The organism is Saccharothrix longispora (genome assembly GCF_030852425.1).
GTDB lineage: Bacteria > Actinomycetota > Actinomycetes > Mycobacteriales > Pseudonocardiaceae > Actinosynnema > Actinosynnema longispora.
The window spans coordinates 1-57,671 of sequence record NZ_NSDM01000015.1; the positions used below are offsets into that span (position 1 = coordinate 1).

A 57,671-nucleotide genomic window follows, 5' to 3' on the forward strand; every position below is an offset into this window, starting at 1 on the left:
GCGCCCGCACCCCACCCGACCACGCCGCCGCCGCCGTCATCACCCCCGCCCACCAGTACCCCACCGGCGTCCCCCTCCACCCCACCCGCCGACACGCCCTCACCACCTGGGCCCGCACCACCGGCGGACTCCTCGTCGAAAACGACTACGACGGCGAATTCCGCTACGACCGCCACCCCCTCGGCGCCGTCCAGGGCACCGCACCCCACCACGTCGCCTACGCCGGCAGCGCCTCCACCACCCTCGGCCCCGGCATCCGCCTCGGCTGGCTCGTCCTACCACCCCACTGGATCGACCCCGTCGTCGACGCCAAGCTCCACACCGACCACCACACCGAAACCCTCGCCCAACTCGCCCTCGCCGACCTCATCACCACCCACGCCTACGACCGCCACATCCGCGCCTGCCGCCTGCGCTACCGCCGCCGCCGCCACCTCCTCCTCCAACGCCTCCGCCACCACACCCCCCACGGCGTCCCCGCCGGCCTCCACCTCCTCCTCCACGTCCCCGACGAAGACGCCGTCCTCACCCGCGCCGCCCACCACGGCCTCCGCCTCGGCGCACTGCGCGAACACTGGCACGCACCCGGCCCCACCAGCCGCCAAGGCGTCGTCATCGGCTACGCCACCCCCGCCGAACACACCTACCGCGCCGCCATCGACGCCCTCCACCACGCCCTCGGCGACCCCACCCCCTGACCGGACACCCCACACCGGGCCCTCCCCCCTCCCGGGCGACCCCCGCGACACCGACACCCGCCCCAACCACAACCCGCCGTTCGGCGGCTGGCGCACCGCCCCCACTCCCGATCTGCTGGACCCACGACGAGTCGGGGGACCATCGAGGGGGAGATGGCTTGTTCCGACCCGTGCCGGTGCCCGCCCTGCCACCCAGCACCGCACTGGCCGACCTGGCGACCGCCGGCGACGACCACGCATGGCTCGCCGGCACCACCGGCGTGTTCACCAGCCGCCCCTCGACACCCCTCGTCCTCAGCTGGACCGGCACCACCTGGCAGCACGAACCACTCCCCGAACTCCCCGCCCCCGCCAGCCTCGCCGGCATCGCCGCCACCGCACCCGACGACGTCTGGGCCGTCGGCAACACCGCCGGCCACCCCCTCGTCCTCCACTACGACGGCACCACCTGGCACACCGTCACCACCCCACCCATCACCTGGGCCAAAGCCATCACCGCACACCACCACGACATCCACATCGTCGGCACCGGCCGCGACACCCTCCACTACGACGGCACCACCTGGCACCTCCACCACGCCCTCAACTCCACCCGCGAAAAACTCACCACCCTCACCACCACCGACCCCCACCACACCTGGGCAGGCGGCGGCGGCCTCGCCGGCGCCGGACCCGCCAGCTACGAATACCCCGTCCTCGTCCACTGGGACGGCACCCGCTGGACCGACCACCCCGGCCCACGCCTCGCACGCGGCCACATCGCCCGCCTCGCCGCCACCACACCCGACGACATCTGGCTCGGCCACGTCCGCGACACCGACGGCCTCCACCTCCACCACTGGAACGGCACCCGCTGGACCGCCGTACCCCCACCCGACACCCCCGGAAGGCTCAGCCTCCACGGCATCGCCGCCGGCTGGACCTGGGGCGTCCACGCCACCCACAACACCTTCGAAACCCACCCCACCTTCCACCGCCGCACCGGCGACACCTGGACCCCCGTCGCCCTCCCCCACGACCTCGACCGCACCTCCGCCTCCCACGTCGGCCTCACCACCACCGGCACCACCACCTGGGCCTACCTCAAAACCGCGGCGGGCGTCCACGTCCTGCGCCACACTGCCGCGTGACCACCACCCTCACCGTCCTCGGCACCGCCACCCCCTACCCCCGCCCCCACAACCCCTGCTCCGGCCACCTCCTGCGCACCGACCACACCACCCTCTGGATCGACGCCGGACCCGGCACCCTCGCCGCCCTCCAGACCACCTGCCGCCCCGACCACGTCGACGCCGTCTGGATCTCCCACACCCACGCCGACCACACCGCCGACCTGCTCCCCTACTACTACGCACTCCTCTTCGCCGACCTCCCCCCGCGCACCCCCGTGCCCCTCTACGGCCCACCCGGCCTCGCCGCCCGCCTGGAGACCTACCTGCACGGCGCCGCACCCAACCCCGCGGGCACCGCCTTCGAGGTCCACGAACTCCACGACGGCCACCGCGCCGACGTCGGCGACCTCACCCTCACCAGCCACGCCGTCGAGCACGGCCTGCCCGCCTTCGGCCTGCGCGCCACCCACCGCGACACCGGCACCGTCTTCGCCTACTCCGGCGACACCGGCCCCTGCCCGGCCCTGGACGCCCTCGCCGACGACGCCGACCTGTTCCTGTGCGAGGCCGACAGCACCGGCCCGCACCACTGCGCCCCCGAGGACGCCGCCCGCGCCGGGAGGTCCGCCGACCGGCTCCTGCTCACCCACGTCGGCCACACCCTCACCGAGACCGAGGCCGCCGAACGCGCCGGCGCCCCGGTCGCCCGGCCCGGGGACGTGGTCGTCGTCGGCTGATGCCCTCGTCCGTGCGTTTTGTCCTGGACTGGTCGTCTCCCTTTTCACCGGTCTTCGGTTTGTTCACTCTTTTGGTTGACACTGAAGTTATCGAGACCATTGGTACCTGAGGTGACAGCGGATGCGGAGATCACCCGGAGAGGTGAAACTGGGCCGATGAAGTTGGCCGCGACCGTCCTCGACGCACCCGATCCCCAGGCCCTCGCCCGCTTCTACCGGGACCTGCTCGGCTGGCAGGTGGCCCACGACGAGCCCGACTGGGTCACCCTGCGCCCCGCCGACGGCGGGACGGGGCTGTCCTTCCAGACCGAGCGCCGGTACCGGCGCCCCACCTGGCCGGCTGGGGAGGGCGACCAGCAGATGATGGTCCACCTCGACATCGAGGTGGAGGACCTGGTCGCCGCCTGCGCGCGGGCCGAGGAGCTGGGCGCCACGGTGGCCGGGTTCCAGCCGCAGGACGACGTGCGCGTCCTGCTGGACCCCGCCGGGCACCCGTTCTGCCTGTTCACCTGAACCTGACCGACCCGGTGCCGCCGCGGACCGCGACGGCACCGGGTCAGGCGGCCGGCGGCACGATCGCCCGCGTGATGGACTCCAGCACGCCCGGGAACCGGGTCTCCATCTCCTCGCGCCGCAGCTCGTGCGTGCGGTAGCTGCCCTGCGGCGTCACCCGCAGCACGCCCGCCTCGCGCAACACCTTCAGGTGGTGGGACAGCGTCGACATGCTCACCGGCACGTCGAACTGCCCGCACACGATGCCGCCTGAGCGGGCCAACTCCGCCACGATCCGCAACCGGACCGGATCGGCCAGCGCCGTCAGAACCGCGGCCAGCTCAAGGTCTTCCACGTCCGGGTGTTGTAGGGCGCGCACGGTCTCGCATAGTAGCGACCGCCGCAAGGCGGTTTCTCATGTCTCGCTGAAGGCATCGAAGCGATCAAGGAGTGCCAGGGTCGCCGGGTGAGCCTGCCCGAACCGGTGCGCGCCGAGCTGGACCGCGTCACCCACGCGGTCCTGGTGGACTTCGCCGCCCTGGAGCAGGTCAGGCGGCGCGTCGACGACGAGCAGGCCACCGCGCTGGCCGGGTACCTGCACGCCGCCCAGTCCCCCAACACGCTGCGCGCCTACCGCTCCGACTGGGTGGCGTGGGCCGCGTGGTGCCAGGCGGAGGGCCGTCAGGCGCTGCCCGGGGACCCCGGGGACGTCGCGGTGTACCTGGCGGTCGCGGCGGACACGACGAAGGACGACGGCTCCCCCGCGTTCCGGCCCTCCACGCTGGAGCGCAAGGCCGCCGCCATCGCCGCCGTGCACGCCGCGGGCGGCCTCCCCTCCCCCACCAGGTCGGACGTGGTGCGGCTGACGCTGCGCGGCATCCGCCGCACCCGGCAGGCGCAGCCCCGCCGCAAGCGGCCCGTGCTGCTGGGCACGCTGGAGGCCCTGCTCGCCGAACGCCCGCCGCCCGGCTGGCCCACCGGGGTGCACGCCGCCGTGACGCGCTGCTGCTGGTGGTGGGCTTCGCCGGCGCGCTGCGCCGCAGCGAGCCGGCCGGGCTGCGGCTCGAGGACGTGACCGTCGACGTGGACCCGCGCACCCAGGAACCGCTGCTGCTGGTCGACCTGGGCGTGACCAAGACCGACCAGACCGGCGCGCACCGGCAGCGGGTCGTGCTGCCCCGGGGCGCGCGGCGGCCGACGTGCCCGGTGTGCGCGTTCGCCGACTGGGCCGACGTGCTCGCCGCCGCCGACCCGCGGTCCCTGCTCCAGGACGGGGGCGACGCGCCGCCGACGCACCGCTGCCACAGCTACCGGCCGGGCCCCTTGAGCGGGCCGCTGTTCCCCTCGGTGAGCCGGTACGGCCGGCTCGGCACCCGTCCCGTGTCGGACCGGGCCGTGTCGGACCTGGTGAAGCGCTACGCGCTCAAGGCGGGCTTGGACCCGGCGCTGTTCGGCGGGCACTCGCTGCGCGCCGGGTTCGCCACGCAAGCCGCGCTGGGCGGCGCGAGCGACCGGGAGATCGTGCGACAGGGCCGCTGGACCAACCCGCGGACCGTGCACCGCCACATCCGGACGGCGAACCCGCTGGGGGACAACGCCGTCACCCGCCTCGGACTGTGACCGAAAGCCCACGGGGCGTCGTTAACTGTAAACACCGCCACGACCATCGGCGCGGACCGAACGGATCAGCGCACTACGGCGTGCGCGGGCTTGCCACCCCGTGTTTCCGACGTGTTTCCACATAGTTTGAGCTGCGGTTTTAGCACGTTTCAGGGGTCCGGGCGGCATTCCGGGCGCCCCGACGCCGCCGAGGCCGGCCGCGTCCCGTCCACCAAGAGGGCATTTACCTGCGCATTAACACCAATACGATCGTCATCACGAGGCCGCCCGCCCCGGCCGACACACCGTGGCCCCCGGACTACCCTGCACTGTCCGGGGGCCACGCGCTGCTCGCGGGGACGCCGTCACGGGCCGGTCGTGCCGCCCACGACGGCGTCGGAGGAGGGTGCCCGCTCCTCCTGCTCCGGCGGCGGCACCACGCCGGAGAGGTCGCCGCCGTTGTCGTTGACCCGCAGCACGAACGGCCGCGTCTCGGTGTACTGCACGACCGACAGCGACGCCGGGTCCACGACGATGCGCTGGAACCCGTCCAGGTGCACGCCCAGCGCGTCGGCGAGCACGGCCTTGACGACGTCGCCGTGGCTGCACGCGACCCACACCGCGCCCGGCCCGTGCTCGGCGGTGACGCGGGCGTCGTGCGCCCGGATCGCGGCCACCGCGCGCGCCTGCACGGTCGCCAGCCCCTCGCCGCCCGGGAACACGGCCGCGGACGGGTGCTGCTGCACGACCTTCCACAGCGGCTCGGCGAGCAGGTCCTTGATCTCGCGGCCGGTCCACTCGCCGTACTCGACCTCGGCCAGCCCGGGCTCGACGACGGGCTCCAGGCCGCGCTCGGCGAGCAGCGGCGCCAGCGTCTGCCGGCAGCGCTCCAGCGGGGAGGTCACGACCGCCCGCACCGGCACGCCGGCGAGCCGGTCGACGAGCGCGCGCGCCTGCTCCTCGCCCTTGTCGGACAGCCGCACGCCGGGCTGTCGGCCGGCGAGCACGCCCGCCCCGTTCGCGGTGGATCGGGCGTGTCGCAGCAGGATCACGGTGGCCACGGGACCAACCCTATGCGGCGTTCCCTACGTGGCGTTGATGAGGCCCATCGACAGCAGCCCCATCAGGACCATGCCCAGCAGCAGCCGGTACCACACGAACACCGAGTAGCTGTGCTTGGAGACGTAGCGCAGCAGCCACGCGATCGTGGCGTAGCCGACCGCGAACGACACGATCGTGGCCACGACCATCTGCGGCACGGAGGCGGCGTTGGGCTCGGCGCGGTCGAGCACGTCCGGGATGCTGAAGATGCCCGCGCCGAACACCGCGGGCAGCGCCAGCAGGAACGAGTAGCGGGCGGCCGAGGCGCGGTCCAGGCCGAGGAACAGGCCGGCGGTGAGCGTCCCGCCGGAGCGGGACACGCCGGGGATCAGCGCCATGGCCTGGGCCAGGCCCATGCCGACCGCGTCCTTGAGCTGGAGCTTGTTGCGGATGTGCGAGGCGAAGTGGTCGGCGAGGCCGAGCAGCAGGCCGAACACGATCAGCGTCGTCGCGGTGATCCACAGGTTCCGCAGCGACGAGCGGATCTCGTCCTTGAACAGGTAGCCCAACACGCTGATCGGGATCGACCCGATGATCACGTACCAGGCCATCCGGTAGTCCTCGGAGGCGCGGGCGGCCTTGCTGAACAGGCCCTTGAACCACGCCGCGATGAAGTTGCCGATGTCCTTGGCGAAGTAGATCAGCACCGCGACCTCGGTGCCCAGCTGGATGACCGCGGTGAACGACGCACCGGCGTCGTTGCCGAAGAACAGCGTGGAGACGATCCTGATGTGGCCGGACGAGGAAATGGGCAGGAATTCCGTGAGTCCCTGGACGAGTCCGAGGACAATGGCCTGCAACCAGCTCAACTACCCACTCCTGCCAGATCCAGAGCTTCGGTCGCCGTGCGCAGCGCGGCGACCCCCTGCTCCAGATCTTGCAGCATGGGTGAAATGGTGAGGGTGGTGACCCCCGCCTCGGCGTAGGCCCTCATGCGGTCTGCTATGCGCTCCTTCGGCCCCAGCAGCGAGGTGGAGTCGAGGAACTCGACGGGCAGCGCGGCCTGGGCGCCGGCGTAGTCGCGGGACAGGTACTTGTCCTGCACCTCGGCGGCCTCGGCGGCGAAGCCCATGCGCACGGCGAGGTCGTTGTAGAAGTTCTTCTGCCTGCTGCCCATGCCGCCGACGTAGAGCGCGGCGTAGGGGCGGACGTGGTCGGCGCACGCGCGCCAGTCCTCGCCGACGTGCATCGGCACGGTGGGCACGACGTCGAACCCGTCGAGGGTCTTGCCCGCCTTCTCCCGGCCGGCCCTGAGCGCGGCCATCGACCCGGCGGAGTGCTCCGGGGAGAAGAAGATCGCCAGCCACCCGTCGGCGATCCCGCCGGCCAGCTCGACGTTCTTCGGACCGACGGCGGCCAGGTAGACGGGGATGTGCTCGCGCACCGGGTGCACGGTGAGGGTGAGGGCCTTGCCGGGGCCGTCTGGCAGCGGCAGCGTGTAGTGCTCGCCGTCGTAGCGCAGCCGCTCGCGGCGCAGGGCGGAGCGGACGATGTCGACGTACTCGCGGGTGCGGGCCAGCGGCTTGTCGAACCGCACGCCGTGCCAGCCCTCGGACACCTGGGGTCCGGAGACGCCCAGGCCCATCCGGAACCGGCCGCCGGAGAGGGTGTCCAGGGTGGCGGCGGTCATCGCGGCCATCGCGGGCGTGCGGGCGGGGATCTGGAGGATCGCGCTGCCCACGTCCACCCGCTCGGTCTGGGCCGCGACCCAGGCCAGCACGGTCGGCGCGTCGGAGCCGTACGCCTCCGCGGCCCACACCACCGAGAAGCCGAGGCGGTCGGCTTCCTTGGCAAGTTCGAGGTTCGCGGCGTCGTTGCCCGCGCCCCAGTACCCGAGGTTCAGTCCCAGTCGCACACGCGGACCGTACCGGTCGGTAACCCCCTCCGCCAGGCCGGGTGGGCGGGTGTCCCCGGGATTCGCCCTTGACAAGCGCGCGCCACATCCCGCCGGAATGTCGATCACCCCTTAGGCTGCGCCGCGTGGAACAGCGATACCTGGGGCGCAGCGGCTTGCGGGTCTCCCGGATGGCCCTGGGCACGATGACCTGGGGGCGGGACACCGACGCCGACGAGGCGGCCACCCAGCTGATGGCCTTCACCGAGGCGGGCGGCACGCTCGTGGACACCGCCGACGTGTACGTCGAGGGCGAGAGCGAGCGCATCCTGGGCGGCCTGATCGGCGAGGTCGTGCCGCGCGAGGAGCTCGTCGTGGCGACGAAGGCGGTGGCCCGGCGCAACGACGGCCCGTTCGGCGGCGGCGCGTCGCGGGGTGCGCTGCTGCACGCGCTGGACGGCTCGCTGCGGCGGCTGCGGGTGGAGCACGTCGACCTGTGGCAGCTGCACGCGTGGGACGCCGGCGTGCCGCTGGAGGAGACGCTGTCGGCGCTGGACACCGCGGTGTCCTCGGGCAGGGTGCGCTACGCGGGCGTGTCGAACTACTCGGGCTGGCAGCTGGGCACCGCGGCGGCGCTGCCCGGGCACACCCCGCTGGTGTCCACGCAGGTGGAGTACTCGCTGCTGGAGCGGGGCGTGGAGCGGGAGGTCGTGCCCGCCGCGCAGCACCACGGCATCGGGCTGCTGCCGTGGGCGCCGCTCGGGCGGGGCGTGCTGACGGGCAAGTACCGCAACGGCACGCCCTCGGACTCGCGCGGCGCGTCGGCGCACTTCGCCGGGTACGTGGAGCAGCACCGCACGGAGCGGGCGGCGCGGATCACGCAGGCGGTGGCGACCGCGGCGGACGGGCTGGGCACCAACGCGCTGTGCGTGGCACTGGCCTGGGTCCGCGACCGGCCGGGCGTGGTGGCCCCGGTGGTGGGCGCGCGCGACACGTCCCAGCTGCTGGGGTCGCTGGCGGCGGAGGACCTGGAGCTGCCGCCGGCGATCCGCTCGGCGCTGGACGACGTGAGCGCGGTGGAGTTCGGCTACCCGGAGCGACCGCTGGTCTGACACCGCAGAGGTGGTCCCGCAGAGGTGGTGCCGCCGCGGTTAGGCCATCGCCTCGTCGACGCGGCGGAACCAGTCGCGCACGCCCCCGAGCTGCTCCTCCAGCCAGGTGGCGACGTCGGCGGCCAGGTCGAGGGCGCGCGGCGATCGCACGTGGGCGGCGACGTGCCCCACGAGGGACCGGACGCGCCGCACCGGCGGCGGGTGGGTGCCCGCGAACGGGACGGCCAGCCCCAGTTCGCCCGCCAGCCGGTCGGTGACCTCGTGCAGGAACAGCACCAGCAGCACGGCGGCGACCAGGCACGGCTCGTGCACGTCCAGCTCGCGCGGGGCGAGGTCGTCGAGGGTGTGCAGCAGCATCGTGGCGGCCAGCCGGTCCGCCTCGTGCTCGCGGGACCACCCCACCTCCTGGGCGTCGAGGGCGCCCACGGGCGTGTCCGGGTCGGTGCGGCGGCGCGCGTGCACCAGGTGGCCGGCCAGGACGTGCGCCACCTCGTGTGCCAGCAGGAACTGGGTGGCGCGGCGCGACATCAGCCCGACCAGCGCCAGGCGTTGGCCGGACAGGCCGGGCAGCCGGCGCGCCTCGACCGCGCCGTTGCCGTACAGGTAGGCGTTGACGGCCTCGGCGAGGGCGTAGGAGGTCTGGGAGGCGGTCAGCAGCGGCGGGGTGCCGTAGTGCGGCAGCGCCCCCGTCATGATCTTGAGCACACCGCCCAGGAGGTCCAGGGCGGCGGTGTCGACCAGCACGAGGACGCCCCGACCCGGCACGGGAACGCTCAGCCCGTCCAGCGTGCCGGTGGGGAACACCCCGGCCAGCACCGGCGTGGTGGGCCGCAGGCCGGCGGCGCGGGCGAGGTGCAGCACCTCGGGTTGCAGGGCGTCGAGGGTGCGCTGCTGGTCGCGCAGGTGCGCGGGCCGGTAGGCGGCGGGGCGCACGCGGACGTCGACGAGCCGCGCCAGGCGGCGGGTCAGCGGGTCGGAGGCCACCTGGGTCCAGGTGCGGTAGCCCTCGGTGTGCTCGTCCGCCGCGCCCGGTGCGTCGAGGTGGTCCACCACGCGCCGGGCGCGCAGCAGTGCGACGTGCCGGGCGCGCAACTCCTCGACGGTCATCCGACTCCTCCCGTGTCACCGGGGATGATCGTCGCGGTGCCCCCGCGGGTACGGGCGGGGGCCGACTATCACCTTCGCGGACCAACGACAACACCCGCCCCCTGCGTGACGATGGCTGTTCGGTGATGGATGCTGGGAGGGCAGTGAGCGAACGGGTTACGCGTAGGAGGTCCGACGTTGCGCCGATTGGCCGCGGCAGTGCTCACCGGAGCCCTGGTGGTGTCCGGTTGTGCGACCGAGGAGAACCCGGCCGATCCGTTGCAGGTGGCCGCGACGCTGGAACCCGCCCGTCCCGCCGTCTCCCCCGCCCAGTCCGCGACCCCCGAGGGCGTCGTGCTGCCGGCGGGGCCCGCGACGTCGGTGGCGGTGGCCGGCGGGCGGGTCGCGGTCGCGGTGGCCGAGCCGCCGTCGGTGCTGCTCTTCCCGTCGTCCCTGGCCGGACCGGTGACCGCGGCGCTGCCCGGGCCGGCGGAGCGACTGGTGGCGGTGGGCGACGCGGTCGAGGCGACCGTCCCGTCGGCGGGGGTCGTGGTGACCGTGGCCCCGGACGGGACGTCGTCGTCGCGGTCGGTGTCGGGCGGGCCGGTGGACGTGGCGCGGCTGGGCGACCTGGTGCTGGTGGCCCAGCGCGACGCCAGGCAGGTGTCGGTGCTGGGCGGGTCGGGCGGCGAGCACGTGGTGCGCGGCATCTCCAGCCCGGACCGGCTGGTGGTGGCGGGTGACGCGGCCGTGGTGCTGGACCGGCCGCGCAGCGCGGTGTTCGACCTCGACACGACCTCGGAGACCCCCGGCGCGGGGCTGCGGGCGGGCGACGGCGCGACGAACGCGGTGGCCGACCGGTTCGGCCGGGTGTTCGTGGTGGACACGCGGGGCGGCGAGCTGATGTCGTTCTCCACCTCGCCGTTGATCATGCGGTTGCGCTACCCCCTGCCGGGCGCGCCGTACGGGATGGCCTACGACGCCGATCGGGACCTGCTGTGGGTGACGCTCACCGAGCGCAACGAGGTCGTGGCCTTCGACGTCTCGGGGGCCGATCCGGTGGAGCGCCACCGGTACGCCGCGGTCCGGCAGCCGGACTCGGTGGCGGTTGATCCAGGCAGCGGGCGCGTGTTCGTCGCGTCCGGGGACGGCCAAGGGATGCAGGTGATCGGGTGATGGACGAAGCGGTGGTCGACGGGGACTGGGAGTACCGGCCGCTGCGGCTGCCGGCCGGGGTCTCGCGTCGCACGGCGACGACGCAGCTGACGATCCACGCGGAGTTCGCGGGCTGGGAGCTGTCGCGGACCCTGCTGTTCGGCGACGGTTCCCGCAAGGTCTGGCTGCGGCGCAGGCGGACCGCCGCGGTGGTGCCCGGGTTGATCACCTAGGGCCCCGGTCGTCCGGGCGCCGGGCCCGGTCACCGGCCCGGTGGCGCGTCCGGCGCGGCGCGGGCGAGCAGGCCGTGCAGGGCGAGGGCCTCGACGGCGTCGACGTGCTCGGCGGCGGTGCCGTCGCGGTGGGTCAGGCAGTGCAGCAGGGTGCTGTGGGTGAGCGTCCGGGCCAGGGTCGCGGGGTCGTGGTCGGCGCCGAAGTCGCCGCGGGCGCGGCCCGCCTCGATGACGGGGACGAGCATGCCCGCCAGGTCGATCTCGCGGCTGATCCCGTCGGTGGTGTCGTCGGTGGCGGTGTCGTGGACGACGGCCATCACCAGGGCCTCGGCGAACTCGCGGTTGCCCAGGGTGAAGGCGGCGAGGCGTTCGAGGTGGCGGCGCAGCAGGTGGCGCGGCGCGACGCCCAGGGCCAGGTCGTCGTCGAGCAGCGAGCGCAGCTCTCCGCAGCCGGGGCGCAGGGCGCCCACGACGATGGACGCCTTCACCGGGAACAGCTGCCTCAGCACGGTGAGCGGGACGCCCGCGCGGGCGGCGATGTGGTCGGGCGTGGTGGCGTAGTAGCCGCGGGCCGCGAACTCGTGGCGGGCGGCGGCGATGACGGCGTTGCGGGGGTTGTCGGGCAGGCCGTCGAGGCGGTCGACGCGGTAGGCGCGCACGACCTCGTCCGCCAGGGGCGCGATGGCGTCGTCCACGTGGCCATGGCCCTGTTCGGGGTCGAGCAGGGCGCCGACGAGGGCGACGACGGTGTCGCCGAGCAGGGTGTCGGGCACGGCGTCGGGATCGGCGAGGTGGCGCAGGAACAGCCCTTCGACGAGGGCGGTGAGCACGACGGCGAGCTGTTCGGGGGTGAACGGGGCGCGCAGCGACGCGCTCCAGCGGGCGAGCATGGACCGGTAGACCCGCACGCCGGCCTGGTCGTAGGCGGCGTAGGTCTGGCGCAGCCGCCGCAGGGCGCCCTGGTGGCCGCGGCCCAGGACGACGGTGGCCAGCTGCATGAGGGTGGCGGGGTCGGCGCGCAGCAGCTCGTAGTTCCACGTGGACACCGTGCGCAGCAGGCGCCTCGGGTCGCCCTTGGTCTCGGCGAGGGCCTGCTCGACGACGTCGACCACCGTCCCCGCCCGGGGTGCGGGTGGGCGGTTGAACCGCACCAGCAGCTCCTCGACGTAGCGGCCCTTGTCGCCGAAGGTCGCGAAGAACGTCTTCTCGCTGACCTCGGCGCGGGCGGCGATCTCGGCGACGTTGAGGCCCCGGTTGAGGACCTTGAAACCGTCCTCGAACAGCAGTGCCTGCCCCGCGTCGAGCAGCCGTTCGCGTACCGGAACCACGTGGGTACTCCCCCTTCGGCACGTCCCCCGGCGCGGCGCATACCCGCCGTGGGCGATCACGGTATTGCACACTCACCCGTGGGGGGAGTGTTCGCTCACCTCGGTGAGCCGTGTCGCCCCGGGGTCTCCGTTGACCCCTCACCGGTGCGGGGGCAAGACTCCCGGCATCGCGTGGTGCGGGGTCGCCGGGGAGGGCCGAACGCACCGCGGCGCGCGGGGGAGGCGCGTTCCCCCGCACCGGGTGAGCGCTCCACCCCGTGCGGTCACGGGGTGCGCGACGGGGCGGCCGTCGGCTCGGAACCTCGGCCGGTCCCCGCACCCCGCCCGCCCGCACGGCGACCGCGGCAACCCCCAGTGCCGCCGGAGCCGCGCGGGCGGGCTCCCGCCGCAGGTCGACGCCACCACAGATGTGGTACCACAGGTGTGGTGGCGTCGACGCGGCGTCGTCGCACTCCCGGCCGGGCGGACGGGCACGGCGCCCCGGTCCGGTTCTCCGGCGTCGGGGATCAGTCGGGATCGGTGAACGCGGTGGCCGGGTCGCGGGTCGGGGCACCGGTGGGCCACCAGCGCCCGGCGCGGGCGCGGTACGGGTACCAGAGGCCGTCGCGGCCGTAGCGCAGCTGCCGGTCGCCGTCGGGTCCGGGCACCGTCCACCGGTTCGCGCGGACGGTGGGCGCGGGCAGCTCGGCGCGGTCCCAGGCGGTGCGGGCGCGGTTGGTCTCGGCCCGGTCGGGGGTCCAGGGGTGTTCCAGGACGTCGAGGGCGGCCGGGCCGCCCTGCTGCCAGGCGCGGACGGCGCGCGGGTCGGCGGCGAGCCGGTCGAGCACCTCGGGCAGGTCGCGCAGCGCGGGGTGGGTGGCGGCCATGCGGATGCGGTCGCGGCGTTCGTCGGCGGCCGGCGGGCGGCCGGTGGCCAGCAGGTCGCGCGCCTTGGCGGCGGCGTCGGCGACGAGCAGGCGCAGCACGGCGGGGTCGAGGCCCGGCGCGGGGTCGAACTCCGGCAGCGGGTCCGGCCCGGCGGGTGGCGGGTCGTCGGGCAGGGTGACGGGCGGCGCGGCGTAGGCGGTCGTGGCCAGGGTGCCGGTGGTGGTGGGGCGGGCTCCGGCGACGACCTCGTCGCGGTCGCGCCCGCGCAGCAGGAGCAGCACCCACGGGTCGGCGTCGAGCAGCCAGGACGCCTGGTGGCACAGGGCGGCGGCGTGGCGGCAGGGCAGTTCCCAGCCGGGACAGGTGCACTCGGGGTCGAGGTCGCCGATGCCGGGCAGCAGCGGCACGCCCGCGTCGGCGGCGGCGTCGACGAGGTCGCGCGGCACCTCGTGGTCGAGCAGCGCGGCCAGGTGCCCGGCCTTGCCGGCGACGCGGTCGAAGAAGCGCCGCCACTCGGCGTCGGTGAGCGGGGTGAGGCGCACGGTGGTGCGGTAGGTGTCGTCGGGGTCGTGCACGACCGCGTCGAGCCGGCCGGGGCTGACGGTGATCGTGCCGACGAGCCCGGCGTGGGCGTACTTGCGGCCCTGCCGCAGCGGCGCCTGGTCCAGGGAGGTGTCCTCCAGCGCCTTGAGCCAGGCCCGACCCCACCAGCTGCGGGCGTGGCGCACGCCCTTGCCGAAGGCGGGGAAGCCCCTCACGCGCCCGCTCACCGGCCGCCCCCGTGGTCGGTCGCGCGCAGCTCGACGAGGTCGGCCAGCTCGGCGTCGGTGAGTTCGGTCAGCGCGGCCTCGCCGCGGGTGAGCACGGAGTCGGCGAGGTCGCGCTTGGCGCGCAGCATGGCGGCGATCCGGTCTTCGACGGTGCCCTCGGCGACGAGGCGGTGCACCTGCACGGGCCGGGTCTGGCCGATGCGGTGGGCGCGGTCGGTGGCCTGGTCCTCCACGGCGGGGTTCCACCACCGGTCGTAGTGCACGACGTGGTCGGCGCGGGTGAGGTTGAGGCCGGTGCCGGCGGCTTTGAGGGAGAGCAGGAACACGGGCACCCCGCCGTCCTGGAAGCGGCGGACCACGTCCTCGCGGGCGGCGACGGGCGTGCCGCCGTGCAGCAGGGCGGTGGTGGTGCCGCGGGCGGCGAGGTGGCGTTCGAGCAGCCGCGCCATGGCGACGTACTGGGTGAACACGAGCACGGAGCCGCCCTCGGCGAGGATGGTGTCGAGCAGCTCGTCGAGCAGTTCCAGCTTGCCGGAGCGCCCGGCGAGCACCGGCGAGCCCTCCTTGAGGTACTGGGCGGGGTGGTTGCACACCTGCTTGAGGGCGGTGAGCAGGCGCACGACCCTGCCCCGGCGGGCGATGCCGGAGGAGTCGGCGATCTCCGCCATCAGCTCGCGCACGACGGCCTCGTAGAGGGCGGCCTGCTCGCGGGTGAGCGCCACGGGGTGGTCGGTCTCGGTCTTGGCGGGCAGCTCGGGCGCGATGCCGGGGTCGGTCTTGCGGCGGCGCAGCAGGAACGGCGCGACGAGGCGGCCCAGCCGGGCGGCGGTGTCGGCGTCGCGGTCGACCTCGACGGGCTTGGCCCAGCGCGCCCTGAACCGGGGCAGGGTGCCGAGCAGGCCGGGTGTGGTCCAGTCGAGCACGGCCCACAGCTCGGAGAGGGAGTTCTCCACGGGGGTGCCGGTGAGGGCGACGCGGGCGCGGGCGGGGATGCGGCGCAGGGCCTTGGCGGTGTCGGAGGCGGGGTTCTTGACGTGCTGGGCCTCGTCGGCGACGACCAGGTCCCACTCGTGCCCGGCGAGCGCGTCGGCGTCGAGCCGCATGGTGGTGTAGGTGGTCAGGACGAACCCGGTGTGGTCGGCATCGCGGACCAGGTCGCGGCCGGGGCCGTGGTAGCGGCGCACGGGCACGCCGGGCGCGAACCTCTCGACCTCGCGCTGCCAGTTGCCCAGCAGCGACGTCGGACAGACCACGAGGGTGGGGCCGCCGCCCCCGGGCCGGCCGGCGCGGTGCAGGTGCAGGGCGATGAGGGTGACGGTCTTGCCCAGGCCCATGTCGTCGGCCAGGCAACCGCCCAGGCCCAGCGACGTCATCCGGTGCAGCCAGGCCAGGCCGCGCAACTGGTAGTCGCGCAGGGTGGCGCGCAGCGCCGCGGGTTGGTCGACCCGCTCCTCGCGGGCCAGTTCGGCCTTGAGCTCGTCGAGCCGGCCGGTGGTGGCGACGGGTACCTCGACGCCGTCGACCTCGACGGTGCCGGTGAGGGCGGCGCCGAGCGCGGCGACGGCGGTGACGGGGGCGAGAACGCGTTCGCGGGCGCGGCGGGCCAGTTCGGGGTCCACCAGGGTCCAGCGGTCGCGCAGCCGCACGACGGGCCGGTGCGCCTCGGCGAGGCGGTCCAGCTCCTCGGGGGTGAGGGGGTCGTCGCCCAGGGCGAGCTGCCAGTTCACCGCGGTGAGCTGGTCGGGGCCGAAGAACCCGGGCCGGTCGCCGCGGTCGCCGCCGAGCACGACCCTGGCGGTGAGGTCGCGCACGAGGTCCTTGGGCCAGTGCACGTCGACGCCCGCGCCGGCCAGCCGCACGGCGCCGGTGGTGAGCAGCAGCTCGACGTCGCCGTCGGTGAGGTCGGTCGCGTCGGGCACGGGCCGGTCGAGCAGCGGTTCCAGGGGCGGGTAGGCGCGGGCGGCGCGGCGCAGGGCCACCGTGGCGTCGGCGCGCAGCCGCTGGTTGGCGCCCGCCCACAGCTCGGCGGCGTCCACGACGAGGGTGGGGTCGGCGAGGTTGTGGACCTGCACGACGACGCGGAACCGCTCGTCGCCCTCGACCCGCAGGGAGAGGCGCACGCCCTGGTCGGCCCAGCCGCGCAGGTGCGGCACCCGCTGGGGTTCGGGCGAGGCGAACGCGGGCGCCCCGGCGGCGTGCACGGCCGCCGCGCCGCGCGGCATGGTGTCGGCGACGGCGTCGAGGAAGGCCCGCAGGAGGGGCTCGGCGTCGGGCAGCTCGGCGGGGTCGCGGCCCGCCAGCGGGACGGCGCGGGCGTGCGGCGGCATGGCGTGGGCCAGGTCGCGCACGCGGGCGTGGTCTGCGGCGTCGAGCGGGGCGAGCAGCCAGGCGTCGAAGTCGCCGTCGGTGACGGCGGGCCGCACCCGGCCGCGGGCGACCAGGCCCAGGGCGAGCACGACGGCGGCGCCCCAGAACGCGGCGGCGGGGTGCGCGCGGCCGGTGCGGCGGGCCCGGCTCAGCAGTGGGATGGCCTCGGTCAGCGGTACGCGCACGGCGGGCGCGGACCGCCGCGCGCCGTCCGGGCCCGCCACGACGACCTCGGTGTCCGCCGGGAGGCCCGGCTCGCCGTCGGGGTGCGCGTAGAAGGCGATCGTGGACGTCCGCGGCGGGTCGGCGGCCTCGAAGACGGCCGCGTACCGCTCCAACCCGGTGTTCAGGGCTCCCCCCGGCTGTTCACGCCCGGCTATTCAAGTTTGAGCCTACCCCAGCTGCCGGGGTCACCGGGCGAGCCCGGCTCGCCCGCCATGGCGTACGCGCCGCCGCGCAGCCGGTCGAGCAGCCCCCTGGTCCAGTCCGCGCCGCCCGCCGCCGCGTGCTCCCACAGCCCGTGCAGCTCGGCGACGTGCGCCGGGCCGCGCCACCCCTCGGCCTGCGCGCGGGCGGCGGCGCGACGGGTCTCCAGCGCGGCCAGGCGCTGTTCGAGCAGCCCGACCGCGTCCGCGCGGGTCAGCGACGGCAGCAGCGCCAACCCGGCGGCCAGCAGGTCGGGACGCGTCTCGGGGCGGCGCAGCGCGTCGCGCAGCAGCCGCCCGTGCTCGGCGTCGCCCCGCGGCGTGATCTCGTAGTCGGTGCGGCCCGGCGGCACGGCGCGGTCGAGCAGGTGCCCGTCCTTCGTGAGCTGCTTGAGCGCGTGGTAGATCGAACCCCACTTGACGTTGGCCCACTCCCCCGCGCCCCACGACATCAGGTCGTTGCCGATCAGGTAGCCGTGGGCGCGCCCGTAGCCGCGCACCACGCCGAGCACCAGCAACCGTGTAGCCGACATCGCGTCCTCGTCCAGCGGTACCCGGGCCCAGCGGCGCCCAGGGTGTTCCGGCGATCCGTTCCGGGGCACAGGGTAGATCGCGCAGGATGGGCGGATGACCCCCGCCGGGATCGACGGACGACGCCGCGCCCGGCTCGGCGGCACGCGCGTCGTGCCGCGCTTCCGCACACCCCCGGAGAAGGAGTCGACGGCGTGATCAGGTTGCGGCAGGTGGACGACGAGGGCGTGGAGCGGCTCCTCGCCCTGGCGGTCGAGGACGCCGACCCGGCCGACGTGATGCCGCCCGGCTGGACACCGGACCGGGCCGACGAGTTCCGCGAGTTCTACCGGGGCTTCCGGGACGACGCCTACGAGATCGTCGACGACGACCGCACGGTGGGCATGATCCGGCTCACCGACGCGGGCGAGACCGGCATCTGGGTGGCGCGGCGCGCACGGGGCGCCGGCGTGGGCCTCGCCGCCCTGCACCGCCTCCTGGAGCTGGCGCCGAGACGGGGTGTGCGCACCCTCGTCGCCGAGACCACCGCCGACAACGCCGCGGCGCTGGCCCTGTTGACCAAGGCGGGCGCGGTGGCGGAGACGACCGGCGACCGGGTCGCGGCGCGGCTGCCGGTGCCCGCCGAACCCTCGCCCGAGCTGGCCGACCCCGCCGAGCTGCTCCACGCCTACCTGGACTTCTACCGCGAGGCGGTGCTGCGCAAGCTGCGCGGCCTGTCCGAGGAGGAGCTGCGCACCAGCCGCCTGCCCTCGGGCTGGACGCCGCTGGGGATGCTCAAGCACCTCGCCCACGTCGAGCTGCGGTGGCTGCGCCACTGCTTCCGCGGCGAGGACGTCGACCGCCCGTACGGCGACCCCGACGTGCCGCGCGCCGAGTGGGCGGTCGGGGAGGGCGACACCACCGAGGGCATCCGCGCCTTCTACCTGGAGCAGTGCGCCCGCTCCCGCGAGATCGCCGCCGGGGCCGCGCTGACCGACCGCGTGGCCCGCTGGACCGCGACCGACGCGCCGCGGCCCACCCTCGCCTGGGTGCTGTTCCACCTGCTCCAGGAGTACGCGCGCCACACCGGGCACCTCGACGTGGCGCGCGAGCTCGGCGACGGCGTGCTCGGGACCTGACCGGCCGACCACGACGGTCGCGAACGGGTCGACGTCCACGACGCCGGCCCGTCCCCGGCGTGCGCCGCCTACGAGGGCGGCCCGTCCCCGAGGCGGGCCACCGCGACCTCGATGCCGTCCAGCAGCACCGCCAACCCCGTCGTGAAGCTCTCCACCGCCCCGCGCTCCAGGTAGGACGCGCACGGGTCGCCCGGCACCGGCGGCGGCTCCTCCACGCCGATCCACGCCGCCAGCGGGAACCGCTCGCCGAAGTCCGGCGCCACCTCGTCGAGCACCGGCGACCGGGCGAACCACCACTCCTCGTCCGACACCCCCGTGTCCGCCGCCGCCCGCCGCGCGTCCGACACCACCGCCGCCGCACCCCGCACGAACTGCGTCAACGCCCCCACCACACCCCGCAGCACCCCCACCGGCAGCCCCGTCCCCCGCAGCACCCGCAGCAGCGCCTCCAGCGCCGCGAACTCACCCGGCCCCAGCACCGGCCGCGCCTGCGACACCTGCAACACCCACGGGTGGCGCAGGTAGAACGCCCGGGTGTCCGCCGCCCACGCCTCCAGCGCCGGCCGCCACCCACCACCCAGCGGGTAGTCCACGGGTAGCTCGCGCTGCACCCGGTCGCACATCAGGTCGATCAGCTCGGCCTTGTTCGGCACGTAGGTGTAGAGCGCCATCGCCGTGCGCCCCAGCCGCTCCCCCACCGCGCGCATCGACAACGCCGCCATCCCGTCCCGGTCGGCGATCGCGATCGCGGCGCCCACCACCGCCTCCACGCTCAACCCCGGCCTCGGCCCCGGCCGCGCGACGCCCGCGCCCCCCTCGCCCGCGTCCTCGGCGGCACGCCACAGCAGCCGCATCGACCGACGCGGGTCCCCCTGCCCGGCGTACACCACCACTTGTCACTCCTTACGCCGTAAAGTACTGTTCCCGCGATCACTTTACGTCATAAAAAAACCAGGGGGAAGAAGCATGGGCACGCCTGCCGACAGCCACGACGTCATCGAAGTGCGCGGCGCACGCGAGAACAACCTCGCCGACATCTCCGTCGACATCCCCAAACGGCGGCTCACCGTCTTCACCGGCGTCTCCGGCTCCGGCAAGTCCAGCCTCGTCTTCGGCACCATCGCCGCCGAATCACAACGGCTCATCAACGAGACCTACACCGCGTTCGTCCAGTCCTTCATGCCCAACCTCGGCCGCCCCGACGTCGACGCCCTGCGCAACCTCAGCGCCGCCATCATCGTCGACCAGGAACGCATGGGCGCCAACTCCCGCTCCACCGTCGGCACCGCCACCGACGCCCACACCATGCTCCGCATCCTCTTCAGCCGCCTCGGCACACCCCGCATCGGCACCAGCGGCGCCTTCAGCTTCAACCTCCCCGAAGGCATGTGCCCCCGCTGCGAAGGCCTCGGCCGCACCTCCACCATCGACGTCGACCAACTCGTCGACCGCACCAAGTCCCTCACCGAAGGAGCCATCACCGTCCCCGGCTTCAGCACCGACGCCTGGTACGTCCAGACCTACGTCCACTCGGGCTTCTACGACCCCGACAAGAAACTCGCCGACTTCACCCCCGCCGAGTGGGACGCCCTCCTCCACCGCGACGCCACCAAGGTCAAGATCGGCAAGACCAACGTCAGCTACGAAGGACTCGTCGTCAAGGTCCAACGCCTCTTCCTGGCCAAGGACCGCGAATCCATGCAACCCCACGTCCGCGCCTTCGTCGACCGCGCCGTCACCTTCACCGAGTGCCCCGACTGCCACGGCGCCCGCCTCAACGCCGCCGCCCTCTCCAGCACCATCGACGGCACCAACATCGCCGACTGCTCCGCCATGCAGATCAGCGACCTCGCCGACTGGGTCGCCAAGATCCAGGACGACTCCGTCGGCCCCATGCTCACCACCCTGCGCGAACTCCTCGACTCCCTCGTCGGCATCGGCCTCGGCTACCTCAGCCTCGACCGCCCCTCCGCCACCCTCTCCGGCGGCGAGGCCCAACGCGTCAAGATGGTCCGCCACCTCGGCAGCGCCCTGACCGACGTCACCTACGTCTTCGACGAACCCACCACCGGCCTGCACCCCCACGACATCCAGCGCATGAACGACCTGCTGCTCCTCCTGCGCGACAAGGGCAACACCGTCCTCGTCGTCGAGCACAAACCCGAAACCATCTCCATCGCCGACCACGTCGTCGACCTCGGCCCCGGAGCCGGAGCCAACGGCGGCCACATCACCTTCACCGGCACCGTCGCCGAACTCCGCGCCTCCGACACCCTCACCGGACGCCACCTCGACCACCGCGCCCGACTCCGCGACCACGTCCGCACCCCCACCGGCCACCTCCCCGTCACCGGCGCCGACCTCCACAACCTCAAGAACGTCTCCGTCGACATCCCCCTCGGCGTCCTCACCGTCGTCACCGGCGTCGCCGGCTCCGGCAAGTCCAGCCTCGTCCACGGCTCACTCGCCGGCCGCCCCGGCGTCGTCACCGTCGACCAATCCCCCATCCGCGGCTCCCGCCGCTCCAACCCCGCCACCTACACCGGACTCCTCGACCCCATCCGCACCGCCTTCGCCAAGGCCAACGGCGTCAAACCCGCCCTCTTCAGCGCCAACAGCGACGGCGCCTGCCCCAAGTGCAAGGGCATCGGCCTCGTCTACACCGACCTCGCCATGATGGCCGGCGTCGCCACCACCTGCGAGGAGTGCGACGGCAAGCGGTTCACCCCCGAAGTCCTCACCTACACCCTCCGCGACCACGACATCAGCGACGTCCTCGCCATGTCCGTCACCGAAGCCCGCGCCTTCTTCACCGAGAAGCAGGTCCAGGCCGTCCTCGCCCGACTCGTCGACGTCGGCCTCGGCTACCTCTCCCTCGGCCAACCCCTCACCACCCTCTCCGGCGGCGAGCGCCAACGCCTCAAACTCGCCATCCACATGGCCGAGAAGGCCTCCACCTACATCCTCGACGAACCCACCACCGGCCTGCACCTCGCCGACGTCGACCAACTCCTCGCCCTGCTCGACCGCCTCGTCGACGACGGCAACACCGTCATCGTCATCGAGCACCACCAAGCCGTCATGGCCCACGCCGACTGGATCATCGACCTCGGCCCCGGCGCGGGCCACGACGGCGGCCGCATCGTCTTCGAAGGCACCCCCACCCACCTCGTCGACACCGCCGACACCCTCACCGCCCGACACCTCAGGACCTACGTCGGCCGCTGACCCACCACCGCGCCGTGGGAGCCGGCCACCACCGGCAGCTCCCACGGCGCCGCCTCCTCCAACTGCCGCGCCAACCGCAACAACACCCCCTCCGCCGACAACCGACCCACGAACTGCACCCCCATCGGCAACCCCTCCGCCGTCCGGTGCAGCGGCAGGCTGATCGCCGGACGCCCCGTCACGTTCGCCAACTGCGTGTACGGCACCCACGCCAGGTTCCGCTCCACCACCTGGTCCACCGCGCCGCCCAACCGCAACAACCGCGACCCGCCCACCCGCACCAGCCCACCCGCCACCGCCCGCAACACCGCCGGCGTGTCCAACGCCCCCACCCGCACCGGAGGCTCCCCCAACGTCGGCGTCATCAACAGGTCGAACCGCTCGTGGAACCCCGCCAACGCCGCGATGTGCTCACGCCGCCGCTCCTGCGCCGCCTCCAGCTCCACCGCCCCGAACGACCGCCCCAACGCCGCCATCAACACCGTGTCCGGCTCGAACGCCCCGTCACCCACCCCGTACGCCCGCTTGATCCGCGCCACCTCCACCGCCTGGTGCACGAACCAGATCGTCAGGAAGTCCCGCCCCAACCGCCGGTCGTCGTGCGGCGGCGCCACCTCCTCCACCTCGTGCCCCAACCCCACCAGCAGCTCCGCCGCCCGCTCCACCGCCCGCACCGCCTCCGGGTGCGGAGTCCCCCGCAACGCGCACCGCGTCGTGAACCCCACCCGCAACCGCCCCGGCCCCTCCCCCAACCCGGCCAGCAGCGATCCCGCCGGCACCCCCGGCGCGAACGGGCTCATCGCGTCCGCCCCCACCAGCACGTCCAGCATCGCCGCCGTGTCCCGCACCGTCCGCGACACCACCCCGTGCGTCGCCAACCCGCTCAACGGCTCGCTCTCGTCCGGCCCGAACGGCACCAACCCCCGCCCCGGCTTCAACCCCACCAACCCCGTGCACGCCGCCGGGATGCGGATCGACCCGCCACCGTCACTGGCCCCGGCCACCGGCACCACCCCCGCCGCCACCGCCGCCGCGGACCCGCCCGACGACCCACCCGGCGTGCGGCTCGGGTCCCACGGGTTGCGCGCCGGCCCGAACAGCACCGGCTCGGTGACCCCCTTCGACCCGAACTCCGGCGTGCTGGTCTTGCCGAACACCACCACCCCCGCGTCCAGCCACCGCCGCACCACCGTGCTGGTGCTCGTCGCCACCACGCCCGCCAACGCGCGCGAGCCGTTGGACGTCGGCGTGCCCGCCAGGTCCTGGTGCAGGTCCTTGAGCAGGAACGGCACCCCCGCGAACGGACCGGACAGCTCTTCCCCGACCCGCCGGTCGGCGTGGTCGTCCACCCACGCGCAGATGGCGTTCACGGTCGGGTTCACCGCCCTCGCGCGGGCCCTCGCGAGGGCGAGCAGCTCCGCCGGCGTCACCTCGCCCGCCGCCACCAGCGCGCCCAGCGCCAGCCCGTCGTGCCGCAGGTAGTCGTGCTCGTCCACCCGGTTCCTCCCGCGTCTTCGGCGTCGTGTGCTCGTGATCGTCGCCCAACCCGGTGAAGTCGCCACCTGTTGGTGTTTTCTTTATCCACACTGAAGTAATAGGGACCACTGGTACCGAGCAGGCCCGTGTTCACCCGTACGGGGTTCGGTACCCCGTACGGCACGTACACGTGCGGCCGATTGTCCAGGTAGGAGGGCTGCTCTAACGTTCCCGACCACGTCCGCGCGTACGTGACCGGGAATCACCCGATCCGACGACCCCGAGCCGCATCGGGTCGCCGGAACCCCTGCACGAGGGAGAACCCTGCGATGGGAGACGTTCGCGCACCCAGACGCGCCCTGGTCGCCTTAGGCACAGCCGCCCTCACGGCGCTGGCCCTGACCACGAGCGCCACGACCGCCGCCGCCGAGGGAGAGATCCTCGGCGCGAACAACCCGACCGCGATCGCGGACAGCTACATCGTCGTCTACGACCAGCTGTCCACCCAGAGCGTCGACGCGCTCACCGCCGACCTGAGCGCCAAGTACGACGCCCGGGTCGACTTCACCTACCGCCACGCGCTCAAGGGCTTCGCGGGCACGCTGTCCGAGAAGGCGGCGCGCAAGCTCGCCGCCGAACCCGGCGTCGCCTACGTCCAGCAGAACGGCGAGATCCGGGCGACCGACACCCAACCCAACCCGCCGTCGTGGGGCCTGGACCGCATCGACCAGCGCGACCTGCCGCTGGACTCGTCCTACACCCACCCGAACAACGGCTCCGGCGTCACCGCGTACATCATCGACACCGGCATCCGCACCACGCACTCCGACTTCGGCGGCCGCGCCACCTGGGGCACCAACACCGTCGACACCAACAACACCGACTGCAACGGCCACGGCACGCACGTCGCCGGCACGGTCGGCGGCGCGGCGCACGGCGTGGCCAAGGGCGTCACGCTGGTCGCGGTCAAGGTGCTCAACTGCGCCGGTTCCGGCTCGTTCGCCGGTGTCGCCGCGGGCATCGACTGGGTCACCGGCCACCACACCTCCGGCCCTGCCGTGGCGAACATGAGCCTCGGGGGCCAGGGCAGCGACGTGACCGGCGAGAACGCGGTCCGCAACTCGATCGCCGACGGCGTCACCTACGCCATCGCCTCGGGCAACTCCAACGCCGACGCGTGCAACTTCACCCCGGCGCGCGTCGCCGAGGCGATCACGGTCAACGCCTCGACGAACGGCGACGCGCGGGCCTCGTTCTCCAACTACGGCACGTGCAGCGACATCTTCGCCCCGGGCCAGAACATCACCTCCACCTGGAACACCAACGACACCGCGACCAACACCATCAGCGGCACGTCGATGGCCGCGCCGCACGTCGCGGGCGGCGCGGCGCTGCTGCTGGGCGCCACCCCGTCGCTGACGCCCGCGCAGGTCGCGAGCGCCATGGTGGCGAACTCCACGCCGAACAAGATCACCTCGCCGGGCGCGGGCTCCCCGAACCGGCTGCTGTTCACCAACACCGGCGGCGGCCCCGGCCCGGGCAACCCGTCCGTCACCCCGCCCGGCAACCAGACCGGCGTCGTCGGCACCGCCACGAGCCTCCAGCTCAAGGCCACCGGCGGCACCCCGCCGTACACCTGGTCGGCCACCGGCCTGCCGCCCGGCCTGTCGATCGACGCCTCGACCGGCCTGATCTCCGGCACGCCCACCACCGCGGGCGCCTACCCGGTGACCGCGACGACCACCGACGCGGCGGGCCGCACCGGCTCGACGTCGTTCACCTGGACGATCACCCCGCCCGGCGGCTCCTGCTCCGCGCCCGGCGAGAAGCTCGCGAACGGCGGCTTCGAGAGCGGCACCACCGGCTGGTCCAACGCCACCTGGACGATCGGCCCGTGGACCGGCGCCGGCGCGCCGCGCACCGGCTCGCGGTCGTCCTGGATCAGCGGCTACGGCTACACCTACACCGAGACGCTGAGCCAGACCGTCACCGTCCCGGCGGGCTGCACCGGCACCACGCTGTCGTTCTGGCTGAAGGTCAGCACGGCGGAGTACGAGCCGGCGGTGTTCGACACCTTCACCGTCAAGGCCGGGGCGACCACCCTGGCGACCTACACCAACCTGACCCCGTCGGGCTACGCGCTGCGCTCCCTCGACCTGGGCGCCTTCGCGGGCCAGACCGTGGCGCTGAGCTTCACCGGCGCCGAGGACTGGTCGTACCAGACCTCGTTCGTGCTGGACGACGTCTCGGTCACCGCGGCGTGATCCGGTAGTCGCGGGGGTCGGCGGGCGCCCGCCGACCCCCGCGGCGTTGACGTGCGCCCGAACGCCTCCTACGTTCAGCCGGTGGCGGGCGGGTCCTCGGGCAGGAGCGTGGTGGCCCGCGCGCTCGACGTGCTCACCGCCCTCGACGGGCACCCGGACGGGCTGCCGCTGGCCGAGCTGGCCCGGCGCAGCGGCCTGCCGCTGTCCACCGCGCACCGGCTGGCCGGCGACCTGGTCGCGCACCAGGTGCTGGAACGCCTCCCGGACCGCCGGTACGTGGTCGGCAGGCGGCTGTGGCGGCTCGGGCTGCTGGCCCGCGTGCAGGTGGAGCTGCGCGAGGCGGCGCTGCCGTTCATGCAGGACCTGTACGAGGCGACGCGGGAGAACGTGCACCTCGCCGTGCGCGACGACACCACCGCGCTCTACCTGGAGCGCATCCACGGCCACGGCTCGGTCCCGGTGGTGAGCCGGGCGGGCGGCCGGTTGCCGCTGCACGCCACCGGCGTCGGCAAGGTGCTGCTGGCGCACGCGCCGCGGGACGTCGTCGCCCGCGTCGTGGCCGCCCTGGAGCGGTGCACCCCGTACACGATCACCGAGCCGGGCCGGTTGCTGCGCGAGTTGGCCGGGGTGCGCCGCCGGGGGCACGCCCGCACCGCGCAGGAGATGACGCTGGGCTCGTGCTCCGCGGCGGTGCCGGTGCGCGCCGCGGACGGCGCGGTGGTGGCGGCCCTCGGCCTGGTCGTGGCGACCCACCGCGACCCCGAACGGCACGTCACCGCGCTGCGCGTCGCCGCGGGCGGCATCTCACGCGTGCTCGCCCGCCCGTGACGGACCTCCGCGGAGGCTCCACCCGGCCGACTGCCGCTGAGCGGAAGCCCCGCCTTGGCCGGTTCCCCGGCGCGGAGCAGGCTTGGCCGCCATGCGCACACAGGTCGCCGTCGTCGGTGCCGGTCCCGCCGGGTTGCTGCTCTCCCACCTGCTCGCCCTGCACGACATCGACTCGGTCGTCGTCGAGAACCGCTCGCGCGCCTACGTCGAGGCGCGCATCCGGGCCGGCGTGCTGGAGCAGGGCACCGCGGACCTGCTGATCGACGCGGGGCTCGGCGACCGGCTCAAGGCCGAGGGCCTGCGGCACGACGGCATCCACCTCCAGTGGCCCGGGACCCGCCACCGCCTCGACTTCCGCGAGCTGACCGGGCGCTCGGTGTGGGTCTACGGGCAGACCGAGGTCGTGAAGGACCTGCTGGCCGCGCGGCACGAGCACGTGCACTTCGAGGTCGCTGGGACCGCGCTGCACGACCTCGACACCGACCGGCCGTCGGTGTCGTTCACGGACTCCTCCGGCACGCCGAGGCGGCTCACCGCCGACGTGGTGGTGGGCGCGGACGGCTTCCACGGCGTGAGCCGGGAGACGATCCCCGCCGCGCTGCGCACGCAGTGGGAGCGGCACTACCCGTTCGGCTGGCTGGGCATCCTGGCCGAGGTCCCGCCGTCGACCGACGAGCTGATCTACGCCTGGCACCCGGACGGGTTCGCCATGCACAGCATGCGGTCGCCGGTGCTGAGCAGGCTCTACCTCCAGGTCGACCCGGCCGAGCGCATCGAGGACTGGTCCGACGAGCGGATCTGGTCCGCGCTGGAAACCCGGCTCGGCCTGGACGGGTGGACGCTCGACCGCGGCCCGGTCGTGGACAAGGGCATCACGCCGATGCGCAGCTTCGTCAGCACCCCCATGCGGCACGGGAGGCTGTTCCTGGTCGGCGACGCCGCGCACATCGTGCCGCCGACCGGCGCGAAGGGGCTGAACCTGGCGGTGGCGGACGTCGCCGTGCTGGCGCGGGCACTGGAGGCGTTCTTCGGCTCGGGCCGCACGGACCTGCTCGACGGCTACGAGGAGCGGGCGCTGCACCGGGTCTGGCGGTGCACGCACTTCTCCTGGTGGATGACCACGATGCTGCACACCACCGGTGACGCGCTGGACCGGGAGCTCCAGCTCAGCCAACTGCGGTACGTGTGCTCGTCCACCGCGGCGGCGACGGGCCTGGCGGAGAACTACGCGGGCCTGCCGTTCTGAGGGGCCTCCCCCGCTTCCCCCTCCCCCGCGTCTCCGTCCCCGCGCGCCGGTCCGGTCCGGTCGAGGTCGTCGAGCCGCCGTCGGACGTCCTCGGCCTCGCCGTCCCGGCCCTGCCGCCGGTACAGGTCCAGGGCCTCCCGCCACGCCTCGCGGGCCCGTTCGCGGTGGCCCAGCGCGACGTGGGGGTGGCCGAGGCGGTCGAGGACCCCGGCGGCCGCGGTGGTGTGGCCGAGGGAGCGGTACAGGGCGAGGGCCCGCTCGTGGTGGTCGACGGCCCGGTCGTGGCGCCCGGTGCGGTGGTCGGTGAAGCCCAGGCCGTCCAGGGCGTCCGCCTCGCCCTCGGGGTCGTGGTGCCGGCGGTGCAGCGCGAGGGCGGCCCGGTGGTGGTCGCGGGCGGTGTCGTGGTCGCCGAGCCGGGCGGCGCACCAGCCCACCGCGGTGCACGCCTCGGCTTCCCACACCGGCTGGTCGAGGGCGCGGAAGAGGTCCAGGGCGTGCCGGGCGTGCTCCAGCGCGCGGCGGTCGTCGCCCCGCCGCTCCCACACCCGGGCGAGGGCGTTGTGGGCGTGGGCCCGCTGGGCGGGGTTGCCGTGCCGCTCGGCCTGCGCGAGCGCCTCGTGCAGGTGGAGGACGGCCTGTTCATGCTGCCCGAGCGCGGCGTGGGCGCGGCCGAGGAGCCGATGGGCCAGGGCGCGGGTGGCGGGGTCGGGCAGGTGGTCCGCGACGTCCGCCGCGGCCCGCCACGCGGCCAGGTCGGCGTGGCGGTGCCCGCGCCGCTGGTGGAAGGTGTGCAGGGTCCAGGCGATCTGCCACACCGCCGCATGCCGCTCCAGGGCGGCGGCGGTCCGCTGGGCGGCCAGCAGGTGCGCGTGGTGGGCGTCCAGCCAGTCCAGCGCGGCCGCGTGGTCCGGCAGCGGGTGGGGTCGGGCGCCGGCGACGGGCGGGTCGAGCCGGATCGACGTGCGGTGCGGCTTGAGCAGGCGGGCCGCGGCGAACCCGGTGTGCAGGTGGTGGTCGACCACCCGGTCCAGCGCCGCGCGCCGCGCCGGTCCCGCCAGGTCGTCGGCGAGGCCGGCGGCGTAGGCGCGGACCAGGTCGTGCATCGAGTAGCGGCCGTGCGGGTGCCGGTCGAGCAGGGACGCGTCCTCCAGGGCGTGCAGGACCCTGCGCGTCTCGGTGCGGGGCAGGCCGCCGAGGGAGGTGGCGGCGGGCAGGTCGGTGTCCGGACCGGGGGCGATCCCGAGCAGCGCGAACACCCGGCGCTGCCCGTCGGCGAGCCGGCGCAGGGACCACGAGAGCACCGCGGGCAGGCTCGCGGCCGGGTCGGTGTCGTGGTCGAGCATCGCCAGCCCGAGTTCGCGCAGTTCGTCCGCGAACTCGGCCAGCGGGACGTGCGGGCGGGTGGCGGCGTGCCGGGCGGTGATCGCCAGCGCCAGCGGGTGCCGGCCGCACAGCCCGACCAGGGTGTCGACCGCGTCGGGTTCGGCGGCCACGCGCGGGCCGCCGAGCCGCCGGGTCAGCAGGGCGTGCGCCTCGGCGTGGGCGAGGACGTCCAGGGGCAGGTGGCGGGCGCCGTGCCGGTCGATCAGGGATGCCGGCCTGGTGCGGCCGGTGACCAGCACGGTGCAGGTGGGGCTGCCGGGCAGCAGCGGGACGACCTGCTCGCTCGTGGCGGCGTTGTCCAGCACGACCAGCACCCGCCTGCCCGCGACCAGGCTGCGGTACAGCGCCGCCTGCGCGGCGAGGTTCGGCGGGAGGCGGTCGGGGGCGACGCCGAGGGCGGTGAGGAAGCCGCGCACCGCGTCGCCCGGCGCGGTGGGCCGCTCGGCGGGGCTGAAGCCGCGCAGGTCGACGAACAGCTGGCCGTCGGGGAACCGGTGCAGGTTGCGGTGGGCCCAGGCCAGCGCCAGCCAGGTCTTGCCGATGCCGCCCGCCCCGCCGATCGCCGTGATCACCACCGCCGCGCCGTCCCCGTCGTCCGGTGCGGTGGTCAGGGCGCGGTCCAGCGCGGCCAGCTCCGCCTCGCGTCCGGCGAACGCCGCCGGCGCGGTGGGCAACTGGCGCGGCACGACCGGCGCGGCCGGCCGCGGTGCGTGCAGGTGCACGTCACCGTGCACCACCCCGGCCTGCACCACCCCGGCGACCGTCCCGGAGGCGGTGTTGCGGGCCCCCGGCTCGTCGGGCCCGGTCGGCTTCGGCGTCACCACGCGGCCACCTCCCCCGGTCGTGCCCACGACCGGAGCCGCCAGCGTCGCACCACCCCACCGGGTGACCGGCCGACATCGGCCGGATTCACCCGACCGCCCGAACGGCGGGGAGGGTGCGGCGCCCGGTCGGGGGCCGGGCGCCGCACCGTGGTCGGGGTCGGCCGGTGGTCAGCAGCCGATGGGCGAGGAGCCGACCGCGACGTCGTCGTACCAGAGGGTGTCGCCGCCGTCGCCGTAGCTCTCCCAGCCCAGCCGCAGGTCGGTGACGGCGGGCCGCCACGCCTTGTTCAGCCACTGCTGGTCGATGTCGCGCGTGGGCACGCCGTCGACCTGGAGGCCGGCGACCGCCTCGCCGTTGAGGGAGGTGGACAGCCTGCCGGACGGGTCGATGGTGAACTGGACGCAGTTCCACTGGTTCACCGGCAGCGGCTTGCTCAGCGCGACGCCCTGCGGGCTCTGCTCGGGCAGGGTCGCGTCGTCGGACTCGCGGTTCCACTGGAGGGCCGCGTTCTGGCCGCCGATGCGCAGGTCCTTGCCGTTGTCGGCGCTGTCCTTGAGCGCCGCGAACGTCACGTGCGCCATCGGCAGGGCCGTGGTGTGGCGGACGAAGAACCGGCCGTGCACGGTGCCCGTGCCGGTCAGCGGGGTGCCGAAGAAGATGTGGTTGCAGTAGCCCGCCGCGCCGTTGACGCGCACGGACTTCGAGCCGCTGCGCGCGACCGAGCTGTCGACGCTCACCGTGCCCTGGCCGGTGCAGTTGGCCGCGCCGACGGTCCACCTGCCGCTCGGCTGACCGCCGGTCTGCTGCTCGAAGTCGTCGCACAGCGTCGCCGTGCCGCAGTCGACCGGAGGCACGTCCGTGGTGGTCGTCGTCGTGGTGGTGGTGGTGGTGGTGGTGGTCGTGGTGGGGCCGTCACCGCTGCACGAGACGCCGTTGAACGAGAAGTCGGCGGGCACCGCGTTCGTGCCGCTGTAGGTGGCCTGGAAGCCGAACTGCGCGCTCGCGCCCGTGCCCAGCGCCCCGTTCCACGGCGCGTTGGAGACGGTGACCCGGTTGCCGGACTGCTTGACGTCGGCGCTCCAGCCGGAGCTGACGACCTGGTTCCCGGCGAAGGTCCAGGAGAGCTGCCAGGAGGTGACCGGAGCGGACTGGTTGGTCACGGTCACGTTGGCGGTGAACCCGGTGGCCCACTGGTTCAGCTTGTAGTCCACCGCGCAGACGGGTGCGGCGCCGGCGGTGCTGTTCCCGCCGATCACCACCAGCCCCGCCGTCGACACCACAGCGGCCAGCGCCGCCAGCAGATTTCGCACAACAACCCCTTCGTTGTCGTTTCTGGGAGCGTTCCCAGAACTGACTGTAACGATCCCGTCACCACCGGGGAATACACCGGGTGCAGCAACGGTGGTTCCGACGAAGGGGTCTGCGCGGTGTGAACGGGACGAACCGGTCACGAACGGGTGCCCGGCGCGCGGGGGTGACGAGGGCCCCGCGCGCCGGGGACGGTCACAGGCCGTTCGTGAACAGCAGGCGGTTGGCCGTGCCGCCCGTCGCGCCGTTGGTGACGACGTTCGGGGTGGCGCCGGAGTTCAACCAGTTGTGGACGGTCGCCGACGACTGGTCGCCGTGGCGCTGCTTGTAGAGCGCGGCCACGCCGGCCACGTGCGGCGTGGCCATCGACGTGCCGCTCATCGCGCCGGCGGCGCCGGTGCGCAGGGTGGAGGTGATGGCGCCACCGGGCGCGTAGAGGTCGACGCACGCGCCGGTGCTGGAGAACGACGACCGCGCGTCGGTGCGCTCGGAGGAGGCCACGACGGACGCGGTCTCGACCTTGCGGGGCAGGCGGTCGCACGAGTTGCCGCCGGTGTTGCCCGCCGAGGTGGCCAGGAAGACGCCGGCGGCGATCATGTTGCGGATCGCGGTCTCCAGGGCGGCCGACGGGGTGAAGTTCCACGACGTGTTGGCCACGGCCGGCTTGACGTGGTTGGCGGTCACCCAGTTGACGGCGTTGATCGCGGCCGTGGTGGTGGCGCTGCCGGAGCAGTTCATCATCTTCACGCCGTGCAGCCGCACGCCCTTGGCGACGCCGTAGGTGTTCGAGCCGATGGTGCCGGCGACGTGCGTGCCGTGGCCGTGGCAGTCGGTGTTGTTGGCGTCCACGGCGTTGAAGTCGAACGTCGCCCGGCCGCCGTAGTCGGGGTGGCTCGGGGTGATGCCCGTGTCGATGACGTAGGCGTGCACGCCCGCGCCGGTGTAGGTGTACGTGTAGCTCGCCGACAGCGGCAGGGTGCGCTGGTCGACGCGGTCGATGCCCCACGACGGCGGGTTGGCCTGGGTGGCGTCGAGCGCGTCGGTGACCAGCACGTCCTGTTCGATGGCGGTGACGGCGGGGTCGCGGCTGAGCTTGCGCAACTGGGCCGGGGTGAGCTTCGCGGAGAACCCGGTGAACGCCGTGTCCCACACGTGCGTCGGGGTGGCGCCCGCGGTGGCGGCGACGGCCCGCCCGCTGCGCGCGGTGCGGGCCAGGGCGGAGGTGTCCAGGCTGACGATGTAGGTGTCCGCGACGGGTCGGACCGTCGCGGACGAGGTGGCGTGGTGGACGTCGGCCTGGTGCGCGGGGGCGGCCTGGGCCGTCCCGGCGGTGAGGCCGACGGCCGTGGCGGCGGCGGAGAGGACGGCGAGTGTTCGCGTGGAAGGACGCACGTGTCGGCTCCTCGGGCGGTCCCCGGGCCGGTGCGCTCCGACGCAGGGTTGACGGAGCGGACATCACTCGTCCGGGGTCACCCCAGCAGCCTGACCAGCGGTGATCACGTGGTCAACCGAGGTCGGCCGATCGGCCGCGCGGCACGTCACGCTGGGTGGACATAACCGACAACTGGTAAGGGGGACGTCGCTCGGGCGGCCTCTTGGCCGGGACCGTCCGGGTCATCGCCACGCCCGCGAGCACCACCAGCACGCCGAGGACCACGCGCGGCGTGAGCGGTTCGCCCAGGAAGACCGCGCCGAGGGCGACGGACACCACGGGCAGCACGAGCACGACGGCCGCCACGACCGCCGTCGCGCTCGGCGTGGCGGGTGCGCGGTCGAACGGCAGCGCGAGCGCGCCGAGGCCGGTGGCGGCGGCGAGCCGGGCCGCGGACACGGCCAGCGGCGCGCCGTGCCCGACGAGGGTCCGTCCCATGTGGGCGAACGCGACGGCGTAGCTCGCGGCGACGGCCGCGAGGGCGAGCACGCCCCACCCCGGCACACCGCCCGCCGCGGGGCGAAGATGAGCAGCACGCCGCCGAACCCGAGGACCAGCCCGAGCACGCGGGCCGGCGTGGTGCCGCGTTCGGAGCCGGCAGCAGCCCGATGAGCAGCGACCACAGGGGCGTGGTGGCGTTGAGGACACCGGCCACACCGGAGTCGACGCTCTGCCGGCCGATGCCGAACAGCAGGAACGGCACGGCGTTGCAGAACAGCGCGGCGACGACGAGGTGCGGCCACAGCCCGCGCGGCAACCGCTGCCGGGACCGGCGGGCCGGGACCAGCAGCACGCCGGCCCCGAGGGCGCACCGGACGACGGCCACCTGCACGGGTGTGAAGCCGGTCAGGGCCAGTTCGATCCACAGGAACGCCGACCCCACAGCAGGGCCGGCACCCCCGTCCGCAGTGCGCTCCGCCCGGTCATGGGACCACCGTCCCGCGACCGACGCTTCAAGAAAAGCGAAACCTGCTCAAGCCGGATCAAGCGGTGCTCCACGATCGGGCCGGGGTGTCAGCGGGTGTGGACCAGCAGCTCGTCCACGCCGTGCACGATCGACGCGGCGCGGAACCCGGGCTGCCGGTCGGCCAGGCGCAGGTCCGGGAACCGGCGCAGCAGGGCGGGGTAGGCCGCGCGCAGCTCCATCCGCGCCAGCTCGGCACCCACGCAGCGGTGCGCGCCGTAGCCGAACGCCAGGTGCGCCGAGGACCCGCGGGTGTGGTCGAAGTCGGGCGTGCCCTCGCGGTTGGCCGCCGACAGCGACACCACGACCACGTCGCCCTCCTCGATCCGCTGGTCACCGACGTCCAGGGCGTGCCGGGCGAAGCGCGGGAACGCCACCTGCACCACGCTCAGGTGCCGCAGCAGCTCCTCCACCAGCGGCGCGACCGCGGCGTCGTCGTCGCGCATCGAGGCCCGCGCCCGCTCGTCGCGCAGCAGCACGATGGCGCCGAGCGCGAGCATCGAGGCGGTGGTGTCGAACCCGCCGGTGAGCACGCCGTCGGCCAGGCCGGCCAGCTCCTCGTCGCTCACGTCGTCCCCGTGCTGGCGGATGATCATCCCGATCAGGCCGTCGCCGGGCGAGCGGCGCTCGCGCTCGACGATCTCCTGCATGTACTTCAGCGACTCGGAGATCGCGCCCAGCGCCTGCCCCGCGCCGCCGCCGAACAGGTCGAACCGGGCGGCGGCCAGCTCCTGGAACCGCTCGCGGTCCTCGTAGGGCACGCCGAGCAGCTCGCAGATCGTCAGCGACGGGATCGGCAGCGCGAACTCCTTGACCAGGTCCACCGGACCGGGCGCGGCCTCCATGGCGTCGAGCCGCTGCGTGACGATCTCGTCGATGCGCGGCACGAGCCGGGACAGCCGGCGCATGGTGAACTCGGGTGTGAGCAGCTTCCGCAGGCGCGTGTGGTCCGGCGCGTCCGCGAAGCCGAGACCGCCGGGCGACTGCTCGATGCGGCCGACCGCGGCGCCGAGGCGGGCGTAATCGTTACTGAACGCCCCTGTGTCGGAAAGCACCTTCTTGGCCTCGGCGTGGCCGGTGACCAACCACAGCCGCACCCCGAACGGCACGGGCAGGCGGTGCACCGCCCCTGCCTCCCTCATCCGCTCCAGCTCCGCGACCGGCACCACCCCGTCCCGCTTCAGCGGGACCAGCGCACGGTCCGGGAGCAGCGACAACGCCCGTGAACCGATCTTGCCCATCACCCACCGCGTCGCCGAACGCCGTGCGACCCACGCCACCAAGCCGTCGCGCACCGACGCCAGAGTCGACATCCCACACCCCTCATTCCCCAGGTTTGAACTGGTTGACGGTAACCGTACGTAGGGGTGATCAGCATCGCGCCTGAGGCGGATTGACACGCCGTGATTGGTGAAAGACGATCGGCAATCGCGCGTGAACAGGGGAAGCCGGTCGGAATCCGGCGCTGACCCGCAACGGTGGGTTCCCGCAGGGAACGAGCCCGAACACCTGTCGTGCGCACCGCGCTCCTGACACCGTCGAGGTCAACGGGTGGGAGCCCAGGGGGCCGACGACGGCCGCCCGGGGCCCGCTCGCGCCTTGCGCCCCGGAAAGGTCGACCATGCCGCTCAGACGGACCGCCGCCGCCGCCGTCGCGCTCGCCGCACTGGCCGCGGCCCCCGCCGCGCAGGCGTGGTCCACCGAGGACCGCGCCGGGACCGCCGGGGGCTGGCTCACGCGGCAGCTCGTGGGCGGCGACCACCTGGAGATCGTCGTCGACGGCGTCGCCTACCCCGACCAGGGCCTGACGCTGGACCTCGGGTTCGCCCTCGCCGCCGCCGACGTCGCCCGGGACGGCGTGGAGCGCATCGGCGCGTGGGTCTCCCGACCCGAGGTCATGGGCAACTACCTGCACTTCGACGCCCCGGAGCGGGAGTCGTACGCGGGCGCGCACGCGAAGCTCGCCCTGTTCGCCTCGGTGTCGGGCGCGGACCCGACGGACTTCGGCGGCGTCGACCTGGTGGCCGGCCTGACCGCGCTCAAGGCCCCGTCCGGCCGGTTCACCGACCGGACGGCGTACCAGGACTACTCCAACGGCTTCACCCAGGCGTTCGCGGTGCTCGCGCTCGACCGGGCGGGCGGCGCGCCGCGGGACGCCGTCGACTTCCTGGCCGGCGGCCGCTGCCCGGACGACGGCGGCTACCCGCTGGTGCCGGCGACCGCGCCGTGCACGTCCCACGTGGACGCCACCGCGATGGCCGTGCAGGCGTTGCTGGCCGCCGATCGGCCGGACGACGCCGCACCGGGCCTGACCTGGCTGGAGCGCCGGCAGGCGGACAGCGGCGGGTTCGCCGGCGAGGACGGTTCCGCCGAGGGCAACGCCAACAGCACCGGCCTCGCCGCCCAGGCGCTGCGGATGGGCGGCCGGACCGGGGCGGCCGACCGGGCCGTCGCCTTCCTGGAGTCGTTGCAGGTCGGGTGCTCGGGCCCGGAGGCCGACCGCGGCGCGTTCGCGTTCGACCGGACCGGGTTCGCCACGGGCAGCGCGACGCGCGCCACGACGCAGGCCGTGCTCGGCGTCGCCGGTGTCGGCTACGCGGCCCTGTCGTCGGTCGGCGACCGCACGGGCGCGCCGGTGCTCGACTGCGCGGGCACGCCTCCGGGCAGCGGCACGACCACCACGACGACCACCACTGGGACGACCGGCACCGGGACGACCACGACTGCGGCGTCCACTCCGGACGCCACCTCGACGACGGACGCGCCCCCCGCGACGACCACCACGACGACCGAGGTGGTCGCGGTGGGCGGTGGCGGCACCCTCGCCCGCACCGGTGTGGCGGTCGGTCCGGCGCTGTGGCTGGGCGCGCTGCTGGTGGTCGGTGGCGCGCTGGTGCTGGCGCTGGCCCGCGAGCGGCACGTGGCGCGGGGGCGGCGATGACCGGACGCCGGTGCGCCACCGCACCGGTCGCACCGTGACCGGCGGGTGGCGGCGGGTCCTGGCCGTCGCGGCGGTGGTCGGGCTGGCGCCGGTCGCGGCTCCTCCGCACGCGGTGGCGGCCGACTGCGCCGGGGTCGCGGTGGTCGTGGACTTCCGCTCGTTGGGCGGCGGTGTGCGCACGGGCTGCGCGGCGGGCGACCCGGCGTCGGGCACGGGCGCGTTGACCGCCGCCGGCTTCGGTTTCACCTTCGCCGCCCGGCAGCCGGGGTTCGTGTGCCGGATCGACGGCCTGCCCGGCCAGGCCGCGGACCCGTGCGTCGGCACCTCCCCCACCTCGGCGCACTGGTCCTACTGGCACGCGCGGCCCGGTGGGTCGTGGACCTACAGCAGCACGTCGGCGAGCGCGTACGACCCGGCGGCCGGCACCGTCGAGGGCTGGTCCTTCGGCGCGGGTGAGCCGCCCGGCGTCGCGCCGCCCGCGCCCGCGCCGAAACCCCAGCCGCCGGCGCCGCAGCCACCCGCACCCCAGCCACCCGCACCCCAGCCGCCCGCGCCGAACCCGGGGCAGCCGGCACCGCGGTCGACGGCGGACCGACCGGGGCAACCCGTCCAGCCGGGGCAGCCGACCGGCGGACCCGGACCGACCACGACCCCGTCCGCCGGCGCGCCCCCGTCCCCGTCGGACGCCCCGACCGGTGGCACGTCCCCGACGTCCACCGGCTCCCCGACCGCGCCGGGCGCCACGCCCGTCGCCGTCGCCCCCACCGCGGGCGCGTCGTCCGGCGGCACGGCCGGTCCGGTCGTCGCCGTCGTGGTGATCGCGTTGCTGGCCGGGCTGGGCGTGTGGACCGCGCGGCGGCGCGCGAAGGCCGCGGAGTGACGCTGCACCCCGGCGCGTGGTGGCTGTGGGCGCTGTCGCTGGGCGCGGTCGCCGGCCGGACGAACAACCCGCTGCTGCTCGCGCTCGTCGTCGTGGTCGCGGGGTACGTGGCCGTGTCGTGCCGCCAGGACACGCCGTGGGCGAGCGCGTACGGCGTGTTCCTGAAGTTCGGCCTGGTGGTGATCGCGATCCGGGTGCTGTTCCACGTGCTGCTCGGCGGCGTGACCGGGCCGACGGTGCTGCTCACGCTGCCCGAGGTGCCGCTGCCGGACTGGGCGCGGGGCGTGCGGCTCGGCGGGCCGGTCAGCGCCGAGGGCCTGGCGTTCGCGGTGTACCAGGGCCTCCAGCTGGCGACGCTGCTGTGCTGCGTGGGCGCGGCGAACGCGCTGGCCAACGCCAAGCGGCTGCTGAGGTCGCTGCCCGCCGCGCTGTACGAGGTGAGCGTGGCGGTGGTGGTGGCGCTGACCGTCGCCCCGCAGCTGGTGGCGAGCGCGCGGTCGGTGCGCCGGGCGCGGGCGCTGCGCGGTGACGCGGTGCGCGGGGTGCGGGCGGTGCGGGTGCTGCTGGCCCCGGTGCTGGAGGACGCGTTCGAGCGGTCGCTGGTGCTGGCCGCGGCGATGGACTCGCGCGGCTACGGGCGCACGGCCGGCCAGTCGCGGCGGGCCCGGCTGCTGACCGGCGGGCTCGTGCTCGGCGGGCTGGCGGGGCTGTGCGTCGGCGCGTACGGCCTGCTCGACGGCACGTCGTCGCCGCTGGTCGGCGCGCCGGTGCTGGCGGTCGGGTCGGCGCTGGCGGTGGCCGGGCTGTGGAGCGGGTCGCGGCGGGTGCGGCGCAGCCGGTACCGCCCGGACCGCTGGGGCCCGCGCGAGCTGCTGGTGGTGGCCTCCGGCCTGGTCGCGGTGTCGGCCGCGTTCCTCGCGCCGGCCGACCTGGGCGGCGCGGCGCTGTCCGCGAGCACCGTGCCGCTGACCGCGCCCGGGCTGCCGCTGCTGCCGGCGCTCGGCGTGCTGTGCGCCCTGGCCCCCGTGCTGATCGCGGGCCGCCCGACGGGGAAGAGGACATGATCCGGTTCGAGAACGTCACCGTCACCTACCGCGAGGCCGCGCGGCCGGTGCTGTCCGGGGTGGACCTGCACGTGCCGGAGGGCGAGCTGTGCCTGGTGGTCGGCCGCACCGGGTCGGGCAAGTCGACCCTGCTGCGCGCGGTCAACGGGCTGGTGCCGCACTTCACCGGCGGCACGCTCGCCGGGCGCGTCCTGGTCGACGGCCGAGACACCCGCACCCACCCGCCGCGCGAGCTGGCGGACGTGGTGGGCGTGGTGGCGCAGGACCCGCAGGCCGGGTTCGTCACCGACTCCGTCGAGGAGGAGCTGGCGTACTCGATGGAGTCGCTGGCGCTGCCGAACGCGGTGATGCGCAAGCGGGTGGAGGAGACCCTGGACCTGCTGGGGCTGGCCGAGCTGCGGAACCGGCCGCTGGCCGCGCTGTCGGGTGGCCAGCAGCAGCGGGTCGCGGTGGGCGCGGCCCTCACCGCGCACCCGAGGGTGCTGGTGCTCGACGAGCCGACGTCGGCGCTGGACCCGGGCGCGGCGGAGGACGTGCTGGCCGCGCTGCACCGGCTCGTGCACGACCTCGGCATGACGGTGCTCATCGCCGAGCACCGGCTGGAGCGCGTGGCCCAGTACGCGGACCGGGTCGTGTGGCTGCCCGGCGACGGGGGTGCGCCCGTCGCCGGCGCGCCCGGTCCCGTGCTGGCGCGGGCGCCCGTCGCGCCGCCGGTCGTGCGCTTGGGCCGGCTGGCCGGGTGGGAGCCGGTGCCGGTGTCCATCCGGGACGCCCGGAGGCTGGCCGGCCCGCTGCGCGACCGCCTCGACGACCGCCCCGACGTGCCCCGCTCCCCCGGCGCGACCGTGCTGACCACCCGCGACCTGCGGGTGCGCTACTCCTCGGTGGACGCGCTGCGCGGGGTGTCGCTGACCGTCGGGGAGGGCGAGCGGGTGGCGGTCATGGGCCGCAACGGGTCGGGCAAGTCGAGCCTGCTGTGGGCGGTGCAGGGCACCGGGAAGCGGTCCGGCGGCGAGGTCGCGGTGGACGGCGTCGACCCGGCCTCCCTCGAGCCGGGGCCCCGGCGGGCCGCGGTCGGCCTGGTGCCGCAGCAGCCCGCGGACCTGCTGTACCTGCACACCGTGCGCGGCGAGTGCGAGCAGGCGGACCGGGAGTCCGAACGGCCCGGTGGGACGTGCCGGGAGCTGCTGGACCGGCTCGCGCCGGGCGTCCCCGACGACCGGCACCCGCGCGACCTGTCCGAGGGGCAGCGGTTGGCGCTGGTGCTGGCGGTCGCGCTCACCCCGCGTCCGCGGGTCGTGCTGCTGGACGAGCCGACCCGGGGCCTGGACTACCCGGCGAAGACCCGGTTGGCGGGGGCGCTGCGCGACCTCGCCGACGACGGGCACGCGGTCGTGCTGGCCACGCACGACGTCGAGTTCGTCGCCGAGTACGCCACGCGGGTGGTGGTGCTGGCCGACGGCGAGGTGGTCGCGGACGGGCCGACCGCCGAGGTGGTCACCGCCTCACCGGTGTTCTCGCCGCAGGTGGCGAAGGTGCTCGCGCCGCGCCGGTGGCTGACCGTCGCGGACGTCGCCGACGCCCTGGAGGAGGCCCGGTGAACGCCCTGCGCGTGCGCCCGCGCGCCGCGGTCGCGCTGACCGTGGCGGCGGCGATCAGCGTGGTGGCGTTCGGCTGGCCGCTGCTGGTCTCCGCCGACGCGGGCATCGCGCGCGGCGCCGAGGCGCCGTGGGTGTTCGCGCTGCTCCTGCCGCTGGTGCTGGCCGTGGTGCTGGCCGAGTTGAGCGAGGGCGGGCTGGACGCCAAGGCCGTGGCGGTGCTGGGCGTGCTCTCGGCGCTGGGCGCGGCGATCCGGCCGCTGGGCGCGGGCACGGCGGGCATCGAGACGGTGTTCTTCCTGCTCGTGCTGGGCGGGCGGGTGTTCGGGCCGGGGTTCGGGTTCGTCCTGGGCAACACGATGCTGTTCGCGTCGGCGCTGCTGACCGGCGGCGTGGGTCCGTGGCTGCCGTACCAGATGCTGGGTGCGGCGTGGGTGGGGCTGGGCGCGGGCCTGCTGCCGAATCCCCGCGGGGCGAAGCCGGGCGGCGGGGCGGAGTTGGCGCTGCTCGCCGCGTACAGCGCGGTCGCGTCGCTGGTGTACGGGCTGCTGCTCAACCTGTCGTTCTGGCCGTTCGCGCTGGGCGCGGCGAGCACGTCGCTGTCCTACCAGCCCGGCGGGCCGCTCGCGGACAACCTGGTGCGGCTGGTGCTGTTCAGCCTGGCCACGTCGCTGGGCTGGGACGTCGGCCGGGCGATCACGACGACGGTCCTGGTGCTGGCGACCGGTCCGGTGCTGCTGCGCACGCTGCGCCGGGCGGCGCGGCGGGCCTCGTTCGCCGATCCGGTGTTCGCCGGTCCGGCGGTTGGTCCCGCGGCCTCGGGCCGGGTCAGCGGGGCAGCAGCGCCGCCACCTCCGCCACCGCGTCCAGCACCTCCGGCGTGACGAACCCGCCGACCGGCTCCGCCTCCGCGACGGTGACCGTGCCGCGCTCCCGCTCGGCGCCGTAGTTGGCCCCGGTGAACGCCACGTCGCCCAGGCCGACCAGCGCCCCCGGCAGCGGGCTGATGTCGCCGGAGCCGGGTTGGTCCAGGAGGGCCTGGAACTCGCGCGCGTCGGCGCGCGAGGCGAACTCCACCCAGGCGACCGAGACCACCATGGTGTTGCCCGCGTCGTCGCCGACGGTGAACAGCACGCGGTCCATCGAGACGCAGCGGGTGCGCCGGAGGAACTCCCGCACCCCGCCGAACGAGGCCGCGACGCAGTCCGCGCCCTCCCTGGGGCTCTGCGCGTGCGCCCGCAGCCCCATGCGAAGCCAGGCGCCCTCGGCGTCGCCCCGGCGGGCCAGGTCGGCGCCCTCGGCCTTGCGCGCGGCCAGGCCCAACCCGGAACCGCCGGCCCCGGAGGCCTCACCGGGACCCGCGCTCAGCCCCACGGCGCCGCCGTACCCGACGGCGCTCAGCGCCACCAGTCCGGCCAGCAGCAGCCCGCCCTTCCCGCCGCCGCCGGCGACCGGGCGCACCCGGCCCCGGTCGTCGGTGTAGAAACCCTTGGGCACGATGACCTCCTCCCCCGGGAAGGTGTAGCAACGCGGGGGTGGTCGTGACCCGACTTTCGTGGAGAACCGCTCGAACAGCGCAAACCGGACGGTCGGTTCATGCCCCTTCGGGCACCGCGCCACGACGCTTCCGCCGGTCGGCCAGCAGCAGCGCCAGCCCGAGCACGGACATCACCAGGCCGATGCCGTAGGCGGTGCGGTAGCCGAAGTGCTGGGCCGCGCCCAGCAGCGGGCCCGAGGTCATGGCGCTGATCCTCGCGGTGTTCGTGTAGAGCGTGGTGGCGTAGCCGGGGCGGTCCGGCGCGAGGTCCTGGAAGTAGGAGATGCCCACGCCCATCACCGCGGAGATCACGACGGCGTGCAGCACCTGCGCGGCCATCACCTGCCAGGTCGCCTGGACCAGGACCATGACCGAGTAGTAGGCCAGGGCCAGCGCGCCGCCCGCGAGCACCAGCACGCGGTGGTCGAACCGGACGGCGAGCGCGCCGAAGCCGAGCATCAGCGGGATCTCCAGCGCCGCGCACAGCCCCAGCACCAGGCCCGCGTCGCCGGCCGTGCCGCCGAGGTCCTCGGTGATGAACAGCGGCATGGCCGCCACGCCCACCGCGGTGGCGCCCTGGAGCAGCACGAACGCCGCGGAGGCCGCCAGGAACCCGCCGCGCGGGCCGGGCCGGCGGTCGACGTCGGCGGTGACCACCGGGTCCGGGCCCAGGCGGGGCAGCCAGATCAGGGTGGCGACGGCCGTGAGCACGTACATCGCGGCGGCCGCGGTGAACAGGCCGGTGAACCCGGCGGCGGTCATCAGCAGCGCGCCCAGCGGCGGGCCGCCGACCCACGCGACCGACAGGGTGGTGCGCAGACCGCTGATCGCGAACGCGCCCCTGGTGGAGCGCGACCGGTCCAGCAGTTGGCGGGCGTAGGCGAACATCTGGGGCATGTGCGAGGCCGAGAAGGCCCACAGCGTCACCGACACCGCGAGCAGCAGCCAGTAGTCGCGCAGCACGGCGAACAGCGCCAACGCCACCGCGCCGACCACCGAGGCCGCGAACATCAGCGTGCGCCGGACGTCGCGGGTGTCGGAGAACCGCCCGACCAGGGTGCTGAGCACGATCGAGGCCAGCGCGCCGACGAGCAGGAACGCGCCGACCGCGAACGGGCCCGCGTGCAACTCCTTGACCAGGAACAGCGCCATGAACGGCGAGACCAGCGCGTACCCCGTGCCGGACAGCAGGCTCACCGACACCAGGGGGACGAACGGCCGGGAACGACGGGAGACACGAGTTTCGCTCACAACGGCCACGGACGCCGATCCTCGTCGTCCGGGTGCGCGGGGAGGAAGCCGATTTCCGCCCCGCTGCCCGTGAGAGCGGTCACACGGAGTGGTTCAGCCGGTCGCGCGGGCCACCAGGACGGCCATGTCGAGCGGCAGGTCGCGCACGTCCTCCAGGGTGAGCCCGTTGGCGGCCAGCAGGTCCCGGTGCTGCTCGGTGGTGCGTTCGCCGCCCTCGACGGTGTTGACCATCATGTGCACGTTGAACGCCAGCGGCAGCGGCGACGGCCGGTCCTCCCGGATGGGCCGCTCCACCAGGGCCAGCACCGCGCCCCGGGGCATCGCCGCGCGGACGTTGCGCAGGATGACCGCGCAGCGCTCGTCGGCCCAGTCGTGCATGATCCGCGACAGCAGGTACAGGTCGGCCCCGGCGGGCACCGGGTCGTGGAAGAAGTCGCCCGCGACCACCTCGGCGCGGTCGCCGCACCCGAGCTCGTCCAGCACCCGCCGCCCCGCGGCCACGACGTGCGGCCGGTCGAACACGATGCCGCGCAGACCGGGGCCGGCGCCCAGCACGGCGCCCAGCAGCCGGCCGTCGCCGCCGCCGACGTCGACCACGGTGCCGCGCTCGGGCAGGTCGAGCAGGCGGGGCACCAGGTCCAGGAAGCTCGTGCCGGCCGCCATCGCGCCCTCGAACAGACGCGCGTCGGCCGGGTTGGCGGCGAAGTGCTCGAACGGCCGCACGCCGTAGACGTGCTCGAACGCGCTGCCGCCGGCGCGCACGGTGTGCTCCAGGCCGGTGAAGGAGTGGTAGAACAGCCCGCCGTAGATGCGGGCGAGGTCGCGCTGCGAGCCCTCCGCGTCGCGGCGCAGCATCGCGCCGACGTCGGTGAGCGACCACCGGTCGCCGTCGCGGTGGAACACGCCGAGCGCGGCGAGGAACGCGAGCAGCCGGTGCAGCCGGCTCTCCAGCGCCCCGGTGCGCGCGGCCAGGTCCGCGGTGGTGCGCGGCCCGTCGACGAGCAGGTCGGCCACGCCGAGTTCGGCCACCGCGGCCACGGCGCGGGTGCGCCAGGCGCCGGTCATCAGGTCGAGCATGGCGCGTTGGGGCCGGTCGGGCGGGCCGGTGTGCCGGGTGAGCAGGGCGGGCCGCCGGCCGGGCAGCCGCAGCTCCACGTCGGTCGGGCCGCGGAAGCGCAGCGAGGTGGCGTCCCCGTCGTGGTCGCCGCCGTCGGGGCGCAGGCCCGCGTCGAGCAGCGTCGCGTGCACGCCGCGCAGCAGCACGTCGTCGTCGGTGGTGGCGGTGAACACCAGGCGGTGCCCGTCGGCCGCGGGCCCGGGCAGGACCGCCACCTCCACCCCGCGCGGGCACCCCTCGACCCGGCCGCGCACGACGTGCGCCTCGCCGGGGTCGTGCACCGCGCCGCCCAGCCCGGCCAGCGCGTCGACCACGTCGCGCACGTCGTCGCCGGTGACCGCGAGGGCGGCGTGGGTGAACTCCAGGTGGCGCGCCAGCCCCGCCGGTGCGCCGGGCACGCGGGCCAGCGCCTCCGCCGTGCCCGCGCCGCGGACGAACCGCACGGCGTCGGCCAGCGCCCGCCGCGCACCGGTGACCGTTCCGGGCACGTCCTGTCGTGGGGGCACGTCCTCGTCCTCCGGGTGGGGCCGCGCCCCGCGTTCGCACGCGGGGCGCGGCGGTGTTCCGCGTGCCCGCCTCAGCTCGTGGCGGGTTCCAGCTCCGGGTGCAGCTCGACGTCGCACCAGCGGACGAGGCCCGCGATCCGCGGCAGGCCGTCGTGCAGCCAGGTGAAGCCCGCCCTGGTCATCGCGCCCGGCGCGCACACCCGGCTCACGCCCAGTCGGGCCAGCTCGCCGGCGACCCGCAGGGCCTCCTCGCCGACCGCGCCGAGGCCGCAGTTCTGGAGGTGCTCGGCGTAGGGGCGCACGTGCTCCACCGCGGCGTCCAGGTCGGGGACGGACACGATCCGCGCCACCCGGTTGCCCGATCCGCTCAGCGGCAGCAGCACGTCGTCGAGCACGACCGTCCACTCCAGCCCGTCGGGGGACCAGACCTCGCTGTCGTCGGTGGTCGCGGCCCGCCACTCGGCGACCAGCCTGCGGCGCTGGAGCGCGGCGGCGTCGTGGACGTCGATCGCGCCGGGCGGGCTGTCGGCGGCGGCGCGGCGCATGGCGTCGGCCAGGTGCCGGGCCACCGCGCGGGCGTGCCCGGCCTGCACGAGGTAGACCTGCGGGGACAGGCAGGCGTGCTGGTCGAAGTCGCTGCAGTCGGCGGCGATGCGGCGGGCGACCTCGGCGGGGCCGTGCAGCTCCACGTAGGCGTCGCTGACCACGCCGAAGGACAGCTTGTGGCCGTGCTCCTCGTAGACCTGGTGCGGCAGCACCCTGGCCCGGATCGCGGAGCACGCCTCGTCGCCGCCGTAGGCGATGACCGCGTCGGCCTGGCCGAGCGCGGCGTCGAGGGACGCGTGGTCGTCGCGGTCCCAGTAGGTGGCGACCACGGCGTCGGCCAGGACCGGCTCGACGTCGTGCAGGGTGCGCAGGAACGCGGCGGTGAAGTGCGGCTCCTTGGCCGGGACCTTGGCGATCACGCTCGCCTTGACCAGCAGCGCCCGCACCAGCGAGCGGGCGGGCAGGCCGGGCACGTTGCCGGAGAACACGGCGAGGACGGTGCGCGGGCCGATCGCGGTGGTGCCGCCGCGGAACCCGTCGAGCACCTCGGGGTCGCCCAGTTCGCGCTCCAGGGCGGCCAGCAGGGACTCGGCGCGCAGGTTGCCCAGCTCGGCGTCCAGGGCGCGGTCGATGGTCTCCTCGGACATGCCGGTGACCAGGGCGGCGTCGCGCACGGCGGCGCGGCGCTCGGCGAGGTCCCGCTTGGCCCACCGCTCGGCGGCGGTGTCGATCGCCTCGACGATGCGACGCACGGGCAGTGCGCGCAGCCGTTCGCGGGCGGCCCGCAGGCCCTCGCCGACGGCGGCCCAGTCGGTCGGCCTGGCGCCGCGCCACTCGTGCTCGCCGGAGCGCAGGACGAACTGCGCTTCGCCGGGCGGCATCCACCGCGGGGTCCACGACACGCTCACGCGGCACCTCCGGTCATCGCGTCGAGGGTGAGCGAGCAGCCCCGGCTGGTGCTGCCCGCGATGCGGCCGGCGATGGCGACGCCCTCGTGGGTGGCGATGCCCAGGTCGCCGGTGAGCAGCACGTGCGGCCGGTCGAGGACGGACAGGTCGGTGATCTCCAGCAGGCCGGTGCCCTCGGCGAGGTACTCGCGGGTGCGGGGGTCGCGGACCTTGGGGCCGCCGGCGACGTGGGAGGCCTTGGGGCGTTCGCCGAGCGGCCCCACGGGGGTGTCGGCGGCGTCGTAGAGCTGGTTGGCCAGCTCGGTCATGCCGAAGATGTTGACGAACCGCTCGACGCCGAAGACCCGGCCGACGGTGGCGCGCAGGTCGGCGACGTTCATGACGCGGGAGCGCCCCTTGAAGCCGCCCCCCTCGTAGACCGCCGAGCCCGGCGGCAGCCGCCAGCTCCTCCCGCGCGCGTCGAGGGCGTCGCAGATGTTGACGAACGCGAAGGTCCCGCCGAGGAGGACGACGGGCAGGCCCTCGGCGACGGCGGCGTCCAGGCGCGACTCCAGCAGCCCGAAGTCGACGCCGTCCGCGCCGACGACGGCGGTGCTGAGGCGCGGGTCGCCGCACGCTTCCAGGATGCGGGCCATGTCGAAGGCGATCGCCATGTCGGGCGCGGCCTCCTCGGTGGGCGCGAAGGCCACCACCACGGGCCTGACCGGCTCGGTGTCGATGACGCGCCGGGCGCGGGCGCGGAGGGCGATGGCCTTGAGCTCCAGCCCCGGCGCGGTGTAGCGGACGACGCCGCGCGCGCTGCCGGTGGTGCCGCTGGTGCGGAACACCCGCGCCACGGGCGCGTCGGGGAACAGGTGGGGTCCGCCGTCCTTGTAGGCGGCGTCGGGGACGCCCACCCCGTGACCCACCTGCTTCCAGTACCGGGCGACGTCGGGTGAGTTGGCCACGGCCAGCTCGACCAGCTGTTCGTGCAGGTCGAGCGGGTTTCCCACCTCGTCGGCGACGAGCAGCGCCATCTGTTCGGCGAGCCGCGCGACGTGGGGGTCGTCGTGGGCAACAGTCATCGACCGCCTCCTGCGTCCATGGTCATCGTGACAGTCGGCCGACATCGACCACGGCCGACAGGGCCCGTCCCCGGAACGCGTCACCGCCGAACGGGGGGTCATCGGATACCGAAGGATGCCTCACAAAGGTCCGGCGCGGAACGAAGCCACGTGTTCCGCTGCGGTACCCGGAACGCCGAACGTCGTCGCGGGACCGTTCCGGGTGCGGTGCGGCGCCGGGCTGTGAACGTCGGACCGGCGTCGCCGCGGCACCCGTCCCGGCCGGTCCCGCGCGGCTCCACCTGCACTGCTCCCGCGAGGTGCCCCCGTGCGGGTGGGCGACGGCGCGACGCGCCCGGGTCCCCGTCCGGGCTCGTGCTTCACAGGGGCGGAACGGCACGCGTGCACGATCGCGGCCCATCGGACCGGTCCGGTGACGGCGGTCGGGCGGCGGCGGTCAGGCGGGCGAACTGGTGACGACCGCGCAGCGCGCGCCGAACGGGTCCTCCAGCCACGCCATGCGACCGACGCCGGCGAGGTCGGCGGTGGGCAGGACGGCGCGTCCGCCGAGGGCGGCGTTGCGCGACACGGCGGCGTCGGTGTCGGCGACCTCGAAGTAGGGCAGCCAGTGCGCCCGCTCGCCCTCCTGGAGGTCGGCGACGCCGCCGAACGGGATGGCCTCGGCCTCGTCCTCCAGGGTGAACACGGTGTACGCGCCGTCGTCGGCGGCGGCGGGGACCGTGGTGACGGTCCAGCCGAACACGGCGCGGTAGAAGTCGTGCACGCCCGCCGGGTCGGGGGTCTGGAGCTCGACCCAGCCCAGGGAGCCCGGTGCGGCGACCTCGTCGAGGCCGGCGGTGTCGCCGGGCTGCCAGATCGCGAAGTCCGCGCCGCCGGGGTCGGTGAGCTGCGCCATGCGCCCGTTGGTGAACACGTCGAACGGGTCGACGCGCACCTCGCCGCCCGCCTCGGCGACGGCCGCCGCGGTGGCGTCGGCGTCGGCGGTCTGGAAGTACACCGTCCACGCCGACCGCGCGTCGTCCCCGGTGAGTGGTCCGGCGGCGGCCACCGTGCGGCCGTCGTGCCGGAACACGCCGTACTCGCCGGCGTGCGGCCCGAGCGGGTGGAAGGTCCACCCGAACACGCCGCGGTAGTGCTCGGCGGCGCGGGCGACGTCCGGGCTGCCGAGGTCTATCCAGCTCGGGACGCCGGGCACGTGGTTCGCGGTGGGCACGGCCTGCACCTTCCTCCGGTCGGCACGCGCCCCACGTTAGTCCCGCCGGCGGGGCGCGGTCCCCTCCGCGTTCGCCCCCCTTTCGGGTGAAGCTGTTCACGTCGTCGTGATCGCGCCGGGGCACCCGCCGCCCGCCGGGGACATCCCCGACGAGGGCGACGGGAAGGGTTGGCATGATCACCCGGTGACCGGTTCCGTGAATGTTCCCACCTGCGGTCCGCCCGGTAACGGAACTCGTCGGTTCTCGACGGCAATCTTGCGGACCCGAAGACGGAACCGCCTGGCCGCTCGCCCGGTTTTCCGCACTTTTGCGGATTAGTTCGAATCATCCGACCATTCGTACCGTAACGATGTCACGGGATGCGCTAACGAATGCCCGATGCAACCGATATCGCCGCTATGGACGACGATTCCACTCCGGCGGTACGAGTGACCGCACCCGAACGACGGAGCACTGCGTCCGAACGCCTGAACCGCACCGTCGCGGACCGAGCAACCACCTGGGGTGCCGGATGAACAGCCGAATGGCCGAACTGGAAGCAGTCTTGTCACGTTCCGCACCCGACCGGGCTGCGGCGAGGCGCCTGGCCGTGGAGCTGGCGCGCTCGCTGGACGCGCCGAGCGCGCGGCGTGACGTGGACCGGCTGCTGCGCTGCGCGTCGTCGTTGACCCGGCTCGGCTCGGCCGACGCCGCGGACGCGCTGCTGATCTCGATGCTCGCCCTGGTGGACCCGACGAGTCCCGAGGCGGCCCGGGTGCGCGACCAGCAGGCGCTGGTCGCGGTGGCCCGCGGCCGGGGCGAACCTCGGGGGAGGGGCGGGTCCCCGGTCGTGCGGTCGGCGCACCGGCGGGTGCCGGGCACGGTGTTCGGGCGGTGCGCTCCCCCGCGCCAGGTGGTCGGCGACTTCCTGGAGCCCTCCCCCGACCCGGTCGCGGTCGGCGCGGTCGCGGTGGCGTTCGAACGCGCGCAGGCCACCGGGACCGGTGCCCTGGAGCTGGCGTTGCAGCGCAACGCGGCGGTGCTCGGCGTCAACCACCCGCAGACGGTGGTGGCGCGGCTGGGCCTGATGTGCGCGCGGTTCCGGATCGCCCGTGACCAGGCCGACACCGAGGAGCTGGCGGAGGCGCTGACCGACCTGCGCGAGGCGACGGACCGGGCGCTGAACGCGCTGGGCGCGCACCACCCCAGGGCGGTGGTGGCGCAGGCGAACCTGGCGTCGGCGGAGTTCGAGCTGGCGCGGGCGCACCGGTCGGTCGAGCGGGCCAGACCCGCGCTGAGCAGCCTGCGCACCGCCGCCGACCGGACGGCCACCAGGCTCGGCTCGGACCACCCGCACGCGGTCATCGCGACGGCGAACCTGGCGTCGGCGGAGCTGGAGCTGGCGCACGTGGAGGGCACGCGGGCGCAGACGCAGCGGCTGCTGGACGTGGTGCGCGACGCGGCGGGCCGGTCGGTGGCGGCGCTGGGCGCGGACCACCCGGCGGTGGCGGCGCTGGACGAGCAGCGGCGGGCGTGCGAGGCGCTGCTGTCGGGCGTCGGGCCGGACCCGTCGTTCGAGCGCGGCTACGCCTCGTTCGCCGACGCCGGCCGCTCGCTGGCCACCGCGAAGCCCTCCTCCCCCGCGGCGCGGCAGCCGACGGGGGCGGTCACCCCGGAGTGGCCGGCGGGCACCCTGCTGGCGCGGCTGCGCGAGACCAGCCGCCAGGAGCTGATTAACCTCGGCACGACGGTGCGCTACGCCGCCGACCGGGAGATCATCGTCCAGGACGCGAAGGACACGCACGCGTTCCTGCTGCTCGACGGCATCGTCAAGGTCATGGTCGCCGACGAGACCGGGGACACCGCGGTGCTGACCGTGCGGGTCGCGGGCGACCTGGTGGGCGAGATGGCGGCGATGGACCACAAGCCGCGCTCGGCGACCGTGGTGACCTGCGGCGACGTGGTGGCGAAGCTGATCACCAGCGCGGAGCTGCACAGCTTCCTGCACCGCCGCAACGAGGGGTTCGTGGAGCTGATCGGCGTGATCGACGACCAGTTGCGGTGGGCCAACCGGCGGCGGCGCGACTTCCTGTCGCACACCGCGTCGGAGCGGGTGGCGCGGGTGCTGGCCGAGATGGTGCGCGCGCACGGCAGGCAGGAGGTCGGCGGCTGGGTGCTGGGCATCCCGCTGACCAAGGTGGAGCTGGCCTCGATCGCCGGGATGAAGCCGCGCACGGCGGAGAAGGCGTTCGCGGACCTGCGCAAGGCCGGCGTGGTGGTCAGCCACCTGCGCCGCGACGTGGTGGTGCCGGACCTGGAGGCGCTGCGCCGCTTCGCGCGGTTGTGACGGGGCCGGTCGCAGCGGGACGCCGGGGTCGTCGCCGGGGTGGGCCGGATGTCCGGCCCACCCCTTCCCGCGCCCTTCCCGACCCCCGCGGCGCCTCGTTCCGCGGAGGTCGGCGCCGCTCTCACCACCGCCGCGCGCTCATCCGGTGAAGCGCCCGTCGACGGCGTCGTCGCGGAACTTCCCGGTCGGGTCGAGCCGTGCGCGCAACTCGGCGAAATCCCGTGCGCGCGGGTACCGGCCGGCCACGTCCGGCAGCTCGGTGACCTTGCCCCAGTGGGGCCGGGGGTCGAAGGGCAGCAACGCCTCCTCGACGCGGCGCAGCACCGCCCGCACCCCGACCTCGTCGGGTCGCAAGGTGAAGTGGAACGCCGCGCTGGGCCGGTCGTGCACCATGCTCATCCACTGGGTCTCGGCGGCGACCGTCCTGATCTCGGAGGTCAGCAGGAACGGCGCCAGCTCGTCGCGGAGCCCCTCGAGCGCCCGCAGCGCCCGCCCGGCGTGCTCGCGCGGGACGAAGTACTCCGCCTGCAACTCCTCGCCGACGCTGGGCAGGAAGTCGGCCCGGAAGTGCGGCAACCTCTCGTGCCACGGTCCGGGCACGCCGAGCTGCGCGGTGCAGCGGTGCGGCGGCTGCCCCTCCACGGGGTGCCGGGCCTCGGGCGCGTCCCGCCCCACCCGCAGGGGCCTGCGCTCGTCACCCACCCGGTGCTTGGCGAACACCCGCGCCCGGCCGTTCCAGCCGGTGAAGGCGCTGACGCTGTAGGCGCTGCCGAAGATCGCGTCGAAGTCCTCCGCCAGCGCGTCGAGGGGCACGTCGTCGTACACGCGCTGCTCGACGTCGAAGGTGTCCACCACCTCCAGCTCCACGTGCGTGACCACGCCCAGGGTGCCGAAGGCCACCACGGCCCCGTCGAAGCCCTCCTCGCCCCGGGCGAAGGTGACCGGTTCCCCCTCGGCGGTGACGAGTTCCACCCGCCGCACCAGGCTCGCCAGCGACGGGACGTCGTTTCCGGACCCGTGCGTGGCGGTGGCGGTCGCGCCGGCGACCGAGATGTGCGGCAGCGACGGCATGGCGGGCAACGCCAGCCTTCTGGCCTGCAACAACTCCGCGAGGCGCGCCAGCCGCATGCCGGCGTCGACCCGGACGGCCCGGTCGCCGACCTCGAACACCTCGGGCATGGCGTCGAGCGCGACCTGCGTGCCGGTGGTGTCGGCGATCCGGCTGAACGAGTGGCCCGTGCCGACGGCGCGCACGGTCCTCGCGCCGGCCACGAGCCGACGGACCTCGTCGACCGAGCCGGGGTGCTCGGTGCGGGTGGCGGAGAACGTGACGTTACCTGCCCAGTTGGTGCTCACCCACCGGATTCTGCCCCACGGTCGTGCGATACCCGACGGGCGAGTTCCAGCACGTCCGGCACCCTCGGGTGTTCCTCCACGAGGAGGTCCCGGTCCAACGGTCGGTGGACCGCGACACCGTCACCCGGCTCGGCACCGACGTGTCCTGCCCGGGGACGACCTCCCGGTGCTCCTCCAGGTCACCGCAGGCGGACGAGACGTGCACGCGCCATCCGATGACGGTGGCACAGCGGGGAGTGGAGGTTCCGTCACGTGAACTCCCACGGCGAGGTGGGCACGACGCAGCCGTCACGGGTGAGGGCGCGGGCGAAGCGGTCGTCGCGGGCGAGGGCGGCGAGGTCCGTGCAGACCTCGGCGGTGCGCGGGGCGGTGTCCCGGCGGGCGGCGCGGCTGTTCAGGCGGGAAGCCGCGCCCAGCAGGGGCGCGGTGAGGGTGTGGCCGGCGCCGGTCGTGGCGCGGCGGGTCAGGGCGTCGACCACGCCGTGGGCGCAGACGACGGCGCCGTAGGTCTCGACGATCGTCACGAGGGAGCCGGGGACGCCCGCGCGGGCCTGGGCGGCGGACTCGCCGGCGGCGTGCGGCGGGGTGTCGAGGTGGGTGGCGGCGTGGGCCTGGACCAGGCCGGGGTGGACGCGCGCGGCGTCACGGGGGCGCAGGGGCGCGGCGGCGGGCGACCAGTCGTGCAGCAGGACGTCGACGGCGGCGACCAGGTCGAGCAGTTCGCGGCGGCCGGCGACGGTGGCCGGGTCGACGCAGACCGAGCGCTTGCCGTGGTTGAGGGCGTGGAAGTGGGCGGACACGCCCGCGGCGCGGGGTGCGGCGTCGCGTCGGGGGTCGCCGCCGGGTGGTTCGACGCGGATGACCGTGGCGCCCAGGTGCCGCAGGAGTTGGCCGGCGAGGGAGCCGTGCACGCGGGTGCACGATTCGAGGACCACGAGGCCGGACAGCGGCAGGTGGTCGGTCGCGGGGCGCAGGGGGTGCGGCGCGGGGGCCGCGTGGGGGCGCAGGTCGTGCGGCGGGACGTGGTCCACGGTCCGGTGGGACACGCGGACCAGGGGCACGCGCGCGGTGGTCGCGGTGCGTTCGAGGAACTCCACGGGGGTGCGGGCGGCGACGGCGGTGAGGCCGGGCGGGAGCGGGCAGGTGGCGGTGGCGTGGCGGGCGGCGTAGGGCCGCCAGGCGGCGCGGGCGGTGTCGGGGGCGACGCCCGCGGCGGTCCAGAAGCGGCACCACGCGTCGGCGTCGGTGGTCTCGACCTCGAACGCGACGCCGTCGGCCGATACGAACGGGGGGCCGCCGACGTGGAACGGGCCCTCGGGGTCGTCGGCGGTGGCGGCGGCCAGGTAGGGCGAGACGGCGAGCAGCGCCGCCTGCGCGACGGAGGTGCGCGCGACGCGCGGGGGCAGGCCGCGCAGGTGCCCGAGGCCGGCCGCGGCGGCGCCGGTGGCGGCGAGTTCGGCGGCGACGACGGAGGCGTAGTCCAGGCCGAGGGGCGTGGGGCGGCCGAAGCGGCGGCCGTGGACGTGCATGAGGCCGCACGCGGCCTGGACGTCGAGTTCGCCGGCCAGCGGCAGGTCCACCGGCCCGGCCCACGGGACGGCGGCGCGCGCCGGGGCCCTGCGGGTGATCTGGGCCGTCATGCGGACCTCCCGGGTTCTCGCGTGGCCGGACAATGCGCCCCGCGCTTATCGGCGGACGCCTCGGGAAATGGCGCCGATTGCGGAAAGAATGGAACGTTCAGCGCACTCACCTCCGCGGTCGTCGTTCCGGGGCCGAGCGTATGGCAGGTGACCTGCGGGGCCTCCGCACACCGGGTAGTTCACTCTTCCTGGTCAACTCGCCGGGTGCGTGTTGACAGTCCGGGCGCGATTGGGACAACGTCGGACCGGATCAATTCGATCGCTATTCACGGTGCCTTCGAGACAAGACGGGGCTCATCTGGTGCGCACACTCGTCGTGGGTCTGGGCCGAGCCGGTGCGGAACTGCACCTCCCGGCGCTGGCCAGGGCACGAGCCTCTGTCCGGCAGCTGTTCGACGACCGGCCGGTGGTGGCGTGCGACCCCCGCCGACCGCTCGCCGAACTGCCCGGCGTGACGGTGGTCGGCAGCCTCGCGGAGGCCGCCGCGCTGCTCGACCCCGGTGACGCGGTGGCGCACGTGTGCACACCGCCGGCGGTGCGCGCCGAGGTGGTCGCGGAGCTGGCCGAGCGCGGGTTCCGCAACGTGGTCGTGGAGAAGCCGCTGGCCGCGGACACCGACGACCTCGCGCGGGTCATCCGGCTGCGCCGCCGCCACGGCCTGCGGGTCGCGGTGGCCGAGCCGTGGCTGACCAGCGTGCTCGCCGAACGGCTGGTGGGCCTGGTGCGCGGCGGATCGATGGGCGAGCCGCGGTCGGTGTCGATGGAGCTGAACAAGCCGCGGTTCCGCCGGACGCTGTCCGTGCCGGACCAGTCGACCGCGTTCGACGTGGAGCTGCCGCACGGCGTCGGCCTGGCGCTGCGGCTGGCGGGCAGCGCCCGGGTGACCCACGCGGCCGGGTTCGACCTGGTCGTGGACGACGTGGTGGTGCCCCGCATGGGCGGCGCGCGCATCGGGCTGCGGCACAACAGCGGGGTGCGCACGGAGATCAGCTCGGACCTGACCTCGCCGGTGCGGGAGCGGCGGATCACCGTGGAGTTCGAGCGGGGCAGCGCGGTCGGGCACTTCGCGGTCAGCGACGAGGACGACCACGCGCAGCTCACGGTGCTCGTGAACGGGCACCGCGCGCACGAGATCATGCGGGACGACGCGATGACCGAATGGGTGATCCGCGCCTACCGGCTGTTCCACGGTTCCGGCGACCAGCACGCGCGGGGGTTCGCGTTCGCCACGGACGTGGTGCAGTTGCTGTCGGTGGCCAAGAACATCTGCGCGGAGCCCGTCGTGCCCGCCGCACGGGGTGAATCGACGCCCGGCCGGGTGGCGGCCCGGTTGCGGTGACCCGCTTTCCACGGTGAATGGGCGCGGTCACGGAGTTCACGCACTGGTGCGCGCCGCACGCGAATTCCACCGACCACCGCCCGGTGTCACCGCGACAACGCCCTCGGCCCAGCCGCCGGGCCGAAACCGGTCGCGCGGCTCGGCGGGTCCGACGGGCCAGACCGCGCCACGGGGAGCACGATCCGGGCCCGACGATCACCGTCGTCCGGCGGCGGACCGACCTGACCGTGGGATCGGCCCTGTCCACCGTCGTCATCCTCGTCCTCGTGCTGCTCGCCCCGTGGCCCCTGCCCTTCGTCGCCACGTGGGCGACGCTGCTGGTCATCGGCTGGTCGGCGATGCGGTAGGTGTCCGGTTTCGACGAAGTGGACCGGGACACACCCCTCCGACCACACCTAGGGTCCTCGTCGTCCACCCCTCCCCCGCGACTGGAGCCACCGTGCTGGACGACCTGGCCGACCTGCTGGACACGACGAGCCGCTACGCCGCGTCGGTGCTGACCGGTCTGCCCACGCGCCCCGTCGTACGGGCCGCACCGGTCGCACCATCCCCGCTGCCCGAGGCGGGCATCGGCTTCACGGGCGCGCTGGACCTGTTCGACCGGCGGTGGGCACCGGGCTTCTCAGCCGCCGCCGGCCCCCGCTACCTCGGGTTCGTCACCGGCGGCAGCACCCCCGCCTCGATCGCGGGCGACTGGCTGACCTCGGCGTTCGACCAGAACCCGGCCGCCTCGGACGGCACGTCGGCCCCCGACCTGGAACGCGAGACCGTGCGGTGGCTCGCCGCCCTGTTCGGGTTGGGCGAGGAGCACTCGGGCGCGTTCGTCAGCGGGGCGACCACGTCCAACCTCGTCGGCCTCGCCGTGGCCCGCGAGTGGCTCGGCGAACAGCTCGGGGTGTCCGTGGCCGACGAGGGCGTCGGCGCGCTCGGACCGGTGCGCGTGCACTCGGGAGCCGCGCACTCCAGCGTGTCCAAGGCGCTGTCCGTGCTCGGCCTGGGCCGCGACAGCCTGCGCCCGGTGCCCACCCTGCCCGGCCGCGAGGCGATCGACGTCGACCGGTTGGCCGACGAGCTCGACGGCACACCCGCGATCGTCGTGGCGAACGCGGGCACGGTCGACACGGTCGACTTCGACGACCTGCGCGCACTGGTGGACCTGCGGTCGCGGAAGAAGTTCTGGCTGCACGTCGACGCCGCGTTCGGCGGGTTCGCCGCCCTGTCACCACGGCACGCACACCTGGTCGACGGCCTCGCCGACGCCGACTCGGTGTGCGTCGACCTGCACAAGTGGCTCAACGTCCCCTACGACTCGGCCGTCCAGTTCACCCGCCGCCGCGACCTCCAGCTGAAGGTCTTCCGCAACGCGGCCCCCTACCTCGGACAGCCCACCGACAACCCGGACTTCGTCCACCTGACCCCGGAGAACTCGCGCCGCCTGCGCGCCCTGGCCACCTGGTTCACCCTCACCGCCTACGGCCGCGACGGCCACCGCGACATCGTCGAGCGCTGCACCGCCCTGGCGCGCGACCTGGGCGACCGCATCGCCCGGACCCCCACCCTGCGCCTGCTCTCCCCCGTCCTCCTCAACGTCGTCTGCTTCACCCTCGCCCACGACCCCACCAGGGAACGCGTCGCCGAAGCCGCGCACCGCATCGCCGCCACGGGCGACACCTTCCTCACCACCACCGTCCACAAGGGACAACCGGCGCTGCGCGCCGCGTTCAGCAACTGGCGCACCCGACCGACCGACGTCACCACCGTCCACAACGCCCTGACCACCGCCTGCGCCGACCTCTGAACACCCACCCCGCCACTCGACCGGGCGATCACCGGAGAACAGGACCGCCCGGCCCCCGCGCAGCGAGGACCGGGCGGACCGCGAAACGGCTCAACCCCAGATCGACGTCGCCCACTCCGGGTGGTCGACGAACGGGTTGCGGTTGTGCTGGAAGCTCTCGTAGATCACCTGGTTGCGCCGCTTCTCGAACGCGTCCGGCGGGTCCTGGGCGTTCCACCGGAGCAGCACCGGCAGACGACCGTGGTACGGCGCGGTCCCGTTGTTCACGGCGTTGTTCATCTCCAGGTCCGGCCAGCCGTCACCGCCCTCGTAGCGCACCGCCATGTAGAACAGCATCCGCGCCACGTCGCCCTTCACCGCGTCGCGCGGCTCCCACGAGTCGGCGTCGGTGTAGTTGCCCGGCGCCTCGCCCGCCGCCGAACCACCCGTGTCGAAGTCCTTGTTGCCCCGGTTCGCGTTGACCGACACGTCCTCCGGCCGCAGGTGGTGCACGTCGGTGCCCGGCCCGGTCGCCGTGCCGAAGTCACCGTGCGACTTGGCCCAGACGTGCTCCCGGTTCCAGTCGTTCGCGTTGCCGCCGTTGGTCGTCTTGGCCTGGGACCGCCCCGAGTACAGCAGGATCACGTTGGCGCTGTTGGCCGGGTCCTGGTCGGTGACCTTCAACGCCTCCCACACCTGGTCGTAGCTCAGCTTGGTCTGGGTCCTGACGATCCCGTTGAGCGCCGTCTTCAGCGCCGTCCCGGACTTGCCGATCGCCGTGCGGTAGTAGGTGTCGTCGTAGCCGCCACCGGGAGCGGACGTCGTGGTCGTCGGCCGGACCGTGGTGGTGCTCGTCGGCGACGTGCCCGCGAACGCGAACGCCGTCGGCGACGTCAGCCCGGCGTGCGAGAAGTACGCCCCCAACGGACCGGTCACGTCGACCTGCCGCCCCAACAGCGACGGGTTGCTCCTCAACCCCCACTGGGCGCGGAACGACGACGTGATCTGCACGTACAGCATCTGACCGGTGGCGGTCTGCCCCGGCGAATCCGCCAGGGCCAGCGCGTAGTCGGACGGGAAACCGGACC

General features: G+C 74.7%; 46 protein-coding genes, 1 pseudogene and 1 riboswitch (1 of these 48 running past the window's edge). Of the genes and pseudogenes, 22 read left to right on the forward strand and 25 right to left on the reverse strand.

Annotated features, from left to right (window positions below; all coding sequences use genetic code 11):
* The 4 genes from CKY47_RS29715 to CKY47_RS29730 form a co-directional block, all read left to right on the forward strand.
* A partial coding sequence (locus tag CKY47_RS29715; RefSeq protein WP_472909123.1) for an aminotransferase-like domain-containing protein occupies positions 1-698 on the forward strand: 698 nt, incomplete at its 5' end.
* A 158-nt stretch (positions 699-856) separates the two neighbouring features.
* A complete protein-coding gene (locus tag CKY47_RS29720) occupies positions 857-1,828 on the forward strand; it encodes a hypothetical protein (RefSeq protein WP_306749629.1) in 972 nt (323 codons plus the stop codon).
* A complete protein-coding gene (locus CKY47_RS29725; protein ID WP_306749630.1) occupies positions 1,825-2,547 on the forward strand; it encodes an MBL fold metallo-hydrolase in 723 nt (240 codons plus the stop codon). Before CKY47_RS29720 ends, CKY47_RS29725 begins: the two co-directional genes overlap by 4 nt.
* 156 nt (positions 2,548-2,703) lie before the next feature.
* Positions 2,704-3,060 (forward strand): VOC family protein, encoded by a 357-nt coding sequence (locus tag CKY47_RS29730; RefSeq protein ID WP_306749631.1) that lies wholly within the window; start codon positions 2,704-2,706, stop codon positions 3,058-3,060.
* A 43-nt stretch (positions 3,061-3,103) separates the two neighbouring features.
* Here the strand turns inward: CKY47_RS29730 and CKY47_RS29735 are convergent, their stop codons facing one another.
* Positions 3,104-3,394, reverse strand: coding sequence for an ArsR/SmtB family transcription factor (locus CKY47_RS29735; protein WP_306749632.1), 291 nt, complete (start codon positions 3,392-3,394; stop codon positions 3,104-3,106).
* 111 nt (positions 3,395-3,505) lie between these two features.
* On the opposite strand from CKY47_RS29735, the gene CKY47_RS29740 reads away from it, so the two are divergent.
* Positions 3,506-4,114: a hypothetical protein gene (locus tag CKY47_RS29740; RefSeq protein WP_306749633.1), complete on the forward strand. Its 609-nt coding sequence runs from the start codon at positions 3,506-3,508 to the stop codon at positions 4,112-4,114.
* Positions 4,051-4,659: a site-specific integrase gene (locus tag CKY47_RS29745; RefSeq protein WP_306749634.1), complete on the forward strand. Its 609-nt coding sequence runs from the start codon at positions 4,051-4,053 to the stop codon at positions 4,657-4,659. The genes CKY47_RS29740 and CKY47_RS29745 overlap by 64 nt, the downstream gene beginning before the upstream one ends.
* A gap of 344 nt (positions 4,660-5,003) precedes the next feature.
* On the opposite strand, the gene CKY47_RS29750 is transcribed toward CKY47_RS29745, so the two are convergent.
* Genes CKY47_RS29750 through CKY47_RS29760 form a run of 3 tightly spaced genes read right to left on the reverse strand, consistent with a single transcriptional unit; the run spans position 5,004 to position 7,594 of the window.
* Positions 5,004-5,699, reverse strand: coding sequence for a histidine phosphatase family protein (locus CKY47_RS29750; protein ID WP_306749635.1), 696 nt, complete (start codon positions 5,697-5,699; stop codon positions 5,004-5,006).
* A 24-nt stretch (positions 5,700-5,723) separates the two neighbouring features.
* Positions 5,724-6,548 carry an undecaprenyl-diphosphate phosphatase gene (locus CKY47_RS29755; RefSeq protein WP_306749636.1) on the reverse strand — a complete coding sequence of 275 codons (825 nt, stop codon included), beginning with the start codon at positions 6,546-6,548 and terminating at the stop codon, positions 5,724-5,726.
* Positions 6,545-7,594: an LLM class F420-dependent oxidoreductase gene (locus CKY47_RS29760; protein ID WP_306749637.1), complete on the reverse strand. Its 1,050-nt coding sequence runs from the start codon at positions 7,592-7,594 to the stop codon at positions 6,545-6,547. Before CKY47_RS29760 ends, CKY47_RS29755 begins: the two co-directional genes overlap by 4 nt.
* 125 nt (positions 7,595-7,719) lie before the next feature.
* On the opposite strand from CKY47_RS29760, the gene CKY47_RS29765 reads away from it, so the two are divergent.
* Positions 7,720-8,685, forward strand: a complete 966-nt coding sequence (locus CKY47_RS29765) for an aldo/keto reductase (RefSeq protein WP_306749638.1) — start codon at positions 7,720-7,722, stop codon at positions 8,683-8,685.
* Positions 8,686-8,724: 39 nt separating this feature from the next.
* Here the strand turns inward: CKY47_RS29765 and CKY47_RS29770 are convergent, their stop codons facing one another.
* Positions 8,725-9,792 (reverse strand): M48 family metalloprotease, encoded by a 1,068-nt coding sequence (locus CKY47_RS29770; RefSeq protein ID WP_306749639.1) that lies wholly within the window; start codon positions 9,790-9,792, stop codon positions 8,725-8,727.
* A 186-nt stretch (positions 9,793-9,978) separates the two neighbouring features.
* On the opposite strand from CKY47_RS29770, the gene CKY47_RS29775 reads away from it, so the two are divergent.
* The gene (locus CKY47_RS29775; RefSeq protein ID WP_306749640.1) at positions 9,979-10,947 is read left to right on the forward strand and encodes a YncE family protein; all 969 of its coding nucleotides are present in this window, start codon (positions 9,979-9,981) and stop codon (positions 10,945-10,947) included.
* On the forward strand, positions 10,947-11,159 hold the full coding sequence (locus CKY47_RS29780; protein ID WP_306749641.1) for a DUF5703 family protein: 213 nt from the start codon (positions 10,947-10,949) through the stop codon (positions 11,157-11,159). Before CKY47_RS29775 ends, CKY47_RS29780 begins: the two co-directional genes overlap by 1 nt.
* A gap of 29 nt (positions 11,160-11,188) precedes the next feature.
* Here the strand turns inward: CKY47_RS29780 and CKY47_RS29785 are convergent, their stop codons facing one another.
* The 4 genes from CKY47_RS29785 to CKY47_RS29800 form a co-directional block, all read right to left on the reverse strand.
* Positions 11,189-12,487 carry a TetR/AcrR family transcriptional regulator gene (locus CKY47_RS29785; RefSeq protein ID WP_306749642.1) on the reverse strand — a complete coding sequence of 433 codons (1,299 nt, stop codon included), beginning with the start codon at positions 12,485-12,487 and terminating at the stop codon, positions 11,189-11,191.
* A 506-nt stretch (positions 12,488-12,993) separates the two neighbouring features.
* The gene (locus CKY47_RS29790; protein ID WP_306749643.1) at positions 12,994-14,124 is read right to left on the reverse strand and encodes an SWIM zinc finger family protein; all 1,131 of its coding nucleotides are present in this window, start codon (positions 14,122-14,124) and stop codon (positions 12,994-12,996) included.
* Positions 14,121-16,829 carry an SCO1167/SCO6262 family helicase gene (locus CKY47_RS29795; RefSeq protein WP_371320760.1) on the reverse strand — a complete coding sequence of 903 codons (2,709 nt, stop codon included), beginning with the start codon at positions 16,827-16,829 and terminating at the stop codon, positions 14,121-14,123. Before CKY47_RS29795 ends, CKY47_RS29790 begins: the two co-directional genes overlap by 4 nt.
* Positions 16,830-16,867: 38 nt before the next feature.
* On the reverse strand, positions 16,868-17,449 hold the full coding sequence (locus CKY47_RS29800; RefSeq protein ID WP_306749644.1) for a PadR family transcriptional regulator: 582 nt from the start codon (positions 17,447-17,449) through the stop codon (positions 16,868-16,870).
* A gap of 192 nt (positions 17,450-17,641) precedes the next feature.
* On the opposite strand from CKY47_RS29800, the gene CKY47_RS29805 reads away from it, so the two are divergent.
* Entirely contained in the window at positions 17,642-18,565 is a 924-nt protein-coding gene (locus CKY47_RS29805; protein ID WP_306749645.1) for a GNAT family N-acetyltransferase, read from the forward strand.
* Positions 18,566-18,633: 68 nt separating this feature from the next.
* Here the strand turns inward: CKY47_RS29805 and CKY47_RS29810 are convergent, their stop codons facing one another.
* Positions 18,634-19,458, reverse strand: coding sequence for a TetR/AcrR family transcriptional regulator C-terminal domain-containing protein (locus CKY47_RS29810; protein ID WP_306749646.1), 825 nt, complete (start codon positions 19,456-19,458; stop codon positions 18,634-18,636).
* A 73-nt stretch (positions 19,459-19,531) separates the two neighbouring features.
* Between CKY47_RS29810 and CKY47_RS29815 the strand changes: the two genes are divergently transcribed.
* Positions 19,532-21,793 carry an ATP-binding cassette domain-containing protein gene (locus CKY47_RS29815; RefSeq protein ID WP_306749647.1) on the forward strand — a complete coding sequence of 754 codons (2,262 nt, stop codon included), beginning with the start codon at positions 19,532-19,534 and terminating at the stop codon, positions 21,791-21,793.
* Here CKY47_RS29815 and CKY47_RS29820 read toward each other — a convergent pair.
* Positions 21,778-23,289, reverse strand: coding sequence for an amidase (locus CKY47_RS29820; protein WP_306749648.1), 1,512 nt, complete (start codon positions 23,287-23,289; stop codon positions 21,778-21,780). The genes CKY47_RS29815 and CKY47_RS29820 overlap by 16 nt on opposite strands.
* 309 nt (positions 23,290-23,598) lie before the next feature.
* Between CKY47_RS29820 and CKY47_RS29825 the strand changes: the two genes are divergently transcribed.
* From CKY47_RS29825 to CKY47_RS29835, 3 genes are all read left to right on the forward strand, one after another.
* Positions 23,599-25,533 carry a S8 family serine peptidase gene (locus tag CKY47_RS29825; RefSeq protein ID WP_306749649.1) on the forward strand — a complete coding sequence of 645 codons (1,935 nt, stop codon included), beginning with the start codon at positions 23,599-23,601 and terminating at the stop codon, positions 25,531-25,533.
* 81 nt (positions 25,534-25,614) lie between these two features.
* Entirely contained in the window at positions 25,615-26,361 is a 747-nt protein-coding gene (locus tag CKY47_RS29830; RefSeq protein ID WP_306749650.1) for an IclR family transcriptional regulator, read from the forward strand.
* Between the two features lie 91 nt (positions 26,362-26,452).
* Positions 26,453-27,607 carry a 4-hydroxybenzoate 3-monooxygenase gene (locus CKY47_RS29835; protein WP_306749651.1) on the forward strand — a complete coding sequence of 385 codons (1,155 nt, stop codon included), beginning with the start codon at positions 26,453-26,455 and terminating at the stop codon, positions 27,605-27,607.
* On the opposite strand, the gene CKY47_RS29840 is transcribed toward CKY47_RS29835, so the two are convergent.
* The 5 genes and pseudogenes from CKY47_RS29840 to CKY47_RS29860 form a co-directional block, all read right to left on the reverse strand.
* Complete coding sequence (locus CKY47_RS29840) at positions 27,586-29,814, reverse strand: ATP-binding protein (RefSeq protein ID WP_306749652.1); 2,229 nt, start codon at positions 29,812-29,814, stop codon at positions 27,586-27,588. The two genes, CKY47_RS29835 and CKY47_RS29840, sit on opposite strands and share 22 nt — an antisense overlap.
* A 168-nt stretch (positions 29,815-29,982) precedes the next feature.
* Entirely contained in the window at positions 29,983-31,125 is a 1,143-nt protein-coding gene (locus CKY47_RS29845; RefSeq protein ID WP_306749653.1) for a cellulose-binding domain-containing protein, read from the reverse strand.
* A 193-nt stretch (positions 31,126-31,318) separates the two neighbouring features.
* On the reverse strand, positions 31,319-32,515 hold the full coding sequence (locus CKY47_RS29850; RefSeq protein WP_306749654.1) for a S8 family peptidase: 1,197 nt from the start codon (positions 32,513-32,515) through the stop codon (positions 31,319-31,321).
* A gap of 112 nt (positions 32,516-32,627) precedes the next feature.
* Positions 32,628-33,482: pseudogene (locus CKY47_RS29855) on the reverse strand (DMT family transporter).
* An 87-nt stretch (positions 33,483-33,569) separates the two neighbouring features.
* Positions 33,570-34,832, reverse strand: a complete 1,263-nt coding sequence (locus tag CKY47_RS29860) for a cytochrome P450 (RefSeq protein WP_306749655.1) — start codon at positions 34,830-34,832, stop codon at positions 33,570-33,572.
* Positions 34,833-34,920: 88 nt separating this feature from the next.
* A riboswitch (cobalamin riboswitch) is annotated at positions 34,921-35,049 on the forward strand.
* A gap of 91 nt (positions 35,050-35,140) precedes the next feature.
* On the opposite strand from CKY47_RS29860, the gene CKY47_RS29865 reads away from it, so the two are divergent.
* The 5 genes from CKY47_RS29865 to CKY47_RS29885 are packed head-to-tail and all read left to right on the forward strand — an operon-like array spanning position 35,141 to position 40,886.
* Positions 35,141-36,460, forward strand: a complete 1,320-nt coding sequence (locus tag CKY47_RS29865; protein WP_306749656.1) for a prenyltransferase/squalene oxidase repeat-containing protein — start codon at positions 35,141-35,143, stop codon at positions 36,458-36,460.
* A 10-nt stretch (positions 36,461-36,470) separates the two neighbouring features.
* Positions 36,471-37,340 (forward strand): hypothetical protein, encoded by an 870-nt coding sequence (locus tag CKY47_RS29870; RefSeq protein ID WP_306749657.1) that lies wholly within the window; start codon positions 36,471-36,473, stop codon positions 37,338-37,340.
* Positions 37,337-38,404: a CbiQ family ECF transporter T component gene (locus tag CKY47_RS29875; RefSeq protein WP_306749658.1), complete on the forward strand. Its 1,068-nt coding sequence runs from the start codon at positions 37,337-37,339 to the stop codon at positions 38,402-38,404. Before CKY47_RS29870 ends, CKY47_RS29875 begins: the two co-directional genes overlap by 4 nt.
* Positions 38,401-40,005 carry an ABC transporter ATP-binding protein gene (locus CKY47_RS29880; RefSeq protein ID WP_306749659.1) on the forward strand — a complete coding sequence of 535 codons (1,605 nt, stop codon included), beginning with the start codon at positions 38,401-38,403 and terminating at the stop codon, positions 40,003-40,005. Before CKY47_RS29875 ends, CKY47_RS29880 begins: the two co-directional genes overlap by 4 nt.
* Positions 40,002-40,886, forward strand: coding sequence for an ECF transporter S component (locus tag CKY47_RS29885; protein WP_306749660.1), 885 nt, complete (start codon positions 40,002-40,004; stop codon positions 40,884-40,886). The genes CKY47_RS29880 and CKY47_RS29885 overlap by 4 nt, the downstream gene beginning before the upstream one ends.
* Here the strand turns inward: CKY47_RS29885 and CKY47_RS29890 are convergent.
* From CKY47_RS29890 to CKY47_RS29915, 6 genes are all read right to left on the reverse strand, one after another.
* Entirely contained in the window at positions 40,831-41,499 is a 669-nt protein-coding gene (locus CKY47_RS29890) for a hypothetical protein (RefSeq protein WP_306749661.1), read from the reverse strand. The genes CKY47_RS29885 and CKY47_RS29890 overlap by 56 nt on opposite strands.
* A 97-nt stretch (positions 41,500-41,596) precedes the next feature.
* Positions 41,597-42,790 carry a sugar efflux transporter gene (locus CKY47_RS29895; protein ID WP_306749662.1) on the reverse strand — a complete coding sequence of 398 codons (1,194 nt, stop codon included), beginning with the start codon at positions 42,788-42,790 and terminating at the stop codon, positions 41,597-41,599.
* Positions 42,791-42,883: 93 nt separating this feature from the next.
* The gene (locus CKY47_RS29900; RefSeq protein WP_306749663.1) at positions 42,884-44,413 is read right to left on the reverse strand and encodes a methyltransferase; all 1,530 of its coding nucleotides are present in this window, start codon (positions 44,411-44,413) and stop codon (positions 42,884-42,886) included.
* A gap of 71 nt (positions 44,414-44,484) precedes the next feature.
* Positions 44,485-45,867 carry an acyl-CoA reductase gene (locus tag CKY47_RS29905; RefSeq protein ID WP_306749664.1) on the reverse strand — a complete coding sequence of 461 codons (1,383 nt, stop codon included), beginning with the start codon at positions 45,865-45,867 and terminating at the stop codon, positions 44,485-44,487.
* Entirely contained in the window at positions 45,864-46,931 is a 1,068-nt protein-coding gene (locus CKY47_RS29910) for an acyl-CoA reductase (RefSeq protein WP_306749665.1), read from the reverse strand. Before CKY47_RS29910 ends, CKY47_RS29905 begins: the two co-directional genes overlap by 4 nt.
* A 436-nt stretch (positions 46,932-47,367) precedes the next feature.
* Complete coding sequence (locus CKY47_RS29915; RefSeq protein ID WP_306749666.1) at positions 47,368-48,144, reverse strand: VOC family protein; 777 nt, start codon at positions 48,142-48,144, stop codon at positions 47,368-47,370.
* 545 nt (positions 48,145-48,689) lie between these two features.
* Between CKY47_RS29915 and CKY47_RS29920 the strand changes: the two genes are divergently transcribed.
* Positions 48,690-50,471, forward strand: coding sequence for a Crp/Fnr family transcriptional regulator (locus CKY47_RS29920; protein ID WP_306749667.1), 1,782 nt, complete (start codon positions 48,690-48,692; stop codon positions 50,469-50,471).
* A 138-nt stretch (positions 50,472-50,609) separates the two neighbouring features.
* Here CKY47_RS29920 and CKY47_RS29925 read toward each other — a convergent pair whose 3' ends face one another.
* Both CKY47_RS29925 and CKY47_RS29930 read right to left on the reverse strand, forming a co-directional pair.
* Positions 50,610-51,827, reverse strand: a complete 1,218-nt coding sequence (locus tag CKY47_RS29925) for an FAD-binding protein (protein ID WP_306749668.1) — start codon at positions 51,825-51,827, stop codon at positions 50,610-50,612.
* A 248-nt stretch (positions 51,828-52,075) separates the two neighbouring features.
* Positions 52,076-53,467: a CoA transferase gene (locus CKY47_RS29930; protein ID WP_306749669.1), complete on the reverse strand. Its 1,392-nt coding sequence runs from the start codon at positions 53,465-53,467 to the stop codon at positions 52,076-52,078.
* Between the two features lie 316 nt (positions 53,468-53,783).
* On the opposite strand from CKY47_RS29930, the gene CKY47_RS29935 reads away from it, so the two are divergent.
* Both CKY47_RS29935 and CKY47_RS29940 read left to right on the forward strand, forming a co-directional pair.
* Positions 53,784-54,806, forward strand: a complete 1,023-nt coding sequence (locus tag CKY47_RS29935) for a Gfo/Idh/MocA family protein (RefSeq protein ID WP_306749670.1) — start codon at positions 53,784-53,786, stop codon at positions 54,804-54,806.
* A 439-nt stretch (positions 54,807-55,245) separates the two neighbouring features.
* Positions 55,246-56,604 carry a pyridoxal phosphate-dependent decarboxylase family protein gene (locus CKY47_RS29940; RefSeq protein ID WP_306749671.1) on the forward strand — a complete coding sequence of 453 codons (1,359 nt, stop codon included), beginning with the start codon at positions 55,246-55,248 and terminating at the stop codon, positions 56,602-56,604.
* A gap of 90 nt (positions 56,605-56,694) precedes the next feature.
* Here CKY47_RS29940 and CKY47_RS37065 read toward each other — a convergent pair whose 3' ends face one another.
* Positions 56,695-57,671 carry the 3' portion of an endonuclease gene (locus CKY47_RS37065; RefSeq protein WP_371320761.1) on the reverse strand. Its footprint extends 199 nt past the window's final position, so the window shows 977 of its 1,176 coding nt (coding positions 200-1,176); the start codon falls outside the window, past its right edge; its stop codon occupies positions 56,695-56,697.

Bases quoted from the DNA above. Each gene is read 5' to 3' on its own strand.
- CKY47_RS29730 (WP_306749631.1), top strand. From the start codon at position 2,704: ATGAAGTTGGCCGCGACCGTCCTCGACGCACCCGATCCCCAGGCCCTC.
- CKY47_RS29770 (WP_306749639.1), bottom strand. From the start codon at position 9,792: ATGACCGTCGAGGAGTTGCGCGCCCGGCACGTCGCACTGCTGCGCGCC.
- CKY47_RS29780 (WP_306749641.1), top strand. From the start codon at position 10,947: ATGGACGAAGCGGTGGTCGACGGGGACTGGGAGTACCGGCCGCTGCGG.
- CKY47_RS29800 (WP_306749644.1), bottom strand. From the start codon at position 17,449: ATGTCGGCTACACGGTTGCTGGTGCTCGGCGTGGTGCGCGGCTACGGG.
- CKY47_RS29815 (WP_306749647.1), top strand. From the start codon at position 19,532: ATGGGCACGCCTGCCGACAGCCACGACGTCATCGAAGTGCGCGGCGCA.
- CKY47_RS29825 (WP_306749649.1), top strand. From the start codon at position 23,599: ATGGGAGACGTTCGCGCACCCAGACGCGCCCTGGTCGCCTTAGGCACA.
- CKY47_RS29835 (WP_306749651.1), top strand. From the start codon at position 26,453: ATGCGCACACAGGTCGCCGTCGTCGGTGCCGGTCCCGCCGGGTTGCTG.
- CKY47_RS29860 (WP_306749655.1), bottom strand. From the start codon at position 34,832: ATGTCGACTCTGGCGTCGGTGCGCGACGGCTTGGTGGCGTGGGTCGCA.
- CKY47_RS29865 (WP_306749656.1), top strand. From the start codon at position 35,141: ATGCCGCTCAGACGGACCGCCGCCGCCGCCGTCGCGCTCGCCGCACTG.
- CKY47_RS29880 (WP_306749659.1), top strand. From the start codon at position 38,401: ATGATCCGGTTCGAGAACGTCACCGTCACCTACCGCGAGGCCGCGCGG.
- CKY47_RS29910 (WP_306749665.1), bottom strand. From the start codon at position 46,931: ATGACTGTTGCCCACGACGACCCCCACGTCGCGCGGCTCGCCGAACAG.
- CKY47_RS29930 (WP_306749669.1), bottom strand. From the start codon at position 53,467: ATGACGGCCCAGATCACCCGCAGGGCCCCGGCGCGCGCCGCCGTCCCG.